The organism is Flavobacterium soyae, from assembly GCF_021245985.1.
GTDB lineage: Bacteria > Bacteroidota > Bacteroidia > Flavobacteriales > Flavobacteriaceae > Flavobacterium > Flavobacterium soyae.
Genome location: NZ_JAJQXA010000004.1, coordinates 115,343 through 173,013, shown reverse-complemented (window position 1 = coordinate 173,013; position 57,671 = coordinate 115,343). Strand labels below are relative to the sequence as shown.

General features: G+C 31.3%; 55 protein-coding genes and 1 tRNA gene (2 of these 56 running past the window's edge). 29 read left to right on the top strand and 27 right to left on the bottom strand.

The genetic code is table 11. The features are described 5' to 3' along the window. The 4 genes from sprC to LUU93_RS07275 form a co-directional block, all read right to left on the bottom strand. Positions 1-125, bottom strand: partial view of an immunoglobulin domain-containing protein gene (gene sprC / locus LUU93_RS07290; RefSeq protein WP_232679809.1) — the 5' end (the start) only. Its footprint begins 1,354 nt before the window's first position; only the first 125 of its 1,479 coding nucleotides appear in the window; it begins with the start codon at positions 123-125; its stop codon lies beyond the left edge, outside the window. Beyond that, on the bottom strand, positions 122-532 hold the full coding sequence (locus tag LUU93_RS07285) for a hypothetical protein (RefSeq protein WP_232679807.1): 411 nt from the start codon (positions 530-532) through the stop codon (positions 122-124). The genes sprC and LUU93_RS07285 overlap by 4 nt, the downstream gene beginning before the upstream one ends. 102 nt (positions 533-634) lie before the next feature. Beyond that, complete coding sequence (locus LUU93_RS07280; RefSeq protein ID WP_232679805.1) at positions 635-1,927, bottom strand: beta-helix domain-containing protein; 1,293 nt, start codon at positions 1,925-1,927, stop codon at positions 635-637. A gap of 211 nt (positions 1,928-2,138) precedes the next feature. Then, positions 2,139-2,591, bottom strand: coding sequence for a hypothetical protein (locus tag LUU93_RS07275; protein ID WP_073486063.1), 453 nt, complete (start codon positions 2,589-2,591; stop codon positions 2,139-2,141). Positions 2,592-3,026: 435 nt separating this feature from the next. Between LUU93_RS07275 and LUU93_RS07270 the strand changes: the two genes are divergently transcribed. The 4 genes from LUU93_RS07270 to recA all read left to right on the top strand — a co-directional run bounded on the left by LUU93_RS07270 (position 3,027) and on the right by recA (position 6,359). Further along, positions 3,027-4,175, top strand: a complete 1,149-nt coding sequence (locus LUU93_RS07270; RefSeq protein ID WP_232679803.1) for a DNA polymerase III subunit — start codon at positions 3,027-3,029, stop codon at positions 4,173-4,175. 8 nt (positions 4,176-4,183) lie between these two features. Then, the gene (locus LUU93_RS07265; RefSeq protein WP_232679800.1) at positions 4,184-4,567 is read left to right on the top strand and encodes a DoxX family protein; all 384 of its coding nucleotides are present in this window, start codon (positions 4,184-4,186) and stop codon (positions 4,565-4,567) included. Positions 4,568-4,683: 116 nt separating this feature from the next. Continuing rightward, complete coding sequence (locus tag LUU93_RS07260) at positions 4,684-5,193, top strand: acyl-CoA thioesterase (RefSeq protein ID WP_073486072.1); 510 nt, start codon at positions 4,684-4,686, stop codon at positions 5,191-5,193. Between the two features lie 158 nt (positions 5,194-5,351). Further along, positions 5,352-6,359, top strand: coding sequence for a recombinase RecA (gene recA / locus LUU93_RS07255; protein WP_232679799.1), 1,008 nt, complete (start codon positions 5,352-5,354; stop codon positions 6,357-6,359). A 563-nt stretch (positions 6,360-6,922) separates the two neighbouring features. On the opposite strand, the gene LUU93_RS07250 is transcribed toward recA, so the two are convergent. The 3 genes from LUU93_RS07250 to LUU93_RS07240 all read right to left on the bottom strand — a co-directional run bounded on the left by LUU93_RS07250 (position 6,923) and on the right by LUU93_RS07240 (position 8,453). Then, complete coding sequence (locus LUU93_RS07250; protein WP_232679797.1) at positions 6,923-7,678, bottom strand: lysophospholipid acyltransferase family protein; 756 nt, start codon at positions 7,676-7,678, stop codon at positions 6,923-6,925. 169 nt (positions 7,679-7,847) lie between these two features. After that, positions 7,848-7,961, bottom strand: a complete 114-nt coding sequence (locus LUU93_RS07245) for a GxxExxY protein (RefSeq protein WP_438821636.1) — start codon at positions 7,959-7,961, stop codon at positions 7,848-7,850. Between the two features lie 114 nt (positions 7,962-8,075). Then, positions 8,076-8,453, bottom strand: coding sequence for a GxxExxY protein (locus LUU93_RS07240; RefSeq protein ID WP_232679795.1), 378 nt, complete (start codon positions 8,451-8,453; stop codon positions 8,076-8,078). 275 nt (positions 8,454-8,728) lie between these two features. Between LUU93_RS07240 and trpS the strand changes: the two genes are divergently transcribed. After that, positions 8,729-9,703, top strand: coding sequence for a tryptophan--tRNA ligase (gene trpS, locus LUU93_RS07235; protein ID WP_232679793.1), 975 nt, complete (start codon positions 8,729-8,731; stop codon positions 9,701-9,703). A 54-nt stretch (positions 9,704-9,757) separates the two neighbouring features. On the opposite strand, the gene LUU93_RS07230 is transcribed toward trpS, so the two are convergent. Continuing rightward, entirely contained in the window at positions 9,758-10,618 is an 861-nt protein-coding gene (locus LUU93_RS07230; protein WP_232679791.1) for a hypothetical protein, read from the bottom strand. Between the two features lie 153 nt (positions 10,619-10,771). Beyond that, positions 10,772-11,872, bottom strand: a complete 1,101-nt coding sequence (gene dprA / locus LUU93_RS07225; protein ID WP_232679789.1) for a DNA-processing protein DprA — start codon at positions 11,870-11,872, stop codon at positions 10,772-10,774. A 238-nt stretch (positions 11,873-12,110) separates the two neighbouring features. Here dprA and LUU93_RS07220 point away from each other — a divergent pair, with 238 nt between their 5' ends. Together LUU93_RS07220 and LUU93_RS07215 are read left to right on the top strand one after the other, a co-directional pair. Continuing rightward, positions 12,111-13,076: an HU domain-containing protein gene (locus LUU93_RS07220; RefSeq protein ID WP_232679787.1), complete on the top strand. Its 966-nt coding sequence runs from the start codon at positions 12,111-12,113 to the stop codon at positions 13,074-13,076. A 127-nt stretch (positions 13,077-13,203) separates the two neighbouring features. Then, positions 13,204-13,647 carry a hypothetical protein gene (locus LUU93_RS07215; protein ID WP_232679785.1) on the top strand — a complete coding sequence of 148 codons (444 nt, stop codon included), beginning with the start codon at positions 13,204-13,206 and terminating at the stop codon, positions 13,645-13,647. Positions 13,648-13,684: 37 nt separating this feature from the next. On the opposite strand, the gene LUU93_RS07210 is transcribed toward LUU93_RS07215, so the two are convergent. The 8 genes from LUU93_RS07210 to LUU93_RS07175 form a co-directional block, all read right to left on the bottom strand. After that, on the bottom strand, positions 13,685-14,443 hold the full coding sequence (locus LUU93_RS07210) for a hypothetical protein (RefSeq protein WP_232679783.1): 759 nt from the start codon (positions 14,441-14,443) through the stop codon (positions 13,685-13,687). Positions 14,444-14,575: 132 nt separating this feature from the next. Next, complete coding sequence (locus LUU93_RS07205) at positions 14,576-16,867, bottom strand: helix-turn-helix domain-containing protein (protein ID WP_232679781.1); 2,292 nt, start codon at positions 16,865-16,867, stop codon at positions 14,576-14,578. 107 nt (positions 16,868-16,974) lie between these two features. Beyond that, positions 16,975-17,550, bottom strand: coding sequence for an OmpH/Skp family outer membrane protein (locus LUU93_RS07200; RefSeq protein WP_053474345.1), 576 nt, complete (start codon positions 17,548-17,550; stop codon positions 16,975-16,977). 685 nt (positions 17,551-18,235) lie between these two features. Next, positions 18,236-19,084, bottom strand: coding sequence for a class I SAM-dependent methyltransferase (locus LUU93_RS07195; protein ID WP_232679779.1), 849 nt, complete (start codon positions 19,082-19,084; stop codon positions 18,236-18,238). 88 nt (positions 19,085-19,172) lie between these two features. Next, the gene (locus LUU93_RS07190; RefSeq protein WP_232679777.1) at positions 19,173-19,538 is read right to left on the bottom strand and encodes a hypothetical protein; all 366 of its coding nucleotides are present in this window, start codon (positions 19,536-19,538) and stop codon (positions 19,173-19,175) included. A 350-nt stretch (positions 19,539-19,888) separates the two neighbouring features. Next, positions 19,889-21,760 (bottom strand): tRNA uridine-5-carboxymethylaminomethyl(34) synthesis enzyme MnmG, encoded by a 1,872-nt coding sequence (gene mnmG, locus LUU93_RS07185; RefSeq protein WP_232679775.1) that lies wholly within the window; start codon positions 21,758-21,760, stop codon positions 19,889-19,891. 418 nt (positions 21,761-22,178) lie between these two features. Next, complete coding sequence (ybeY, locus tag LUU93_RS07180) at positions 22,179-22,598, bottom strand: rRNA maturation RNase YbeY (RefSeq protein ID WP_232679773.1); 420 nt, start codon at positions 22,596-22,598, stop codon at positions 22,179-22,181. Beyond that, on the bottom strand, positions 22,595-25,999 hold the full coding sequence (locus tag LUU93_RS07175; RefSeq protein WP_232679771.1) for a coiled-coil domain-containing protein: 3,405 nt from the start codon (positions 25,997-25,999) through the stop codon (positions 22,595-22,597). Before LUU93_RS07175 ends, ybeY begins: the two co-directional genes overlap by 4 nt. A 166-nt stretch (positions 26,000-26,165) precedes the next feature. Here LUU93_RS07175 and gltX point away from each other — a divergent pair, with 166 nt between their 5' ends. Both gltX and LUU93_RS07165 read left to right on the top strand, forming a co-directional pair. After that, complete coding sequence (gene gltX / locus LUU93_RS07170; protein WP_232679769.1) at positions 26,166-27,671, top strand: glutamate--tRNA ligase; 1,506 nt, start codon at positions 26,166-26,168, stop codon at positions 27,669-27,671. Positions 27,672-27,804: 133 nt separating this feature from the next. Beyond that, the gene (locus LUU93_RS07165) at positions 27,805-28,788 is read left to right on the top strand and encodes an SPFH domain-containing protein (protein ID WP_232679767.1); all 984 of its coding nucleotides are present in this window, start codon (positions 27,805-27,807) and stop codon (positions 28,786-28,788) included. Positions 28,789-28,809: 21 nt separating this feature from the next. Here LUU93_RS07165 and LUU93_RS07160 read toward each other — a convergent pair whose 3' ends face one another. From LUU93_RS07160 to LUU93_RS07140, 5 genes are all read right to left on the bottom strand, one after another. Beyond that, on the bottom strand, positions 28,810-29,064 hold the full coding sequence (locus LUU93_RS07160; protein WP_053474337.1) for a DUF6327 family protein: 255 nt from the start codon (positions 29,062-29,064) through the stop codon (positions 28,810-28,812). A 5-nt stretch (positions 29,065-29,069) separates the two neighbouring features. Beyond that, complete coding sequence (locus tag LUU93_RS07155; RefSeq protein WP_073484152.1) at positions 29,070-29,420, bottom strand: competence protein; 351 nt, start codon at positions 29,418-29,420, stop codon at positions 29,070-29,072. A 76-nt stretch (positions 29,421-29,496) separates the two neighbouring features. After that, positions 29,497-29,823 (bottom strand): YtxH domain-containing protein, encoded by a 327-nt coding sequence (locus LUU93_RS07150; protein ID WP_232679765.1) that lies wholly within the window; start codon positions 29,821-29,823, stop codon positions 29,497-29,499. Between the two features lie 81 nt (positions 29,824-29,904). Then, positions 29,905-30,384, bottom strand: a complete 480-nt coding sequence (locus LUU93_RS07145) for a hypothetical protein (RefSeq protein ID WP_232679763.1) — start codon at positions 30,382-30,384, stop codon at positions 29,905-29,907. An 829-nt stretch (positions 30,385-31,213) separates the two neighbouring features. Beyond that, complete coding sequence (locus LUU93_RS07140) at positions 31,214-33,331, bottom strand: glutamine--tRNA ligase/YqeY domain fusion protein (RefSeq protein ID WP_232679761.1); 2,118 nt, start codon at positions 33,329-33,331, stop codon at positions 31,214-31,216. A 142-nt stretch (positions 33,332-33,473) separates the two neighbouring features. Here LUU93_RS07140 and LUU93_RS07135 point away from each other — a divergent pair, with 142 nt between their 5' ends. The 4 genes from LUU93_RS07135 to LUU93_RS07120 all read left to right on the top strand — a co-directional run bounded on the left by LUU93_RS07135 (position 33,474) and on the right by LUU93_RS07120 (position 34,518). Next, positions 33,474-33,689 carry a hypothetical protein gene (locus LUU93_RS07135; protein WP_232679759.1) on the top strand — a complete coding sequence of 72 codons (216 nt, stop codon included), beginning with the start codon at positions 33,474-33,476 and terminating at the stop codon, positions 33,687-33,689. Then, positions 33,680-33,991 carry a hypothetical protein gene (locus LUU93_RS07130; protein ID WP_232679757.1) on the top strand — a complete coding sequence of 104 codons (312 nt, stop codon included), beginning with the start codon at positions 33,680-33,682 and terminating at the stop codon, positions 33,989-33,991. Before LUU93_RS07135 ends, LUU93_RS07130 begins: the two co-directional genes overlap by 10 nt. 2 nt (positions 33,992-33,993) lie before the next feature. After that, positions 33,994-34,353 carry a dihydroneopterin aldolase gene (gene folB / locus LUU93_RS07125; protein ID WP_232679755.1) on the top strand — a complete coding sequence of 120 codons (360 nt, stop codon included), beginning with the start codon at positions 33,994-33,996 and terminating at the stop codon, positions 34,351-34,353. Between the two features lie 94 nt (positions 34,354-34,447). After that, positions 34,448-34,518 (top strand) — tRNA-Cys (locus LUU93_RS07120). A gap of 326 nt (positions 34,519-34,844) precedes the next feature. Here the strand turns inward: LUU93_RS07120 and LUU93_RS07115 are convergent. Genes LUU93_RS07115 through rnr form a run of 3 tightly spaced genes read right to left on the bottom strand, consistent with a single transcriptional unit; the run spans position 34,845 to position 38,413 of the window. After that, positions 34,845-35,525: a LysE family translocator gene (locus LUU93_RS07115; protein WP_232679753.1), complete on the bottom strand. Its 681-nt coding sequence runs from the start codon at positions 35,523-35,525 to the stop codon at positions 34,845-34,847. Positions 35,526-35,539: 14 nt separating this feature from the next. Beyond that, a complete protein-coding gene (locus tag LUU93_RS07110; protein ID WP_232679751.1) occupies positions 35,540-36,208 on the bottom strand; it encodes a head GIN domain-containing protein in 669 nt (222 codons plus the stop codon). Positions 36,209-36,232: 24 nt separating this feature from the next. After that, positions 36,233-38,413, bottom strand: a complete 2,181-nt coding sequence (gene rnr, locus LUU93_RS07105) for a ribonuclease R (protein ID WP_232679748.1) — start codon at positions 38,411-38,413, stop codon at positions 36,233-36,235. A gap of 110 nt (positions 38,414-38,523) precedes the next feature. Between rnr and LUU93_RS07100 the strand changes: the two genes are divergently transcribed. Together LUU93_RS07100 and rpiB are read left to right on the top strand one after the other, a co-directional pair. After that, positions 38,524-38,757: a putative signal transducing protein gene (locus LUU93_RS07100; RefSeq protein WP_232679746.1), complete on the top strand. Its 234-nt coding sequence runs from the start codon at positions 38,524-38,526 to the stop codon at positions 38,755-38,757. A gap of 817 nt (positions 38,758-39,574) precedes the next feature. Next, a complete protein-coding gene (gene rpiB, locus LUU93_RS07095) occupies positions 39,575-40,006 on the top strand; it encodes a ribose 5-phosphate isomerase B (protein ID WP_232679744.1) in 432 nt (143 codons plus the stop codon). 156 nt (positions 40,007-40,162) lie between these two features. Here rpiB and LUU93_RS07090 read toward each other — a convergent pair whose 3' ends face one another. Then, positions 40,163-40,432: a DUF1294 domain-containing protein gene (locus LUU93_RS07090; protein ID WP_232679742.1), complete on the bottom strand. Its 270-nt coding sequence runs from the start codon at positions 40,430-40,432 to the stop codon at positions 40,163-40,165. A gap of 200 nt (positions 40,433-40,632) precedes the next feature. Here LUU93_RS07090 and LUU93_RS07085 point away from each other — a divergent pair, with 200 nt between their 5' ends. Beyond that, positions 40,633-41,925, top strand: a complete 1,293-nt coding sequence (locus tag LUU93_RS07085) for a Fic family protein (RefSeq protein WP_232679739.1) — start codon at positions 40,633-40,635, stop codon at positions 41,923-41,925. Positions 41,926-41,982: 57 nt separating this feature from the next. Further along, entirely contained in the window at positions 41,983-44,106 is a 2,124-nt protein-coding gene (locus tag LUU93_RS07080; protein WP_232679737.1) for a Tex family protein, read from the top strand. 102 nt (positions 44,107-44,208) lie between these two features. On the opposite strand, the gene LUU93_RS07075 is transcribed toward LUU93_RS07080, so the two are convergent. Continuing rightward, positions 44,209-44,391, bottom strand: a complete 183-nt coding sequence (locus LUU93_RS07075; RefSeq protein WP_232679735.1) for a Sec-independent protein translocase subunit TatA/TatB — start codon at positions 44,389-44,391, stop codon at positions 44,209-44,211. 212 nt (positions 44,392-44,603) lie between these two features. Between LUU93_RS07075 and LUU93_RS07070 the strand changes: the two genes are divergently transcribed. The 12 genes from LUU93_RS07070 to LUU93_RS07015 all read left to right on the top strand — a co-directional run. After that, on the top strand, positions 44,604-45,104 hold the full coding sequence (locus LUU93_RS07070) for a peptidase (protein ID WP_232679733.1): 501 nt from the start codon (positions 44,604-44,606) through the stop codon (positions 45,102-45,104). Between the two features lie 11 nt (positions 45,105-45,115). Beyond that, a complete protein-coding gene (locus tag LUU93_RS07065; RefSeq protein WP_232679730.1) occupies positions 45,116-46,600 on the top strand; it encodes a GH3 auxin-responsive promoter family protein in 1,485 nt (494 codons plus the stop codon). A gap of 136 nt (positions 46,601-46,736) precedes the next feature. Beyond that, positions 46,737-48,416, top strand: a complete 1,680-nt coding sequence (locus LUU93_RS07060) for a DUF6909 family protein (RefSeq protein WP_232679728.1) — start codon at positions 46,737-46,739, stop codon at positions 48,414-48,416. Positions 48,417-48,425: 9 nt separating this feature from the next. Then, positions 48,426-49,418: a hypothetical protein gene (locus LUU93_RS07055; RefSeq protein WP_232679726.1), complete on the top strand. Its 993-nt coding sequence runs from the start codon at positions 48,426-48,428 to the stop codon at positions 49,416-49,418. A gap of 105 nt (positions 49,419-49,523) precedes the next feature. After that, on the top strand, positions 49,524-50,759 hold the full coding sequence (locus LUU93_RS07050; protein ID WP_232679724.1) for an oligosaccharide flippase family protein: 1,236 nt from the start codon (positions 49,524-49,526) through the stop codon (positions 50,757-50,759). Between the two features lie 17 nt (positions 50,760-50,776). Continuing rightward, positions 50,777-51,430 (top strand): class I SAM-dependent methyltransferase, encoded by a 654-nt coding sequence (locus LUU93_RS07045; RefSeq protein ID WP_232679722.1) that lies wholly within the window; start codon positions 50,777-50,779, stop codon positions 51,428-51,430. A gap of 18 nt (positions 51,431-51,448) precedes the next feature. Then, positions 51,449-52,441 carry a glycosyltransferase gene (locus LUU93_RS07040; RefSeq protein WP_232679720.1) on the top strand — a complete coding sequence of 331 codons (993 nt, stop codon included), beginning with the start codon at positions 51,449-51,451 and terminating at the stop codon, positions 52,439-52,441. Then, on the top strand, positions 52,431-53,699 hold the full coding sequence (locus tag LUU93_RS07035) for an O-antigen ligase family protein (RefSeq protein WP_232679717.1): 1,269 nt from the start codon (positions 52,431-52,433) through the stop codon (positions 53,697-53,699). The genes LUU93_RS07040 and LUU93_RS07035 overlap by 11 nt, the downstream gene beginning before the upstream one ends. Before the next feature lie 539 nt (positions 53,700-54,238). Further along, positions 54,239-54,904, top strand: coding sequence for an O-antigen ligase family protein (locus LUU93_RS07030; RefSeq protein WP_232679715.1), 666 nt, complete (start codon positions 54,239-54,241; stop codon positions 54,902-54,904). Beyond that, positions 54,897-55,952 carry a glycosyltransferase family 4 protein gene (locus tag LUU93_RS07025; RefSeq protein ID WP_232679713.1) on the top strand — a complete coding sequence of 352 codons (1,056 nt, stop codon included), beginning with the start codon at positions 54,897-54,899 and terminating at the stop codon, positions 55,950-55,952. The genes LUU93_RS07030 and LUU93_RS07025 overlap by 8 nt, the downstream gene beginning before the upstream one ends. A gap of 8 nt (positions 55,953-55,960) precedes the next feature. Continuing rightward, entirely contained in the window at positions 55,961-57,085 is a 1,125-nt protein-coding gene (locus tag LUU93_RS07020) for a glycosyltransferase (RefSeq protein ID WP_232679712.1), read from the top strand. 237 nt (positions 57,086-57,322) lie between these two features. Further along, positions 57,323-57,671 carry the start of a hypothetical protein gene (locus LUU93_RS07015; protein WP_232679710.1) on the top strand. The gene runs 401 nt beyond the window's last position, so 349 of the gene's 750 nt are visible here — the first part of the coding sequence; the start codon lies at positions 57,323-57,325; its stop codon lies off the right edge, out of view.

Sequence of the window (57,671 nt, the reverse complement as noted above, 5' to 3'; positions counted from 1 at the left end):
ATTCTATCGAAAGGAAGCTGCTGCCCAACTATTGCTGTTTGAGCATAGGTACGCGATTTAGTAAAGAGAATTATACTAAATAAAATGAAAACTTTAAAAAAAGATAAAGTAGTTTTTCGAATCATATAGTACGTGTTCTTGCTAAGTCTATACGCTCAAAAAACAAGATATCTATGAATGTTTCCGAAAAATCATATTTATAGTTCTCAATAATATCTTTTGCAAGAATTGAAGTAGAACCAATCAATGAATTTTCTTCACAATCCGAAGACTGATCTTTCACATCAGCTGCCATAGTAAGGCTGTCCTTGGGGGTGGACAGCCCTACTATTAACTGATTAGAATTATCTAATTTGCCGATACATTTATCCGCTGATTCGTTGTTTTGATTTATCTCAATTGTCGTTAATTTGCAGTCAGAAACGGCAGAAAACGCAGGTTTTTCAATTGCTGGACTTTGTGCATACAGACTTAACGAAATAGGAGAAACCAAAAAGAATATATATAAATATTTTTTTGTAGATAGAGCCATTATGTTTTGATCTTTATTTGGTCCTTTTAAGACGGATACATAAATTGTGTCTGGGGACTTTATTAATAAAATTTACGCTTTGAAATAAAAATCGAAATCTATTTATCTATTGCCGCTTGAAGCTGTAATTTTCCCTAATTGTAATCTAAAGTCTGGTTTCTTAGGATTAGAAATATCTATGAAAGTTTCTTTGTTATCACTTTGTGAATACACGTTAAAGAATACACTATTACCGTACCAGCTCTCTAAATCTTCATTGTTTGAATTGTATTCTGTAAAGATGTTTCCATTACAAAGATTGAAATACATTTCTTCAAACTTGATCTTTTTAAGATTGGCATCGTTGATCTCAGTTTTACTGTCTAATAATACTGCAGGATTAAATCCAGAGACTACACTACGTTTCAATTCAAGAGAAGCTGTTTCAGCAACATAAATTGCTTCTTTAACTAAACCAGCCTGAATATCCGCTTTAATGTTTTCACTATCGTTTAACATTGTAATGTTAGTCGCAACAACTAAAGTAGTTTTTTTAGTAAAATCTGTTTCGTTTTTCTTTTCAAACGATTTTACTTCCATACAGCGAGAACCGTCTTTGTTACTTGATAAGTAAGAAGATCTAACAGCTAATGAGTTGAATAAACGACATTGTACACCTTGAGTAAACTTGTAATCGTCGTTGATTGATTTATAAGAAACAAATTTTGTAACGTTTACGTCTCCACCGAAAAAAGCAAATGAATCTCCTCCAGAGTAGCTCACCATAACGTTTTCAAGAATTGTTTTGTTACCAACACCAGCAATCGTTAAACCGTTGAAAGTATCAACACCTTTTACTTTTTTACCAGCAAATTCGATTCTTACATATCTTAAAATACCAGAATTTGAAGCAACATTATCACCACCATAAGTTGTTAAAGTTGGATCAAGGTCCATATTGTAAGAACCTACGTTACCGAATTTATTGATTGGTGCATCTCCAAGAATTACAACGCCTCCCCAGTCTCCAGCTTTTTTCTGGCTGCGGTTAGATGTAAATACGATTGGGTCAGTTTCTAAACCATCTGCAACAAGTTGTGCACCTTTTGTAACTACTAATGTTCCTTTTGTTTCGAAATCACCAATAATTAACGTTCCAGGCTCAATTGTTAAAACTGCATTGTTAGTAACATAAACGTTGCCCTGCAAAACATAGATATTCCTTTTAAGCAATTTAGTATTAACAGAAATATTTCCTGCTAAAATTTGATTTGCTTCTCCATACTCTACTTTGTTAGGCTTAAATTCAGTCCAGTTATTTAACCAGTTAGTGTAGCCCATAATTCCTTTCTCTTGTTGAGCACTCATACTCGTAACTGTCAAAAGAACACAGATCATTTGAGTAATTTTTTTCATGATAAAGGTGTGTATTAGGTTAATAATAAATTTGGGTATGCTTTAAATAATTTGGGTATGCGTAAATGAAAAAAACTGTTCTCGGTTTTTCTAATATTATTCAGAATAAATCGAGAACGAGTTGTTTTGTTTTACTTTTTCAAAATGATGCAGAAATCTAAATCATCTGTATAACCACTTCAAAAAAGGCTTTAAAATATTTTTTTAAATCTTACATTTCGTTCAAGTCATTGAACTCGTGTAAAGATTTTAATGTGTTTTCGTAAAATAAGATTGCCGCGATAAGATTTCCTTTATCAGAGTATGGCATCATTTTTCTTTGAAACTCTACTGTAGTATCTAAGAAAGTTGTTGTACCAATCGCCTGATTATCTAATATTTTTTTGTGGTCACCATCGTCCGGAATACCTAAGTCTGCCATCGTAACACCAGGCTTTGTAACCAAAGCAATGTAAGGGAGAGTTTTTACTAATACTTTAATTCGCTCAATATACAATTCCAAAAGTTCTCCTTTTTGCATACCACTCAATTCTTTTTGATCATGGTATTTACGAATAAGAGCCGTTGTACTAATAATACTTCTTGGAGCGTTTTTTGCCTGCGCAGAAACAGCTGCAGTTGTCATGATAAAAAATGCACTAAATAAAATAATTTTCCCTTTCATAAATTCTTATTATATAATTGGTTGTTGATGAAAACAAAAATATAGAAATTAACTTAAACTGCAACTTTATTGAATTCTTTTTTCAAAAAAAAAGCTTAAAACAAGCTTAAAAACCTGCTTTATGTCGAGAAATTGTGCGTTTTAACGGGCTTTTTGTTAAAACCGTCAAAACAAAAAACGTAAGATATTATCTATAAAAACGTTTTTTGTTTTACTTTAAATAGCCAAAAAAACCATACGTTTATCGTTTTGAACAAAAAAATATTAACAAAAAAGTCTTGATATCTGCTCGTGTGAAGTAATTTATTAACAAAAGTTGGTTAAGATGGGGCAAATTTTTTGGCAAAAAATAGTCATATTCACATAAATGAAATACCGCTCAATAATCTTTAATCGAAAATTTTTGACTACATCATTTTCTTCTATCTTTGCTTCATGCAATTTTCTCAAATTTTAGGTCAGGATTACATCAAAAGTCACTTGATAAAAAGTGCATCTTCCGGGCGAATTCCTCATGCACAATTATTTATTGGGCCTGAAGGAAGCGGCACATTATCTACAGCAATTGCTTATGCTCAGTACATTTTGTGCAGTAATACGGGAAATGAAAACGAAAATGGAAATGATTCGTGTAATTTGAAATTTCAAAATATTTCGCATCCCGATCTGCATTTTATTTACCCAACCGTTACCACAGAAGATGTAAAAACCAAACCCAAAAGTTTAGACTTTATTCAGGACTGGCGAAACTTTATTCAGGAAATGCCTTACGGCGGATTATTTGACTGGTATAAAACTTTAGGCGTTCAAAACAAACAGGGCGAAATCAGGGTTGAAGATGCACAGGAAGTTTTAAAGTCGCTTGCGCTGAAATCATACGAAGGCGGTTATAAAATCATGATTATCTGGATGGCAGATAAGATGAATATTGCGGCTTCGAATAAACTTTTAAAACTGCTCGAAGAACCATCAGATAAAACAATTTTTATTCTGATTTCTGAAAATGAAGAAGATATTATTCAAACCATACGTTCTCGCTGTCAGGTAATTCATTTTAACGGACTTCCAGAAAAAGTAATTGCAGAAGCATTGGTTTCTAAAGAAAATATAGATTCGAATTTAGCCAAAAAAATTGCCCATCAGGCGCAGGGAAATTTTAATAAAGCTTTACATCTGTTAAAAGAAGATGATTCTGAATATCCTTTTGAGCAATGGTTTGTTAATTGGGTTCGCGCCGCATTTAGGGCAAAAGGGAATGCCGCAGCAATTCAGGATTTAATTTCCTGGAGTGAAGAAATTGCCGGACTTGGCCGCGAAAGTCAGAAAAAGTTCATTCAGTTTTGTATCGAAATGTTCAGGCAGGCATTATTGCTTAATTATCAAACGCCAGCTTTAGTTTACATTGAGCCAAAAGTCGACAAATTTAAACTCGAAAATTTTGCCCCTTTTGTAAACGGAAATAATATTCACGAAATTTTCAAAGAGCTTTCAGATGCGATGTATCACATTGAAAGAAACGGAAATGCGAAAATAATCTTAACCGATTTATCTATAAAACTGACTCGTTTAATTCATAAAAAATAGTCCTCGAAATGAACAATGTTGCCTCTATTTTAATATTAGCATTTTTAGCCTTAACTTTTTTACAGTCAGGCTATGAAAAGATTTTTTACTGGAAAGATAATGTTGCCTGGCTTAAAGAACATTTTGCTAAAACGCCATTAAAAAACCAAGTGCCGCTTGCTCTTTTACACTTGTTGGTTTTAGAATTAATTTCTGGAATTTTAAGTGTTGTGGGTGCGATTCAATTACTAACAAACAGCGGTCGTGATTATGGTTTTTATGCCGGAATATTTTCATGTATCTGTTTGTTAATGATGCTTTTCGGACAACGATTAGCCAAAGACTACGATGGTGCAAGAACCATTGTTATTTATTTAATTCCTGCCGTTATGTTAGTTAACTGGATGAATTAATTAACCGCAATTAATTTAAAAATCAGCCACAGATTTCACAGATTAAAATGATTAAAAAATCTGTGGCAAGAAACGTCCGCAAAACGGACATAAAAATAAAATTTATTATTAAAAAAATGAATCCAAAACACCCTTCAGAATCGCTGACAATATTAACTGATTTAGTTTTACCAAGTGAAACAAATCCTTTAAACAATCTTTTCGGCGGCGAATTATTAGCCCGAATGGATCGCGCAGCAAGTATTGCAGCACGCAGACATTCGCGTCGAATTGTAGTTACGGCATCTGTAAATCACGTTGCTTTTAACAGAGCAATTTCTCTTGGAAGTGTTGTTACCGTAGAAGCAAAAGTTTCAAGATCATTCAAAAGTTCTATGGAAGTTTTTATAGACGTTTGGGTAGAAGACCGCGAATCTGGAAACAGAACCAAGGCAAACGAAGCTATTTATACTTTTGTAGCTGTCGATGATACCGGAAGACCTGTTGAAGTACCGGCAATTGTTCCTGAAACGGAATTAGAAATACAACGTTTTGAAGCTGCTTTACGTCGTAAACAACTAAGTTTAGTATTGGCTGGAAAATTAAAACCTTCTGATGCTACCGAATTGAAGGCTTTATTTTTGTAATACAAATTGTTACAATTTGAAACAATTTGAAGCAATCAAACTTCAAAAAAAGAAGTATTTTTACACATTCTAATTCGCCAAATAAAAATTCAGGAAGTTATTCCACTATTTGGTTTTTGAAAGGCAGAAAATAACAATTTTTAGATATTTAAGAAAAGATGAGTTCAGACAAAGAAGCCAAATTAAAAGCGCTGCAATTAACGCTTGATAAACTTGACAAAACCTACGGAAAAGGAACCGTAATGAAAATGGGCGACAGAGCCATTGTAGAGGTAGAAACGATTTCTTCGGGTTCTCTTGGCGTTGATTTAGCTCTTGGAGTAAATGGATATCCGAAAGGAAGAATTATAGAAATATACGGGCCGGAATCATCTGGTAAGACTACATTAACATTGCATGCAATTGCCGAAGCTCAAAAAGCTGGCGGTATTGCTGCTTTTATTGATGCGGAACACGCTTTTGATAGAAATTATGCTGAAAAATTAGGTGTTGATATCGAAAATTTAATTATCTCGCAGCCAGACAATGGTGAACAGGCTTTAGAAATTGCCGAAAACTTAATTCGTTCAGGCGCTATCGACATTGTTGTAATTGACTCTGTTGCGGCTTTAACGCCAAAAAGTGAAATTGAGGGTGAAATGGGAGATTCAAAAATGGGTCTTCACGCACGTTTGATGTCTCAGGCACTAAGAAAATTAACCGGAACAATCAGCAAAACAAATTGTACTGTTTTCTTTATCAACCAGCTGCGTGAAAAAATTGGTGTTATGTTCGGAAATCCTGAAACAACAACCGGTGGTAACGCATTAAAATTCTACGCTTCTGTACGTTTAGATATTCGTCGTTCGTCTCAAATTAAAGATGGAGAAAACGTAATTGGTAACAGAACTAAAGTTAAAATCGTTAAAAACAAAGTTGCCCCACCGTTTAAAACTGCCGAATTTGACATTATGTACGGAGAAGGTGTTTCTAAAACAGGTGAAATTCTTGATTTAGCGGTTGAATTTGAAATCGTTAAAAAAGCAGGATCTTGGTTTAGCTACGGAGACACTAAATTAGGTCAGGGTCGTGATGCAGTAAAAGCTTTAATTAAAGATAACCCAGAATTGGCTGATGAATTAGAAGCTAAAATTAAAGCTCACATGAAAGAATTAGCTGATGCTTAAAATTTTAAAAGTATTTAAAAATCAATACTTTGCATTATAAACCCGGAAGTTTTTAAACCTTCCGGGTTTTTTATTTGAAAAAAAATAAAAAAAAGACGCAACCTTTTTAAAACTATCGCATCTATACAAATAGACATAATGTTTAATTGGTATTGGCCATAAATACTTAATTCAACATTTTTTTTATAATAAATTTGGTTGGTTGATTCATTAAAAGTCCGTTAGTTTCGCTCATGGTTCTAACGGGTTTTTACTGGTTTTTGAAAAAAAAATTATCTAATCGATACCAACCTTTTTAGTTTTTTTCGATCTAATATATTATGACACTAACCTGAGTTTTAACCAAACTCTTTATTATCAAGCCATAAATATTTAACCATGAAGGAAAAAAGAGAAATGCAGCGGGGTAAAAAACTAAAAAAAACCAAATTAAAAATTAGAAAAATATTGCGTTTTATCTCAGAGAAAATAATTCACCGATAAGCTTTTTGAATATAAACGGGGGTTTTTATTTCGAAAGAAAACCCGGCAAGTGTAAAATCCTGCCGGGTTTGTTATTTTAATTACTCTTTTAAATCTTTCCTTTTAAACTCAAGTAAATCTTTATAAATCAATTGTCTTACATTGTCTCTGAGGTCTTTTCTGTTATCCGGTTTTAAACCATTTGTTTCTACAAAAGGCAGGATTTTTCCCCGCATTTTTCCGGGACTTCCGCTTAAAAAAGTATAAGAGAAACGTTCTTTATTATCGGCAAAAACGATTGGCACAATAGGGATTTGATGCTCAATTGCCAATCTAAAAGCACCATCTTTAAATTCGTCCAGTAAAATAGATTCGTCATCAGGAACTCCCCCTTCTGGGAAAATACAAATACTTAAACCCTGATTTAAACGATCTTGCGCACGTTTGAAAACTTCATTTTTGCTTTTTGAAGAATTTCTGTCTACCAAAATACAGGTTCTTTTGTAGAAAAATCCAAATAGCGGAATCTTCACAAGCTCTTTCTTTCCAACAAAAACAAACGGATTTTTTATAATGGCAAGCATAAGCATAATATCTGTCATTGAAGTATGGTTTGCCACGATCATATAACTTGTATTTTTGATAAGCTTTTGTTCGCGTTTTACTTTGTAATAAAAACCCATCCCGAAAAGGATAAATTTAGCCCAAATGCGGGCCATTTTGAAAAAATAAGGGTATCCTCTCTCCGAGATAATAGAAATCAGTAAAAACGGCAGCATAATCAATATTGGAACCGCCATTAAAACGTAAAACCAAATGCGCCAAATAATCCAAAAAACAATCTTTAATCCTTTCATGGTTTCAAATGTAAGAAAACCGAAATGAATTTTAAGCAAGAATTTATTTGATGAATAATTTTACACTAAGTCTTTAGGTTTTTTAACGCAAAGTGCGCAAAGGTTTTTCGCAAAGGAAAGAAGTTATTTTTTTTAAGATTTGCTTTGCAATGAGTTCGCAAAGCTTTATCTATAAGTTGTTTATAACTCTTCTTATTCCGTTTTTCAAGAGGCTTTCATTGAAATTTACAAGTAAGCCTAGTTTATAATTTCCTAGTTTTAAATAGGTTAAAGTTTGTGCCAAATGGTTGGGGAGTTTCTACGGTGGTTTTTAACGCAAAGGGCGCAAAGGATTTTCGCAAAGGAAAGAAGTTGTTTTTTTTGAGATTTGCTTTGCAATAAGTTCACAAAGCTTTATCTATAAGTTGTTTATGACTCTTCTTATTCCGTTTTTCAAGAGGCTTTCATTGAAATTTACAAGTAAGCCTAGTTTATAATTTCCTAGTTTTAAATAGGTTAAAGTTTGTGCCAAATGGTTAACGGTGAGTGATTCAACAGTTTTTATTTCGATTAAAAACTTGTTCTCTACAAGCAAATCAATTCGGTATCCACAATCAAGCTTCACTTCTTCAAAAACTAATGGTAAAGCTTTCTCTTTTTCAACTAGAAGTCCTCGCTGCGTAATTTTATAGAACAAGCATTCTTTGTAAACATTCTCTAATAAACCCGGACCAAGTTTTTTATGAATTTCAATAGCAATTCCAATTATAATATTTGATATTTCGTTTTCTGTCATATTAAAAAACATCAAATTTATAAATATATTCTTATAATTAACACAATAATCTTAACTCTAAAAGTTTTAAAAATATTAATCCTTCTAGACAAAGCTTTGCGAACTCATTGCAAAGCAAATCTCAAAAAAACAACTTCTTTCCTTTGCGAAAATCCTTCGCGCACTTTGCGTTAAAAGCGCCAAAGAACTTCCAAACTTTAAGCAAAATCATCGTGTGCTTTGCGGTTAAAAAAAACATCACGACCTTTGTGGTTAAAGAATAAGAAAAAACGAGAATGGCAAAAATACTTACTGGTGTTCAGAGTACTGGAACGCCACACTTAGGCAATCTATTGGGAGCTATTATCCCTGCAATTGAATTATCGAATAATCCGGCAAATGAATCATTTTTGTTTATTGCTGATTTACATTCGATTACACAAATTAAAGATGGCAAAACATTAAGAGAAAACACATACAGCACGGCAGCGGCATGGCTTGCCTGCGGTTTAAATCCTGATAAAGTTACCTTCTACAGACAATCTGATGTGGTTCAAACTGCTGAATTGACTTGGTATTTAAGCTGTTTTTTTCCGTTCCAGCGTCTGACTTTGGCACATTCTTTCAAAGATAAGGCCGATCGTTTAGACGATGTTAATGCCGGCCTTTTTACTTATCCGATGTTAATGGCTGCTGATATTTTGCTATATGATGCGGAGTTTGTTCCGGTTGGAAAAGACCAATTGCAGCATTTAGAAATAACACGCGACGTAGCTTCAAGATTTAACCACCAAATGGGAGAAACCTTTGTAATTCCAGAAGCTAAAATTCAGGAAGACAGTATGTTAATTCCGGGAACGAATGGTGGAAAAATGAGTAAATCTGCCAACAATATCATCAATATTTTCCTTGATGATAAAGTGTTACGCAAGCAGGTTATGAGTATTGAAACAGATAGTACTCCTTTGGAAGATCCAAAAAATCCAGATACCTGCAACGCTTTCGCCATCTATTCTTTATTAGCAAATGAAACTCAGATTGCCGAAATGAGAGCAAATTATCTTGGCGGAAATTATGGTTATGGTCACGCAAAACAAGCTCTTTTTGAATTGATTACAGAAAAATTCAAAACCGAAAGAGAAAAATATAATTACTACATGAACAATCTTGACGAAGTAGATGCTCTCTTGAAAAAAGGAGCAGCAAAAGCTTCTGTTATTGCTGATGGAGTTTTAGCAAAAGTTCGAGAAGTTCTTGGATTTGGGAAATAAAACGAGAAATAAAAAAGCCTGCTAAATTAGCAGGCTTTTTTATATAAAATTTCTTTAAGCTCTTCCTAATCTGGCCAATAATAAAATCAATCGTAATACAACGATGATAATAATAACTATAGACCAAGTAGACATTCCGCCAGAGGAACTACTGCTGCTATACTCTCTTTCTTTTGCGGCATCAATTCGGTCTTTATGAGATCTAATTGAATTGCTTAATTCGTAATCAATTGGTTTATAATTAACCATTGAAGATACCATTGGTTCTAAAAACTCATTTCGTACACCTGCACTAACAATTGAACCTGACATTTTGCTATAAATTGCCCTTATTTTCTTGTCGTTTTCTGTAGATCTAAAATGAGAAAGCAAGGTATAAAAACTTCTGTATTTTATAAATTCAATTGTTTCAGCACCAGAAGATAAAGATGGATTTTCATCAAATTTATTTCCAACAAAATCAAGTTTTGTACTCACCCTTTGACTCAAGCTGTCTAATGAATTTTGAGGCAGATATTCTTTAACATTCAGAAGATCATCAATAACATCAAACCTATTCTGCGTTATGTTTTGATCGAAAAAAGTATCTAAATCTTTAGATAAAAATCTATCTATAAATGATTTAATGTTTTCTTCATTAACAGAAACGGAGTAATCTGTAATAAATCTGTTTCGGGAGTAATTTTTTCTGGCAAAGAAGTTGTAAAGGATTCGATTATTTGAAATAAACAAAAGCTCTTTTGGAAATTCGTTAAATGCTGTAATCAAATTATCTGCAAGATTTGGGTTTAAATTTGGGCTTTGAGATCGCTCAATTTCAAATTGCTTCCTGACTTTTTCGGAGTCTTCAATGCTAAACGCACTTCGGTTTTCTTTATAAATCCCAGCGTTTTCTAATAGTTCTATTATATTCATTTTTAAGGTTTTGGTAGAGCAAAAATATACTTTTATTACACTTTGCCTAATTTATTTTAGCATAAATGTTAAATAACTGAATATAATTTACAATGAATTAATATTTAAATTATCTTAAATTTAAATATGAAATATCTTTATTCTTAATAAATATTAAATCGCTTCAAATAATTTTCCCGGCAAAGGCCTAATAACTCCTTTAAGTTCCATGTTTAAAAGAATTCCTGAAATTTTAAAAACAGGAAAATCACATTCGAGTGCAATAATATCAAGCAGTTCTTTTCCGCTTTTTAAAAGAAAATCATAGATCTTTTGTTCATCAGGTTCTAGGTCAATAAACAACTGTTTTTGAATCGCTTTGGGTTTCTTCTCGATATCCCAATTGAGCACGTAAATCAAATCGGCGGCGCTGGTTAGCAAACTTGCTTTTTGGGTTTTAATTAAATCATTACAACCCTGACTGTATCTGTCTGTAACCCTGCCCGGAACGGCAAAAACATCCCTATTATAATCGTTGGCTAAATTGGCCGTAATAAGCGATCCGCCTTTATCTGCAGATTCTATTACTATTGTAGCTTCACTTATTCCGGCAACAATACGATTTCGACGAACAAAATTCTCTTTATCCGGATTAGAAGTACTCCAAAACTCAGTAATAAAACCTCCGTTTTCTTCCATTTTTGCCATGTACTTTTTGTGCGTTCGGGGATAAACCTGATTTAATCCATGAGCTAAAACGCCAATAGTCTGCAATTTGCAATCTATTGCAAATTGATGTGCGGCTATATCAACTCCATACGCAAAACCGCTTACAATTACAGGATCAAGCGGTGCCAGATCTTCGATAAGTTTTCGACAAAATTCAGTTCCATGCGATGTGATCTGACGTGTGCCGACAATACTAATAATCTTTTTGTTTTGTAAATTTATATTTCCCCCAGTAAAAATTAAAACCGGCGAATCTATACAATGTTTTAAACGATCCGGATAAGTTTCATCCTGAAAAAAAGAAACATTGATATCATTTTTTCTAATAAATTCAAGTTCCTGATTGGCTTTTTCGAAAATGGTTTTATCCTTTATATTTTTCAGCAAAACTGTGCCAACTCCATCAATTGCAGCAATTTGATTTATTTTCGATTTAAAAATTGCTTCTGCATTTCCGCAATGGTTCAATAATTTTTTTGCCATAATATCTCCCACTCCGTCCACTTTCATTAAGGCCAATAAATAAAACAAATCCTGATCTGACATTGTGTTAAAATATTATGTAAAATAGAAATAAAAACTGTACTCAAATAATAGTGCAAATATGCTAAAAACAAAGTAATTTCTTAATAAAAATTAGAGTTTATGCAAAAACAAAATAAACAATGCTTATAAAGTGTCTTTTAAAATACTGAAAATTAATTGTATATAAAAATCTTGCAATTGTTAATAAAAATTGTGAATAAAATTTTGATAACTATATTCATTACATAACTTTGTTGTTATGAAAATCGAAACTTATATCGCGCAATTATTATATCGTTATCAGTGTGTAACGGTTCCTGGATTTGGGGCATTTTTAACCGAAATTCAATCAGCACAGCTGAATGAAAGTACGAATTCGTTTTTTCCACCGAAGAAAACGGTTTTTTTCAACAGCCGCTTAAAAAACAATGACGGACTGCTGGCAAATCATGTTGCCCAGGCAGAAAACATATCTTACGGAACTGCTGTAAATGGTATCGCTTTTGAAGTACAAAACTGGAGACAGACACTTGAAGAAAATGGCGTTATCAGCCTGAAAAATATTGGAGATCTTCGTCTAAATTCTGAGAACAATATTATTTTTTCACCAAACGATCAAATTAACTATTTATCGACTTCATTCGGATTAAGTCCGTTTGTTTCTCCAATGGTGAAAAGAGAAATTTTCGAAAAGAAAATCGAACAAATCGCAGAAAGAGAAACTACTGCATTATATGAAGATGAAGAAGTTAGATCGTCAAGACCTTATCTAAGGTATGCTGCAATTTTTGTTCTTGGTTTAGGAGTTACCGGAAGTATCGGTTATCCTTTATACCAAAACCAAATTGCTGCACAAACACTTGTTGTAGAAAGCAATGTTCAGAAAAAAGTTCAGAACAAGATTCAGGAAGCAACATTCGTAATTCAAAATCCCCTGCCAGCTGTAACTTTAGCCGTTGATTCTGCAAAAGTAGAAACTGCAGAAGTAAAACTTATGCCGTATCATATTATGGCAGGCGCTTTTAGAAGCGAAGCAAATGCAAAAAAAGCCTATAACCAATTAATTAAAGATGGTTATAATGCGCGAATGCTTGGCGAAAACAAGCATGGTTTATTCCCGGTTTTGTACGGAAGTTATGCTACAATGGGAGAAGCCGAAAAAGCACAGAAAGAAATTCAAAAAGGCGAAAATCCAGATGCATGGATTCTGGTCGAAAACTTATAAAATCCTCAAAATCCTATTCCTTACCGAATAGGATTTTTTTTGTCTTATTCTGTCATTATAAAAAATTAAGCTGGTATTTTTTATCTTTTTCAACATATAATTTCGCCAAAATTTAATTGTATTGTAAATGAAAAAGACATTCAAATTAATAGCACTTATAGTGCTAATTATGAACTCGCAGTATTTTTTTGCTCAAACAAATGCGAATCAAAAAGCTGAAGAAATCGAATTTAAAAAAATCGAAAATGATTATAGAAAATCTTCTGCCGAGCATCACAAAAAACTTGATGATAAATTAAAGGAACTCAAGAAAGAAACAAAAGAGGTAGAAACTAAAAAGAAAAATCTGGTTAAATCTGAAAATAACTTTAACTCAACAAGAGAAAAAATCAGTAAACTGGAAGCTGCCAATCAAAAAATTGAAAACAAAATAACAACGACTTCAGTTTCTGACGAAGAAATTCAAAAGCAGAGAGTAAAAACGAAAAAAAATGAACTTGCTATCCAGAAATTAAAATTAACGCTTATAAGCCAGCAAAAAGACCTCGATAAGGTAATGTCATCACTATAAACATAAAACCCGATTCATATAGAATTGGGTTTTATGTTTATAGTGAAACAATTTTGGTATTTTGAGAAAGGATTTCTTTTCCGTTTTGAGTAATTATTAATCTTGCTGGCGGAGAACCTTTTTCTCCCAAAACTATAATGTCGCAAGTGTAAATATAATTTCCTTTTTTGAATTCGTAACTGTGGTTTCCTCCCGTACCATCAGCTATAAGCTTACCGTTTTGAATAATTAAATCCGGTTTCTCACTCATCTTCTGCTTTACAGACCAAGATGCATAACGGTAATTATCATTTCCTAAATCATCAATCCTAATTTTGAATTTTGAAGTTTCTAAAACACAAACCGGACTTTTGAACTTTGCTATACTCGAATGAACGTTTTGCTTTTGAGAGGAAACAAGTTTTGTTTTCAAGTCTTCTTCGAATTTCGAATGATAATTAATAGCTATCAATTTTCCGTTTGAATCGAACCAGACATTTCCCTTATTCAGCATAATTCCTCTCCATCCCACTTCTGACCAGTCTTTATCGGGTTTTGACGATGTTATTTCTTCTTTTAAAACGGCATCAAAAATCTCCGAATATCTCTTTACAAATTCCGTTTTATTTTTGATTACAGGAATGGGATTTTCTCTTTTTAGCGGATAAGAAATCATGTTTGCAATTGCTTCTTTCTTATCCCCTTTTACGTTGTTGATAAAGGTTTGAATGAATTTTTGATATTCTTTTTTTAGTTCCTGTCCGCTCAAATTCGTGACAGAAAAAATAACCAATGTGATGTATATAAGCTTTTTCATAATTTTCTATTTTACAAAATGTTTTATAGAGTTGATTTAAAATTTCAGTCTATTAAACCCTAAGTTACAAAATCAAAATTGAATTCGGGGCATCGCCGAAAAAATCTAAAATCTAAAATCTAAAATCTAAAATCAATTAATACTGGCTTTGAACATCTTAAGTTCATCCCAGGTAAATTCATCTCCGTATTTTTCTTTCAGCGGACTTAAAGATTCTTCTGCGTAAAATTCAAATGCTTCACGCAGCGCGAGGATTTTATCGTACGGCAGCACATCTGTTATCTCAACTTTCTTGGCTTGGATTAATTTTATTAAATGTGATTCGATCGTTTGAACGGTCAGCTTTCGCATTCGGGCAATGTCTTCAATAGAATTTTTTACCATCCAAAGTTCGTGCGTCTCTTCAACAGTGGTCTTTTTTTCTGCTTTTTTTTCTACTTTTTCTTCCATCTTATCTGCCTTTTTATACGAATAACGCGTAACAGGCTCATCAACCTGAAACATGTCAGTATTCGTCATTTTGAACTCTTCTTTGGTTCTGGAAATCTTTTCGGTTTTGTAATTTTTTATTGCTGGAGAAGTCAGGCTTTCTTTGCTGATTGTTTCACGGGAAACCACAATTTCAACAAGCAGTTTGGCTTTCATCAAACGCAAAACCGCTTTGGTCTGCAAATCATCCAAAAAAGCTAATTCTTCATAAAATTCTTTTACTTTTTTAAATTTCTGAATTTCAGCCATTTTACTCAAAAGATCCGTAACCAATTTGTCCATCGGTTTAAAAAAGTAATCGTAAGCCGCCTCTACTCTTTCCTTCACAAATAACAAATCGACTGTTTCTTTATTGAAAATTTTATTAAGCTGCTGCACGAATTTCTGCGAAGGATCTGCAAGTCCGTCTATAATTTCTAAACGTTTATGCGCCCAGGCAGAATGTTTTGATTTTTCTGATGCCGCCGCATTTTCGTTATAACTAAAACGGTGGTTTCTCCATTCCTGCGCTAAATCTGTCCAGTTAAAACTGTTAATCAAATAGTTATGAATAAAGTTTTTCGTTTCAAAATGAAGCGAATTTTTCAAATCGTCTTCGGTTGCTTTGTTTAAAGCATAATCCATTACATCCTGATCGTTCGACAGTCCGTTCATTTGTATCGGAGAAAGCAAAATAAGCCCATTTAAAGACGTTAAACGAGAAAGTGCTACATAAGCCTGCCCGGGCAAAAAAACTTGCGATACATCGAGCGCAGCTTTTTCAAAAGTTAATCCCTGGCTTTTATGTACCGTAATGGCCCACGCCAATTTGATTGGATAATGTGCAAATGTGCCTAAAACTTCTTCTTCAATCTCTTTTGTGAGTTCGTTTACTTTGTAGCGAATGTTTTTCCACTCGTATTTTTCGACTTCGATTGTTTTGTTTTCTTCGGGAAAATGAACGAAGATTTCTTCTGGCGAAAGTGATTTGATAACGCCCATTTTTCCGTTGAAATATCTCTTATCAAAAGATAAATCGTTTTTTACAAACATAACCTGAGCGCCAACTTTTAGCTTCAGATTTTCTTCAACCGGAAAAATTTTCTCCGGAAAATCCCCCACAACAAAGGGCTGGTAAGCAAATTCATTTCCAGATAAATCATTGATTGCCTGTTCGTTGATTGTATCTGCTTTAGCATTATGTGTGGTTAAGGTTATAAAACCCGGATTCATTTTTAGATCAAAATCTGGTTTTACGTATTGGTTTAAAACCTGAACATCTTCTTTTGTAATCTGATTGTTTCGAAGATTGTTTAAAACCGAAATAAAAGTGTCATCGCTCTGGCGGTAAATCTTAGATAATTCAATATACAATGGCGGATTATGCTGTATTACATGCGAATGAAAAAAGAATTTTCCTTTGTAATAATTACGCAAAGTTCGCCATTCTTCATCTCGAATTACAGGTGGAAGCTGCAATAAATCGCCAATAAAAAGCACCTGAACGCCTCCAAAAGCTTTTGTGTTTCTGCGAACTGTCTGCATCATAAAGTCAATAGCGTCCAGTAAATCAGCGCGAAGCATACTGACTTCATCGATAATCAGCAATTCCATATTGCGGATCACATTTCGCTTCACATTGTTCATTTTGAAATGTCGGCGAAGTGATTCTTTGTTCTCAAATTTTACTGTTTCTGTAAACTGAGAACTCTCTTCATAAGTGGGTAAAAATGCCGAAAATGGCAGTTGAAACATCGAATGAATGGTTACACCGCCTGCATTTAGAGCCGCAATACCTGTAGGCGCCACGACTACGGTATTTTTGTGCGTTGTGGCAATGATTTCGCGCAATAAAGTGGTTTTTCCTGTACCGGCTTTGCCTGTAAGGAATATTGACTTTTGCGTTTGATTGATGAATTGTAAGGTGTAAGCTGCAGCTTCTGAAACGTTTTGCATTAGGCAGGTATTAAACGTCAAAAATATCGCATTTTCATAAAAGAAAAAAACCTAAATCCAGATCTGGATTTAGGTTTTTCATTTAGTTTAGTTAGTTTGGCAGTTTATTATTTTTTAGCCTCTTCTTTTGCAGCTGGTTTATCTTCTGCTTTTGGAGATGCTTTGTACTTATCGTTCAACTCTTTAATAATAACTTTAGTGATATCGTACTTGTCTTCAGCGTATAAAACTGTAGCCGCATCACCTGTCCCGTAGATATAAGAATATCCGTTTTTCTTTCCGTAATCTTTGATGAATTTTTTAACTCCGCTTACAAGAGAATCCATTTCTACACCACTTTCTTGCTGTAATTGCTGTGATAAAGCTTGTTGAGCATAACCCAATTGCTGCTCTCTCTTTTGCAATTCAGCCCCTCTTTGCTGCGCCCAAGCTTGTCCATTTGCTTGTGCCTGACTTTGAAAATTAGCAGCGTCTTGTTTAAAACGAGTAATCTCAGCTTGCAGTTGTCTTCCTTTTTCTTCTGCCTGAGCTTTGTATTTAGCTTCAAGGTCTTTTGCCTCAGTGTACTCTTTCATCAAAACTGAAGTATCCACGTAAGCTGTTTTTACTTCTTTAGCTTCTGTCGCTTTATTACACGAAACAACCAAAATTGAAAGTGCGGTAATTACTAATGCTTTTTTCATTTTTTAAATTTCTAATTTTTTTATTGTATTGAAGACAAAAATATAAAAAAATAAATAGCATCGACATAAAGTTTAAAAAATGCTATAATTTTATGATATTGGTTTTATTTATGGACAAAAATACTATTATAAAATATCACTATTAAAAGTGGCTTTCATAGCTTTTGTTTGAACAATTTTCTCAAAAAAGACAACACAAAACCTCAATTTACCTAAGAAAACGTCTTAAATGCGCTTATTTTACGTTTTTACCCTTTTTAAGTGCTTAATCTGTGTCTAAAACTTTTTTCAAAATCTCCGTTTTGAATTTGATAAAAAAATGAGTGAAAAATGCTTATTTAAAAATTTTTGCTTTTTTTTGAAAAATTCAAAGTGAAAAATTTTTTTGAAGATTTTTTGAAATTTCCATTTTTGAAAATAAAAATCCGGAAACGCAAAAAACAAAAATTCCTTTCATTTTTTGTTCAACGAAATTCAAAATTTAAAAATCGAAAAAAACAAGAAAAAATTCCAAAAATAGCAGCAATTTCAAGGTATTAGTTTTCTTTATGGATGCAAAAAAAGCTATAAAATATCACTATTAAAAGTGACTTTCATAGCTTTCATTAGAGTCTTTTTCTCGGAAAAGACAACACAAAGCCTCGTCTAACCAAAGAAAGCGTCTTAAATGCGTTTATTTTGCGTTTTAGCTGTTTTTTAGCACGTAAATGTGAGATGAATACTCTTTTGTACTCGACGCTTTTAAATTTGATTTTAAACCGATGAAAAATGCTTTAATAAAATTCATTTTTCCGGTTTTGTATTTTTCAGAAAGAAGACTCACATAAAATGAATCAAATTTCATTGGAAGCACTTTTTCTAATTTCATGTCGACTTTTTCGAAAAGTGATTTTATCGCTTTTTTTGAAAAATGCCAAAAATGAATTGGCACATCAAAAGCTGCCCAAAATTCTCCGTAATGTTTTGCGTCGAATGATTTGAAATTTGGAACCGCAACAATTAATGTTCCAGTTGGTTTTAATAATCGCTTCAATTCCTGAATTTGAAGTTCTAAATTTGGAACGTGTTCTAAAACGTGCCACATTGTAATTACATCAAAAGAATTATTTTCGAGTTCGCTGATTTCTTCAACAAATGAAATTCCTTTTTGCTTTGCAATATTTTTTGCTCGTTCGCTTGGTTCAACTCCAATTACATTCCAGCCGTCATTTTTTGCTGTTAACAAAAAATCACCGGTTCCGGCACCTATGTCTAAAATTTTTCCTTTTTTAGATTGTTCTGAATTAATCAAATTCAGTTTATTTTTTAAAGCGATACTTTTTACAAAATGATATGCTTTTTCAAAAACAGAACGTTTGTTATCTGTGTGCGAAATATAATCTTCGCTTTCGTAATATCTTCCTAAATTTTCTAAATCCGGCTGCGGAGAAGTTATCAGCATATCCAGATTTTCATCATAGTACAAATCGAAAATTTCTTTTGAAACAGAATGGTCTTTTACAGTAAGAAAATGTTTTTTGTTTAAAACGTCCATTTTTTAATTATAAGTATTTTTAGTTGAATTCATAACAAACCCTAAAAGTCAAAATTTCACTTTTAGGGTTTTTTGTTTTATTTATTTTTTATCGTTTCCAATTAATTTTTACTCCTGACATTTTTTCATTTTCAATTCTGATTTCTGTCAAAATCGTAAAATCATTTTTAATGTAAAATGGTATTGGAGATCTATAATGTGCGGCGTTTTGTTTTACTTCATTTTCATGATCCACAACCCAGCCATTTAAACTTGTATTATTCTTTTTTAATTCATTCATCAAAAGTGTGCCATTTCCTTTTCCCTGAATTTGATGATCTAAAATTATAGCAAACCAATTTTCATCTTCTCTCAAAAAAGTAAATGCCCAGCCGTTAATTTTATCTAACACATCAAACAGCAAATAATGTTTTGTGTTTGAAAGACCATTTAAGTACAATTCAAAATCCTGCATTGTTTTACAATTTAATCTTGCCGGATATTCCTCATTCCAAAGTTCTCTTAAAACTTATTTTTCTTCTTCAGATAAAATTTCTTTTTCAACAATCTTCATATAAATGAATTTTAGATTTTAAATTGATGATTTTAGATTACCTAAAAGATCAAAAAAATTAAATAGTTTCACGTGGAACAAATACCATTTTAGATTTCTGAGTTTAGATTTTAGATTGTTTTATTAGAATCTAAAATTTTAATTCCCTTCAATTTGTTTCACGTGAAACAAATCAAATAAATTACTAGTAATCGATCCAAGAAAAATCTAAAATCTAAAATCTAAACTCAGAAATCTAAAATTTAAAATCTCTACCTTCCCATATAAATCAAAAGCACAGAAATATCACTTGGTGATACACCGCTGATTCTTGATGCCTGAGAAATTGTAACTGGTCGAATTTTACTTAATTTTTGTTTCGCTTCAATCGACATTGATTTGATTTTATTATAATCGAAATTCTCTGGAATTTTTACTTCTTCTAAACGAGTTAGTTTATCGGCGTTATTTCTTTCCTTTTCGATATAACCAGAATATTTAACCTGGATTTCGGCTTGCTCTAAAATCTCTTTGTCTAAATCATTTTCTTCAACATATGCTTTTACTTTTTCAAATTTCAGCATATCCTCTAAATCAATTTGCGGACGTGAGAATACTTTAAACATTTTATCGCCTTGCGTAATTGGGGCAGTTTCTTTTGCTTCTAAAATTGGATTTGTTTCAGCAACCGAAACACTTGTTTCTTTGAAGAACGCAACCATCTTTTCAGACTCATTTAATTTCTTTTCCATTCTTCGCAAACGAGCTTCAGATGCAAGACCAATTTCATGCGACATTGGTGTCAATCTGAAATCGGCATTATCTTGTCGCAACAATGTTCTATATTCTGCTCTTGATGTAAACATACGATAAGGTTCTTCCGTTCCTTTCGTAATTAAGTCGTCGATCAAAACTCCGATATACGCTTCATCACGTTTTAAAATTAATGGCGCTTTTTCGTGCACTTTTAAATGCGCATTTATTCCAGCCATCAAACCTTGCGAAGCTGCTTCTTCATATCCTGTCGTTCCATTAATTTGTCCGGCAAAATATAATCCTTCAACTAACTTTGTTTCCAAAGTATGTTTCAATTGCGTCGGCGGGAAATAATCATATTCGATTGCATAACCCGGACGGAAGAATTTCACTTTCTCAAAACCGGCAACAGAACTCAATGCTTTAAATTGAATATCCTCCGGAAGTGAAGTTGAAAATCCGTTTACATAAACTTCACAAGTATTCCATCCTTCTGGTTCAACAAAAAGCTGGTGGCGTTCTTTATCTGCAAAACGATTAATCTTATCTTCGATCGATGGGCAATATCTCGGACCTAAACTTTTTATTCTTCCGTTGAACATTGGCGAACGATCAAAACCTTCTCTCAAAATATCATGAACTTCAAGCGAAGTGTATGTCATGTGACAAGATCTTTGATGCGTTAACGGAACCGTTAAATCCGAATAAGAAAACTTATCTGGAACTGCATCTCCTTTTTCTTCGTTCATTTTAGAATAATCCAAAGAACGTCCATCAACTCGTGGCGGCGTTCCTGTTTTCATTCTTCCGGCTTCAAATCCTGCTTTGATCAAATCTTCGGTAATTCCGGTTGCGGCACTTTCGCCTGCTCTACCTCCACCAAATTGTTTTTCTCCAACATGAATTAATCCGTTCAAAAAAGTTCCGTTTGTCAACACAACCGATTTGGAACGAATCTCAACTCCAAGCGAAGTTCTAATTCCTTTTATCTTTCCGTTCTCGATAATCAGACCTTTTACCATTTCTTGATAAAAATCTAAATTTGGAGTTCCCTCCAACATCAATCTCCATTCTTCTGCAAAACGCATTCGATCACTTTGAACTCTCGGCGACCACATTGCTGGCCCTTTTGATTTGTTCAACATCTTAAACTGAATTGCAGTTCGATCTGAAACAATTCCGGAGTAACCTCCAAGCGCGTCGATCTCACGAACAATTTGTCCTTTTGCAATTCCTCCCATTGCAGGATTGCAAGACATCTGGGCTATGTTCTGCAAACTCATTGTAACCAACAAAGTTTTGGATCCTAAATTTGCGGCCGCTGCCGCGGCTTCAGATCCTGCATGTCCAGCACCAACTACAATAACATCGTATTCTTCTAAAAACATTTTGTTTTATTATTCTCTGCAAACCGTTTAAGGCGGTTCTCAGAATTAACTTTATTTTTCTTTTGTTCCACGTGGAACGGTTTTATTTTGTTTCAAGTTTCAAGTTTCAGAACCAAACTTAAAAGTTCCACGTGGAACACTTCATGTTTTATTTCAAAACCCGAAACCTAATAAATAATATTTCACGTGAAACATATAAACCGAACTCAAAATAAATCTAAATCTCATGTTCCACGTGAAACATCTTTTGAGTATTATACTTTATTTAAATCTGTTTTATATGTTCCACGTGAAACACTTTTTTTTAAAAATATTTTAAATTAAAAGTGTTTCACGTGGAACAACTTTTATTATCGTGTAATTGCGTTTTGAACATGAAACGTAAAACCTGAAACAATAAAAACCTGAAACAAATTTTCTACTGTTCCACGTGAAACATCGCAATCTTTTCATCTTCTTTTGAACGCATAAGTTCTGCATCTGCATCACTTTTATCTTTGTATCCACAGTAATGTAATATGCCGTGAACCAATACACGTTTCAATTCTTCTTCGAAAGAAACATTAAAATCTTTAGCATTATCTTCAACTCTTTCTACAGAAACAAAAATATCTCCGCTGATTTCGTTACCAACTGTATAATCAAAACTGATAATATCTGTTAGTGTATCGTGATCTAAATACTCTACGTTTATTTTATGCAGGTATTCATCGTCACAAAAAATATAATTTATTTCTCCCTCATTCTTCTTTTCAGAAACAATAACAGCGCTCAACCAATCTGTAAAAGCTTGTTCATTATCTAAAGAAAATTCGGTTTCGTAATTAAAGTTTATCATTTTGTATTAAAATATTCTTGAACCTTTTGATTAAAATTCGAGCGCAAAGGTAGCGATTGTCTATTTAAAATTTCTACACTATTTAAATAATCAGTTAATGAGCTTGGTAACGCGTTTGAACGATTAGAAAATTCAGCCTTGTTTGTTTCAGATTGACGCTTCGTATCTTGACCTTGTTCCTGAACTGCATTGTTTAATTTTAATAGTTCTTGCTGAATATTTAAAATTCTCTGCAGGTTCTCATTCTTAAATCCTTTATTTAAAATCTGTTTTTCTGAAGCTTTCATTTGTTCGATTGCAGATCTTCCTTGCATGTCTAATCCTTTTTTAGCTAACTCTTTTTGTAAAGCTTCACGAAGTTTAACCTGCTCTTTGTAAATCTCCATTATCTTTTCAGCATCTCCTTCTCCATCTTCACCATCATTTCCTTCGTTACCTTTTCCTCCTTCTTTACCACCTTGTCCATTTTTACCCTGACCATTTTTTCCGTCTTTACCTTGTCCATCTTTTCCTTCTCCGCTTTCTTTACCCTGACCTTGTCCTTGTTTTCCTTCTCCACTTTTTCCTTGCTGACCACTTCCCGGTTTATCTCCCGGCTTCATTCCTTCTTTCATTTTATCTGCCAGACCTTTTTGTTTTTGAATAATATCTGGTAATTGCATTCCTTGTCCATCTCCTTGTTTTGGTTTTCCAATTCCCGGTTTAGACATTTGCATCTGCATATTATTTAAAAGATCACTTAAAAAATCGGCTAATTTGTTTGCAGATGAAACAGCGTATTGTTGATGTGAAACTCCTTTTGGGATTTGAACATCGGTTAAAACTTCAATCGCTTTATCCATATTATATTGTACGTTTCCAATTTCCTTCGTTACATCTTCAGCAATTTTTGGATTTCTTAAAGACATTGCAAACAAACTATCATCGACATGACGGAACTGTTGTTTTAAATTCTGTTGAATTTTTATGTTCTTCGTATACGCAGAAGAACCTAATTTCATCGATTTAAATTGTTTCATTACATCTTCCTGCGATAATGAAAATGCTAAAAGGTTATCCAGAATTTGACGAAGCATCGCAACATCTTCTTCTAATTGATCTTGTTCTCCTCCTTCCATACTTGAACTCATTTGCTCAGCCATTGACTTCATTTTCTTTGAAGCACTTTTTTGTTTTGGCTTAGCCGAAGAAGTGTTCTTTTTATTTAATTCTTCTGATGCTTTATTCAAATCATTCTCTACATCTTTTTCTTTTGAGGCATCTTTAGGAATATCCAATGGAGATTTTAAACTATTGTTTTCCTCTTTTAAATCTTTAAGGTCTTCCTGAATTTTATCAAATGATTTATTGATATCGTCCTGCTTCTCTTTTGTGTTTTCAGCATCTTTATTAGAAAGCTGTTCTTGCTTTTCTGCTAACTTATTTAGTTTCTCTGCAACTTGCTCTGCTTTCTTTTCTACATAAAAACGCTTCGTTAATTCAACTAATTGTTCTAAATTACGAGATTGGTTTTTGCTGATTTGTTTAAACTTTTCCATCTTATCAAACAACTCTTCGCTGTTTAATTTATCGTTTAGGTTTTTCAACTCATCCATCAATTTCTGATTTTTCTCTAAATCTTTCTCGGCATTATCTAAACGCTTTTGTAAATCTTCGGCAGTTTTATCTTTCTTATCTGTATTAAATTTATCTAAATTCTTATTCATTTTTTCAGCAAACTGCTTCATCATTTCGTCTTGTTGTTTCTGACGTTTGATAAAATCATTTACTTTTTGCTGATCTTTAAACTCTAAATTATCTTTTTCTTTTCCTGTATTTTTTAGTTTATCCATTTCAGAAAATTGCTTTTCCTGATTCTTTAATGATTTAGATAAACTATTAATATTGGCATTTTGCTGTTGCAATTCTGCATCCTGAATTTCATCTGTTGTAGCAACTCGATCTGAAAATGTAGAAGATTTTGTACTCTTAAATCCGTGCAATGCATCGTTATCAAAAATCTCAAAATAGTATTCATATGATACTCCTTCTTCAACTGCAAGATTACTTGGAAAGTTAAAAACGAACTGATCAAACACGGCTTGCTTAACAGGAATGGTTCCGCGTTTTGCAGTTTGTGGTTTCCCATGTTCGTAATAAACAACTTGTAATTTTGACAAACCGTAGTCATCGCCAAGCCTTCCTAAAACATAATTCTTATCTAATTTTAAACTATCCGGAGCTGGTGAAACTGTAATTGTTGGATGCTGATCTTTGATAACTGACAGCTGATAGTCTAATTTCTCGTAGTTTTTAACCTTATTATTCGAAGTAAGAATTTGATATTCTGTATTTTGATTAATATTTTTAGCTAATTTAAACTCGTTTTCTGCCTTATTAAACTTCAAAATTGAGTTTTCATCTTTCCAAACTACCTCTTGAGTTGACTGCGTTTTCATTTTCCAGGTTACAATTGTTCCTTCTGGTACGATTGCATTTCCGGTTCCCTGAATCGTTTCTGATTTCTTTTTTAGGTAAGATGGAAAATTCAAAACCATTTCGAAGTTGGCAATCGATGGAACTGTAATAACTTTTAATTCATATTCATTTGATGAAACTGAATTTCCTTCAAATGAAAACTGCATATCTGTTGTTGGTTTTTCAATCTTGAATTCGAACTTTCCAGTTTGAGAAGATTCCATAAAATAGCTTTCGTTACCAATATGGATCATTACATTTTCTGGAACTACGTTTCCTTCTGTTTCAACTTTTACAATAAAATCTTTGTTTTGTTCTGTTTGAAGTTTGTTATTTAGAATCACAAATTTGAAAGGAGCCGGTGGCAAAAAAGAAGCATTAAAATGTACTACTCTATTAAAACTTTGGGAAATTATATTGCTGTTTCCAGAAACAAAAAAAACTGCAAATAGCAAAACCGGAATTAAAGCTAACGGTAAATACGTTTTATTTGATTTATAATTGATGGCATTTCCAAACGGAATTGGCTGCAATGAATTTGCTTTTTGTTCGATCGAAGCCAACATCAATTCTGAACTTTCTGCAGAATTTTCATTTGAAGAAAGCTGTAAAAAGTTCGTTAGTTTATCACTTACTTCTGTAAAATGATTTCCAATAATTGCCGAAGCCTGATTATAATCGATTCCTTTTTGAAGTTTGAACAACTTAAAAATTGGAAATAAGATAAAACGAAACAACAGAAAAACTTCTACTGCAATAAATATCCAGAATAAAAGTGTTCTTCCTAATGGTTTCAGCCAAAGAAAATACTCTATAAAAAGTGTAAACAGGAAATACAAAAGTCCAAAACCAATAAAAAGAAGTGCTCCTTTTATCAATTCATTCATGTAATATTTCTTTATAAATCCTTCTAACTTCTGATATATTGCAGATGATGTTTTCAAAATAAAATCTCTTTTAATTATAACCCATAAAAGTAGTAATTATAATGATAAGTCTAAAAGTCAAAAGTCGAAAGTCCGAAAAGTTTAGCACGCAGCTATAAACCTTTCGGACTTTCGACTTTTGGCTTTTGACTAATATTGTATCTTTGCATCAAAATTTATACAAATGTCAAAGCAAGTTCGAGTGCGTTTTGCACCAAGTCCGACTGGACCATTACATATTGGCGGAGTTCGTACGGCCCTATTTAATTATTTATTTGCAAAAAAACATAACGGTGTTTTTTATCTGAGAATTGAAGATACAGATCAGACTCGTTTTGTTCCGGGTGCCGAAGCTTATATTATGGAAGCGCTGGAATGGTTAGGAATTTCTCCTGAAGAAACCGTTGGAAAAAATGAAAAATTTGGTCCGTACAGACAAAGTGATCGTAAAGAAATATACCAAAAATATGCAGATCAACTGATCAATTCAGGCTGGGCATATTATGCTTTTGATACTCCGGAAGCTCTTGATGCACATAGAAAACAACACGAAGCTGAAGGAAAAACTTTTATATACAATCATCACAACCGTGAAAAGTTAGATACTTCGTTAGTAATTTCTGCAGAAGAAGTTTCTAAAAGAATTGCAAATGGAGAACATTATGTGATTCGTTTTAAAACTCCGGTTGATGAAACATTACATTTAAAAGATATTATTCGTGGAGATGTTAAGTTTGAAACTAATCTTCTTGACGATAAAGTTTTATTTAAAAGTGACGGAATGCCAACCTACCATTTAGCGAATATTGTTGATGATCATTTAATGGAAACTTCACATGTTATTCGTGGTGAAGAATGGTTACCATCTATGCCACTTCATGTTTTATTATACAGAGCTTTTGGTTGGGATGCACCGGAATTTGCACATTTACCTTTGATTTTAAAACCTGTTGGTAACGGAAAATTATCTAAAAGAGATGGTGATAAATTAGGATTTCCTGTGTTTCCATTAGAATGGAAAACGGAAGAAGGCATTTCATCTGGATACAGAGAGAAAGGATTTTTCCCGGAAGCAGTTGTAAATTTCCTTGCTTTGTTAGGCTGGAATGACGGAACTGATAAAGAATTATTTTCTCTTGAAGAATTAGTTGAAACTTTTGACTTAAACCGAGTTCATAAAGCGGGAGCAAAATTTGATCCTGAAAAGAACAAATGGTTTAATCATCAATATTTAATTAAACAAAATGATGCTGATTTAGCGAAAAGCTTCTCTCCTATTTTAGAAGAAAAAGGCTTCTCGACTCCACTCGAAGTGACAACTCGTATTGTTTCTTTGATTAAAGAAAGAGCTCATTTCGTTTCTGAATTTTGGGATTTAACTGATTTCTTTTTCCAGGCTCCAACATCTTATGATGAAAAAGCAAGCAAAAACTGGAAGGAAGAAACTCCGGCTTTAATGCAGGAATTGATTTCGACTCTAGAATATATTGATGGTTTTGATTCTGCAAATATCGAAGCAATCGTGAAAGATTGGTTGACGAAAAACGAAATTGGAATGGGTAAAGTTATGCAGCCTTTTCGTTTGAGTTTGGTTGGAGCTTTAAAAGGACCTCACCTATTTGACATTGTAGAAATCATTGGAAAAGAAGAAACTATTTCGAGAATTCAGAAAGCGATAGCTACTTTATAATCAAAATAAAATTCAAAATAGAAACGCTAAGAAATATCTAATAAATGTTCTTAGCGTTTTTTTAATGTTTAAAAATTTTATTTTAGAAGAATTTTCGTAATTTACCAAGATCAAAAATATAAACTATATCACCATGAGTACAGCATTTATTATCTTATTAGTACTAGCATTCTTTATTTTCATGTCTTCTTTCTTTACAGTAAAACAACAAAGTTCTGTGATTATAGAAAGATTTGGAAAATTTCATAGTGTTAGAAATTCAGGATTACAGTTAAAAATTCCATTAGTGGACAGATTGGCCGGACGTGTAAATCTTAAAATTCAACAGCTTGATGTTATCATTGAAACTAAAACTAGAGACAACGTTTTCATTAAAATGAAAGTTTCTGTTCAGTTTAAAGTTATTCAGGATAAAGTATATGATGCTTTTTATAAACTAGAATATCCGCACGATCAGATTACTGCTTATGTATTTGACGTAGTTCGTGCCGAAGTTCCTAAACTAAAATTGGATGATGTTTTTGAAAGAAAAGACGATATCGCAATTGCAGTAAAAAGAGAATTGAACGAAGCGATGACTACTTATGGTTACGATATCATTAATACTTTGGTAACGGATATTGACCCGGACATTCAGGTTAAAAATGCCATGAACAGAATCAATGCTGCTGACAGAGAAAAAACAGCTGCAGAATTTGAAGCTGAAAGTTCAAGAATCAGAATCGTTGCAAAAGCAAAAGCTGAGGCTGAAAGTAAACGTTTACAAGGTCAAGGTATTGCAGATCAACGTCGTGAAATTGCAAGAGGTCTTGTAGAAAGTGTTGAAGTTTTAAACAATGTTGGGATTAATTCTCAAGAGGCTTCTGCCCTAATTGTCGTTACGCAGCATTATGATACTTTGCAGGCAATTGGAGCTGATACAAATTCTAATTTAATTTTGCTGCCAAATTCTCCACAAGCCGGAAGTGATATGTTGAATAACATGGTTGCTTCATTTTCAGCATCAAACCAAGTTGGTGAAATGATGAAAAAATATAATAAAAAAGTAGAGAAACCAAAACCAATTCAGCCACAATCTGGATATGAAGATGACGTTCAACCAGAAGTTCAATCATAATTCTAAAATAAAAAAAGAGGCTTAACTGCCTCTTTTTTTATTTATAAACCAGCCAATTACATAAGGTAAAATGGATTGCAAAATTTGCGGATACGAATTTTTAAAGTAATCTGTATAAGATGAAACGAATCCGTTTACAATATTTTGTGGTGTTATGCTTTCTTTAGTTCTCTGAAAACTCAAAACTAATTTCTGATAATTGATATCTTTTTCCAGTTTTAGAATTTCTAAATCTCTGTCGATTTCAGCATAAGAAGAGTATTTTTTCTTTTCCATAATTCTTAATCGTTAAAAAATATTTCTGAAAACTTCTCCAAAATTGGACCTTCAACAATCTTATCTTTTATCAGAAAAAGTAAAATGGTGAACAAAAGATAGATCCCTCCTACTGCCAAAAATCCCAAAGCATTGCTTCCTAATAAATCTCCAAAAGCATAAGCTGCTGCAAAAGATCCAAAAAGTAAAACCATACTAAAACACAATAATATCAAAGTAAATTTGAAAATTAAAGTTGTTGATTTCATTGCTACTTTAAAACCCCAAAGTTTATAGTAAGCTAAATGACTGTCAATGTAAACTTTAGTTTGCTCCTGGATTTTTTCGGTATTTTCTTTTAACTCTTCAAAAGCCATAATTAGTTTTTTAAAATAAAAAAAGCACAAAACTCACTTATAAAAATAAGCAAGTAATGTGCTTCCTGTTCAAATATTATTTTTGAAGTTTAGCGTTTTGTGCTTTTAAATCAGCCAATTTAGATTCTAAAAAAGTGATTACTTCTTCTGTTTTATGGCTTACATTTGAAAGTAAATCATTTAAAGTTCCATCAAGATTTTGTGTTGCACCCGTGAATTTTTCACGCAGCACTTCAGAACTTGCCTGAAAAGAATCCTGCAGATTATGTTTTGCATCATCAATTCCTTCTTTAATTTTAGCACGGGTTTTTGATCCTTTATCTGGAGCAAATAAAATTCCTAACGCTGCTCCTACAGCAGCACCAGCTAAAATTGCTGCAATTGTATTTGAATTATTTGACATGATATTTCTATTTTAAGTGATTAATAAAGATACTTATTTTTTAAAATGATAAATTGTAAAATGTAAAATTTAACAATATAATTAATACACATAAGCAACGGCTTCATATTTTCCATCAGCATTTTCAATAATACTCACAAAAGGATAACCATTTGAAGCTGACTTCGTTTTGATTCTCATAGCAGTCTGCTTTTGATTTGCAATTGGCGGTTCACCTTTTGTCCTTGTCGAGACTCCGGTAAAACTTGCTGCCTGCTTCAGCCCTATTGTCTTTTCCCGAGGCAGAACAGTTACCATTTTGTAATCGTCTTTTGAATCAACTATTATTTTATCAGAAATTTTTTGAGTTTGTTTTGTCTGCTTATTTGTAATTGATGAAACAGCATATTTGCTAATTTTAATTTCTTCAGAACTCCCATTCAATGAATAATAAATTAAACCGTTTTCGTTTTTAATAAAATTAACATCAAGTTGTTCTCCATTATGTTTTGTCATTTGATGTGTTTGTGAAATTGCAATGTTTGCAAATAACATTGCCAGCGTAAAATAAAAAATTTTCATAATAATTGAATCTAATATTTATAATTAAAATTTGTCCTATTGAAATACAAAAACAATAATTACCTAAAACTAATGCTATGAAATTTTATAATTATAAAGTAATTTGAAAAATACCTTTTACGCGAAATATTATCAAAACTAAATCATAATAAAAATTAGAACATAAAATTTGTTGTTTCTAAAATTCAAATTAGAAATGATCTTAAAATAAAAAAGCATCATTTTTAGTTTTAAGAAATTCAGTTTAGAATCTGCTCGGAAATATCAATTTTTATAAAATCATTTCTGACTTTTGGTATTGAGATAAAAATAGCAACTTTATAAACAATTGTATGTTAATAACCCGTTAAACTGACAAAAACAACGGTAAAACTTTAAATTAAAGCCATAAATAAACAATAATTCAAAAAACGAGTTATATGTCGCCTTAAATTAAATATTACCTTAAAATCAATTTATGAAGGTCGAAATTAATCTATAAAAACTATTGTTTTTAATATTTAAATAGATTTTATAAATAATAATTAAAATTAATAATATTAAAAATTTAATAAACTATATTAATAAATAAAAATTGGTTCATTTTCCATTTTTATGAAGTGAAAAAACAAAAATTGACAAAAAAAGACGAAACTTAAAATAAAGAGTTTTAAAAAGAAATTTCAAAAAAAAGGATTCAAGAGATGGATAAAATTAAAAATTGCCTTAAAATTAATTTATGAAAGTCACTTTTAATTTAAAATTTTTATAAAAATATTAATTTTAATAGAAAATATAAATAATAAAAAAAGCGCTTATAAAAAGCGCTTTCAATAGATTCTAATTATTTTTACTTTTTTACCATTTCAGATAAAATTTCAAATTCTCTCTCCGATGCATTTTTTGGAGGATTTGAATATAATTTCAAAATTTCGTCTGAAAACTGATTTCTCAAATCTTCACTTACAATATCTCTTAAATTCAAAAGTGCTTTTGATCTAACATAAGTCGATTCACTTTTTAGAGACATTGAATATAATTTCTTAATATCTTCTTCTTCAAAATCTGTAGATTTCCAGTTTGAATATTTCAAAATAAACTGAGAAAACAACAGCGAAGCCTTATTATTGTTGATATTCTTCTTTAAAGAATTTTGTAAAAGTGAAAAACTAGAAACATTTTTGATGTTCTCTCCTATTGCACTTTCAATTGCAATACGTTCCGGTTTAGTTTCAACTTTAAAATATTTGTTGATTTCTTTTAAAGAATTATTGATGCTGTTTTCTTCTTTTTTACCTTTTTCTTCCCAGGCATCTTTTAGTCCAACAGTTTTGTTAAATACTAATTTTGAAGGAGTTGAGTCTTTATCAACAGTAAAATAACCTAAACGTTGAAACTGAAATTTGTCTTCATTTTGAACATTTGCTAAACTTGGTTCAACATATCCGGTTACAATTTCTAACGAGTTTGGGTTCACGAAATCTAAGAAATTTTTCTCTTTATAACTGTCCGGCGCTTCATCTGTAAACAAACGATCGTACAAACGAACTTCTGCTTTTAATGCATGTTTTATTGAAACCCAATGCAATGTTCCAGATACTTTTCTTTGGCTTGCTTCTGTCCCGCTTCCGCTTAAAGAATCAGTATCATATGTTACATGAATTTCTGTAATATTTCCTTCAGAATCTTTTATAACAGATTCACCTTTAATGATATATGCATTTTTAAGGCGAACTTCTTTTCCTAAAGTTAATCGGAAAAATTTAGCTGGAGCTTCTTCTAAAAAGTCTTCTCTTTCGATGTATAATTCACGAGAAAAAGGTACTTTTCTGAATCCTGCATTTTCATCTTCCTGATTATTTTCGGCTTCAAGCCATTCTTCTTTTCCCTCAGGATAATTGGTAATTACTAGTTTTACAGGATCTAAAACAGCCATTACACGAGGTGCAATCTTGTTTAAATCTTCACGAATACAAAACTCTAAAACCGATACATTAATCAAATTATCACGTTTTGCAATACCAATTGTATTGGCAAAATTACGCAAAGAAGCAGCTGTGTAACCACGTCTTCTTAATCCAGAAATGGTTGACATTCTTGGATCATCCCAACCGTTAACATGCTTTTCCTTAACTAGTTGCTGTAATTTTCTTTTACTAACAACAGTATGTGATAAGTTACGTCTTGCAAATTCTCTTTGCTTTGGACGCAGTTTATTTTCATCTAAAATTTGATCTAAAAACCAATCATATAATTCACGGTGAGGCAAGAATTCAAGTGTACAAAATGAGTGTGAAATGGCTTCTAAATAATCACTTTGACCATGTGCCCAATCGTACATTGGATATATTTTCCAGGTATCTCCGGTTCTATGGTGATGTTTGTGTAAAATTCTGTACATAATAGGATCACGCATTAACATGTTTGTTGATTTCATGTCAATTTTTGCACGAAGAATATGTGTACCAGCCTCAAATTCACCATTTTTCATTCTTTCGAATAAATCTAAATTTTCTTCAACAGAACGATTTCTGTATGGACTATCCGTTCCAGTTGTAGACGGTGTTCCTTTTTGAATCGCCATATCTTCTGAAGACTGGCTGTCAACATATGCTTTATCTTTTTTAATTAATAAAACGGCCCAATCGTATAATTGTTGAAAATAATCGGATGCATAACGTTCTTCCGCCCAAGTATAACCCAGCCATTCTACATCTTTTTTAATAGCGTCAACAAATTCCTGCTCTTCTTTTTCTGGGTTTGTATCATCAAAACGCAAGTTTACAGGTGACTGATAATCAATACCTAATCCAAAATTTAATGCAATAGAACTTGCATGTCCAATGTGTAAATAACCATTTGGTTCTGGTGGAAAACGAAAATGAAGTTTAGTTTGTGAAAGACCTGATTTTAAATCTTCCTCTATGATTTGTTCAATAAAATTGAGTGATTTCTCTTCTGATGCCATTATTTTATAGTAATTTTAGCAAAGATAAAAAAAAGGTTTCAGGTTTCAGGTTTAAAGTTATTTAAGTGGCACAAAACATGAAACGTTAAACCTGAAACTATAAATTAATTTAATTAGTATTTTTGTATAAATATTGAGAATTATGAGACAATTAACTGTTACAATTCCAGATGATTTTTACGAAACTTTTATTAGTTTTTTTAAACACATTCCAGATGTTTCTATAGATGAAAATGTTGAGAATGAAATTCCTCTATGGCAGCAAGAAATGGTTTTAGATCGTATAAAAAATGCTAAGCCTGAAGATTATATTCCTCTGGATGATGCTTTAAAAGAATTAGATAAAAAATGGCTGTAGAAGAAAATTATAAAACCATAATTCTTCCTAGAGCAAAAATAGAAGTAGACGAAGCTGCTTTTTATTATGAATCTACAAAAAAAGGTTTAGGCAAATTATTTTATAAAGAGTTTAAAAACTATGCTCTAACATTAAAAACATTTCCTCTTTTTGAAGAAAAATACAACATTGTTCGTACTTTACCTTTAAAGAAATTCCCCTACACCATTCATTTTACAGTTGATGAAATTAACAAAATAGTTGCTGTTCATGCTGTAATTTCAAATTACCAAAATCCAAACACTACAAGAATAAAACTATAAAAATGGGAGTTATTAAACTAAAAAATATCCGTACTTTTTCTTACCACGGATGTTTAATTGAAGAAGGAAAAATTGGATCTGATTATACAGTCGATCTAAAAGTGAAAACTAATCTTCAAAAATCAGCAGATACAGATCATCTTTTAGATACTGTTGACTATGTACATTTGAACAAAATTGTGACTGAAGAAATGGCAATTCGTTCGCATTTATTAGAACATGTGGCTAAAAGAATCAATAATCGTGTACTTGCAGAGATAGAAACTGTAGAAAAAACAACAGTTTGGGTTTCTAAAATAAATCCTCCTATTGGTGGTGATGTTGAATCAGTTACTATAAAAATGATGGAAATTAGAAAGTAATTATTTTTATTAAAATCGTATTTTTTCAAAATAGTTCATATGAAACTTTTGAATTTTAAAGATTTTAGTTACTTTTGCCATCCGTTCAAGCAATGGCGTCGTGGCCGAGCGGCTAGGCTGGGCTCTGCAAAAGCTCCTACTCCGGTTCGAATCCGGACGATGCCTCTAAAACCTTCAAGGAAACTTGGAGGTTTTTTTTATGTTTAATTTTTAGAAAAAATTAGATAAATATATTGGTTCGAATCCAGACGATGACTTAAAACTTTCCACAATCTTGTCATTTCGACCGTAGGGAGAAATCGCACAAGTAATTCCGTAACTATGATCGCCAATCTTTGTCGATATGCTAGTGCGATTTCTCCCTACGGTCGAAATGACAAACTTTGCGTGAATAACTTTTTGAAATTGTTTCGTTCCTCGCAATGACTTATAAACACAAAAAAACCTCTGAAATTCAGAGGCTTAATTTTATATTTTTGACTTATTAACAACTACTTATTTTCAATCTTCTCGAAAGCGTTTTTAACCATTTCTTTTTCTTTTGGAAACCAGCCTTGAGTTATTAAAACAACTCCAAAAACCATTAAAACAATACTAATACCTTTTTTAATTTTTAAGATATTCGTTGGGGTCATTCTACTTTTTAACTGCTTGGCTAATAGAATTTTAATACAGTCAACTAACAAATAAATAATAATTACTGAAGTAAAAAAAGTAATCATTCTTGTGTTTTGCATTTCTAATTTTGGTCCAACTGAAATAATAACGGCTAACCAGAAACCCAAAACTCCAATGTTAATAACGTTGAGTAAAAAACCTTTTACAAACAAACTTGCATAGTTTCTTTTTATAATATCACGGTCAATTTCTTCATCATTAATTTTTTCTTCTTTTTTTAATTTTAAAAAAGAAATTATACCATAAGCCAGCATAATTATTCCCCCAAAAATAAACAGGGCAGGTTTATCTTTTAAACTCTGAATTAATCTGTAACTTCCTAAATAAGCAATTGCTATAAAAAAAATATCACCTAGAACTACACCAAGATCAAAGACAATTGCTGCTCTGAATCCTTTTGTAATACTGGTTTCTAATAGTATAAAAAATACCGGACCTACCATAAAGCTTAGAAAAAGTCCCCATGGCAGTCCAGCCAGAATATCATTTATCATCAAAATACGACTTGTTATTTTACTTCTTCGATTTTACCTCCAAAAACTGTTTTTTGATTTATTTGCTTTGGTTTACCATAAATGTAAATAGAGCCTCCTGCACTTACTTTTGCATCTACGAGAGTTGAAGCATTAACATCGGCTTTTCCGCCTGCAGAAACGCTTACTTTAGTCTGAGACGTGGCTAATTTACTTCCAAGGAAATACCCGCCGGCTCCTAAACTGGCATCAAGGTTATCTGCTTTACCAGTCGCAGTAATTTCTCCACCTGAAACCGAACTTACTTTTAGTTTATCAACATTCAAATCTACGTTAATTTTACCACCTTCCTGTGCACTTACTTTAAATGAAGTTGCTTTTATAGCTTCCTTACTTATAATTTCTGCTCCTTCATTAACATCAATCAATTCAATATGCTTATAATACAAAGTAACTTCAAGATCATTTCCTGATAGAAGTTTAGGAAAAGGCATTCTTAATTTTAATACACCATTTTTATTAACAGCTTCCAGCTCTGCTTCTCTTGCTCCTTTTATAACAACTTTATTTTCAGATGACGGAACTAATTTTACACTTAATTTGTCGTAAACTTTTACGGTATCAAAATCACCTAACGTTTTAGTAACCTGACTAAAAGACATTTGTACAAATAAAATTGCTGCTCCAATAATTAGCTTTTTCATACTTTTATTTTTAAAAATTAATACTTATTCTGCTCGTCGCAAAAAATGAAAATCTAGTTGTTTTTTAACTAAATCGGCATTTTTTACTTTCACATAAATTTCGTCCCCAAGTTGCAAAATGCTGTTTGAAGTAGCTCCAACCAATGCATATTGTTTTTCATCAAAAGTATAATAATCATCTTTTATTTCTCTGATTCTTACCATTCCTTCGCATTTATTAGAAACGATTTCAACATAAATTCCCCATTCTGTAACACCAGAAATAACACCAAGAAATTCTTCATCCTGATGATCCTGCATATATTTAACCTGCATGTATTTAATACTATCTCTTTCAGCATTAGTTGCTAAATTTTCCATATTAGAACAATGCAGACTTTTTGTTTCATATGTTTCTTCGTCTACAGAAGCTCCGCCATCCAGATAATACTGTAACAAACGGTGTACCATAACGTCTGGATAACGACGAATTGGCGATGTAAAATGGCTGTAATAATCAAAAGCTAAACCATAATGACCAATATTATCTGTCGAATATTTAGCTTTACTCATACTTCTAATAGCAAGAGTATCAATTAAGTTTTGCTCTTTTTTACCATTTACTTCTTCCATTAAAGAATTCAATGATTTTGCAATATCGCCTTTATTTCTAAAATCAATTTTATAACCAAATTTAGCAATTACGGTTTGCATCGCAATCAATTTGTCTTCGTTTGGTTCGTCGTGAATACGGTAAACAAAGGTTTTCTTTTGTTTGCCAATATATTCAGCCACTTTTCTATTGGCCAAAAGCATAAATTCTTCAATCAAATGATTGGCATCTTTTGAAATTTTAAAATATACACCTTCCGGTTCTCCTTCTTCATTCAAGTTAAATTTTACTTCAACTTTATCAAAAGAAATAGCGCCTTGCTGCATTCTTTTCTTTCTTAAAATCTTCGCTAATTCATCTAATTTTAAAGTTGCCTCTACGATTTCATCTGAAACAACATAAGATTCTCCGGTAATTGAAATATCAGCCGGAATTGTATTGTCTTTTGTTTCAATGATATATTGTGCTTCTTCATAAGCAAAACGCTGATCTGAATAAATTACTGTTCTTCCAAACCATTGGTTAATAACCTGAGAAGCTGGAGAAACTTCAAATACTGCAGAGAATGTATATTTTTCTTCATTTGGTCGAAGCGAACACGCAAAATTAGACAATACTTCAGGAAGCATTGGCACTACTCTATCTACTAAATAAACCGAAGTTGCACGTTGATAAGCTTCATCATCCAGGATTGTTCCTTCTTCGAGATAATACGAAACATCGGCAATGTGGATTCCGATTTCAAAATTTCCATTCTCTAACTTTTTAAAAGACAACGCATCATCAAAATCTTTTGCATCTTTTGGATCTATCGTAAACGTAAGCGTATCACGCATATCACGACGTTTTGCAATTTCAGATTCCTGAATAGATGTATCCAGTTTTTGTGCAAAAACTTCTACTTCAACCGGAAAATCTGCAGGGAGTCCGTATTCTGCTAAAATCGCATGAATCTCAGTATTATGTTCTCCAGGTTTTCCTAGAACACGAATTACAGTCCCAAAAGGACTATCAGCTCTTTTTGGCCATTCATCAATTTTAACTAAAACTACATCTCCATTTTCTGCCCCTCCAATTTTATCTTTCGCAATAAAAATATCGGTATACATTTTAGGATTTGCAGTCGAAACAAAAGCAAAATTTGCCTGAATATCAATTACTCCAACAAATTCAGTTTTATCTCTTTCTATAACTTCAATAACTTCACCTTCAGGTCTTTTACCTTTTCTGCGGTTATAAACGTAAACTTTTACTTTATCTTTATCTAAGGCACGATTCAAATTATTAGTTGGAATAAAAACATCTTCTTCGAACTCATCACAAATAAAATATGCCGTTTTTCTGCTCGTCATATCTATCGTTCCTTCGTAATAATCCTGACTAATTGCTTTGACTAAATATTTTCCAGGTTCTGTTTCTATAATTTTCTTTTGAGCTGCCAGAATTTTTAAATCTTTTATAATCTGGTTTCTGCTATTTGTATCGTCAAGTTCTAACTTCGCTCCTATTTGTTTATAATTAAATGGCTTATTGGCATTTTGCGATAAAATCTTAAGGATCTTCCCAGAGAAATCTTTCTCTTTTTTTATCGGCTTTCTAATTTTCTTACTCATATATCTTTTCTTATAAGGTTTAAAATTACAAATAAGAAATCAGATAATTCTTTTTAATAATTAGAATTATTAAAAATATAACTTTTCGTACATTTACAAAAACACCTCATATGGAAAGCTTTAAGACGATCGCCGTATTCAATTATCTGCACGAAACAGTGGTTCTCAAACACTTACTAGAACAAGATGAAATCCCATATTTTTTCGAAAACGAAGTAACACTTTCTGTTATGCCGTTTTACTCAAATGCGCTCGGCGGGATTAAACTCAAAGTTCATCCAAACGATTTTGAACAAGTTCAGGAAATTTTGGACAATCTAAACAATCCTCTTAAAATCGTTTAAACTCTTTCTTTTTTCAAACTAAAAATTTTTTTTTCCTTTTCAACTTTTTTAGTTTTCAACATATATTAAATACAACAAAAAAGAAATTTTAAATTTAATTAATTTTTGATGGTTATTATAGCTTGTTAATATGTCGAATAAATTTATTTTTAAAAGTATTGAAATGAAGTTTCTTTTAGTTATTGGGAGTTATCAACATAGTTATTTTTAGCTAAAAGATTAATTTATAAGACTTTTTGTATTTTAATTAACAACGGTTGACAACCAAAAATGAATTCATTTTGTAGATAAGTTCATATGCTGCTATTTGTTGAAAATGGCATTTTTGATATTGATAACTTTTCTAAAAATTCCTGTAACTTTTCTTGCATATTTAATTCCAGTTTTGGATTAGGTATTTTTTTCAAACAACCAAAAAAAACTTCTAATTTTCTTTTCGAACTTATCAACAAATAATGTTAACTTAAAGTTAATTGAATATCAACGAATTACGAATTGGTATTAACATTCTAAAATTTTAACAAATGTTATGTTTATTATTTATTGATTATGAGATACTTATATACTTATCAAAAATGTTGATAAGTGATAAGGTTTTGATATCAAGATAGTTGTAAAATGATACATTTTTTGTCACGAATTTGCTTCGCCTGTTCGCTATCGCTCGAGTTACGATGTACACTAATTATTATAATGATTTTCTAACAGTAAGATTTAAAATAACGACTAAAAAGAAATTCGTGAAAATTGGTGAAATTCGTGACAAACATTCATTAATTAAGTAAATTTGCATTACAGAACTTAATAGTATAAAAAAATGAAAATTTCGATAGGAAACGACCACGCAGGACCAGAATATAAAAAAGCAATTGTTGCAATGCTTGAAGCAAAAGGATATGAAGTAACGAATTATGGAACTGATACTGATGCTTCTGTTGATTATCCTGATTTTGGACATCCGGTTGCGAATGATGTATCTGATGGAAAAGCTGATTTTGGAATTGTTATCTGCGGAAGTGGAAATGGAATTGCAATGACGGTTAATAAACACCCTAAAGTGAGAGCTGGATTATGCTGGACTAAAGAAATTGCGTATTTAACCCGTTTACATAATGATGCTAACATTGTGAGTATTCCGGCGCGTTTTACTTCTATTCCGCAAGCGGTTGAAATTGTCGAAACATTTTTAACAACAGTATTTGAAGGCGGAAGACACCAAAACCGAGTTAATAAAATAGCTTGCTCTTAAAAAGTCAAAAAAAATCGGGTGCTTCGCACCAAATAAATAAAAATACACCGGGCGGATTTATTAAAATTCATCCGGTTTTTTGTTTAATTATTTAAAATACAGCTAATTAAGTTAGATGTAATCAGTAGAAATTTAGGTTATTAACAATGTTAATATCTATCTTTTGTTAGTGAAGTAGAAGTAAACCAAAACAACCTGAATCAAAAAAATCAGCGAGAATTTGACAATAAATGAAGTTTTACTCGTTTTATGTTTGTAGAAAAACATCGCTGTTAATAAACCAGGTGTTCCTCCAATCGCTTCAAGAAAAAACAAAGTATTTTCGGGAATTCTTCGTTTATTTTTTCGAGCTTGATGTTTATCATATCCGGCAAGAATAAAAACGATGGTATTTATAAATAAAAAATAGAGTAAAAAAATTTCCATGGGCATAATATTCAAAACAAAGATATTATTTTAGCCGAATCATTGAGGGATTTTCTAGTTAATTTTAATAAGAAAAATATATTAATTTTTAAAAAAACCTATAAAAAACAATATATGTTCTTTTCAATTCTTGCCAATTCTTTTAAAATTAGCAAGAATTGAAATAAAGTTTTACATTTGTTTCCTAAACAAATTTACTTATGATTGAAAGTACACCAGGAATAGTTTTAGATAATTCAATTATTTCAAATCTTAATGAGCCAAAAATTATGGCAAAAATTAAAGATATGAATAATAGTTATTTATATTGGGATAAAGTCAAATATAAGAAAGTTGATGGACTATCGCCCGAAGAATTATGGAATACTATTAAATTAGTTAGAAATATTAATTATAAACAAATAAAATTTTCAAATGTAATTTTTAATTATTTTAACACGGATTACATTCAAAAATCATTGCATGAATTTGATATGAATATCGGCGGATATATGGGATCACAAAAAATAATTCCTGAATCTGATAAAGCTAGATATTTAGTAAGTTCAATAATGGAAGAAGCTATTTCAAGTAGTATAATGGAAGGAGCAAATACTACTCGAAAAAAAGCAAAAGATATGCTTAGAAAGGATACAAAACCTATAAATAAATCTGAGCAGATGATTGTGAATAATTATTCAACTATAAAACATATTTTAAAAAATAAAAGTGAAGAATTAACTCCTGAAAATCTTTTGCAGATTCATAAGTTAATGACAAAGAATACTTTAAAAAATGAAAATGAAGAGGGAACCTTTAGAGAATCAAATGATATATATGTTATTAATTATTCTACAAGTGAAATAGTTCATACACCACCAAATTTTGGAGATATAAATAAATTAATTAAAGAACTTTGTCAATTTTTTAACTCAGAAAAAGAAGATTTTATACATCCTATAGTAAAGGGAATTATAATTCATTTTATGATAGGATGGATTCACCCTTTTACAGACGGAAACGGAAGAACGGCAAGAGCTTTGTTTTATTGGTATCTTTTGAAAAAAGGATATTGGTTAACAGAATATTTATCTATATCAAAGATAATACAAGAATCTAAAAATCAATACGAAAAGGCTTATTTATATACAGAAAATGATTCAAATGATTTATCTTATTTTATAACATATCATATTGAAGTTATGCATAAAGCCTTTGAGTCTTTAAAAAATTATATTCAGGAAAAACAGCAAGAAAATTTACAAATTGTGAGTTTCATTAAAATACCAAACATTAATGAGCGTCAAGCTCAAATTTTAAAAACATTATATGATGAGCCTGAATGTGTATTTTCTGTAAAGGAGGTGCAAAATAGATTTTCTATTGCCAATTATACAGCACGTACGGATTTAAATAATCTTGTAAATATGGGATACATGGAAATGATCTCAGTAAATAAAGTAAAACAAAATTATATTAGATCTGCGAATTTTAGCAACTTAATTAAAAAATAAACAATTCTTGCCAATTCTTATAAAATTGGCAAGAACTCACAAACATAGTTATTAACAATGACAAATATTCAATTCATTGCCAAGTCAGTTCAGGCGCCTGCAGTAAGTATTCAAAACACTGTAAAATTATTAGAGGAAGATTGTACTATTCCGTTTATTTCGCGTTACCGAAAAGACGCAACCGGAAATCTTGATGAAACTGTAATTGAGCTGATTGCAAAATTGCAAAAAGATTATGATACACTTGTAAAACGTAAAGAAGCAGTTCTGAAATCTATTGAAGAACAAAAAGCACTTACGCCAGATTTGAAGAAAAAAATTGAAGAAAGTTTTGATTTACAGGAAATAGAGGATTTTTATCTTCCGTACAAAAAGAAGAAAAAAACAAAAGCCGATGTTGCCCGCGAATTTGGTTTAGAGCCTTTGGCAAAATTGATTATATCTGAAAGTGATGTTGATATTGATTTTCTTTCTACACAATACATCAATGAAAATGTTATCAACGAAGAAGCAGCAATTCAGGGTGCAAGAGATATTGTAGCCGAATGGATTAACGAAAATATTTACGTTCGTAAACAGCTTCGTAGATTGTTTCAGCGTAAAGCAACAATTGGAACTAAAGTTGTAAAAAAGAAAGCCGAAGAAGAAGGAGCACAAAAATTCAGTCAATATTTTGATTGGGAAGAACCTTTAACAAAAGCGCCTGCGCATCGATTATTAGCAATGCTTCGTGCAGAAAATGAAGGTTTTATAAAAATGAAAATAGATGTTGATATCGACGATGCTTACGATGTTATTGACGAAATCATCATTAAAAAACAAAATAATACAACAGCCCACTTGCAATTAGCAATTGAGGATAGTTACAAACGTTTGTTGAATCCGGCAATTGGAAATGAAACTTTACAGGAAGCAAAAGCAAAAGCCGATGCTAATTCAATTCAGGTTTTTGCTAACAATTTAGGACAGCTATTATTGGCTCCGCCTTTAGGAGAAAAACGAATTTTGGCAATCGATCCGGGATTTAGAAGCGGTTGTAAAGTAGTGTGTCTGGACGAAAAAGGCGATTTATTATACAACGAAACGATTTATCCGCACGCGCCTCAAAATGAGGAATCAATGGCGATTAAAAAAATCCGTTCGATGGTAAATGCGTATCAAATAGATGCGATTTCTATTGGAAATGGAACGGCTTCAAGAGAAACGGAATTTTTCATAAAAAAAATCGCGTTCGACAAACCAGTGCAGGTTTTTATCGTTTCAGAAGCGGGAGCTTCTGTTTATTCGGCGTCAAAAATTGCGAGAGAAGAATTTCCAAATTATGATGTAACAGTCCGTGGATCAGTTTCTATAGGAAGAAGACTTTCAGATCCATTAGCCGAATTGGTGAAAATCGATCCAAAAGCAATTGGAGTTGGACAATATCAACACGACGTTGACCAGACTAAATTAAAAGAAGAATTAGACAGCACAGTAATTCGCTGCGTAAACTCGGTTGGAATTAACATCAACACAGCAAGTAAACATTTATTAAGTTATGTGAGTGGAATAGGAGAGAAGCTGGCTGAAAATATTGTACAATACCGTTCTGAAAACGGGCCTTTTGAAGACAGAGAACAGCTGAAAAAAGTTCCTCGTTTGGGTGATAAAGCATATCAGCAAGGAGCAGCATTTATTAGAATTACAAATGCTAAAAATCCGCTTGATAATTCGGCGGTGCATCCAGAGGCTTATCCGGTTGTAGAAAAGATGGCGAAGGATTTGAATATTTCGTTAAATGACTTAATTGCAAATAAAGAGAAAACGGCGCTTATTAAGCCAGAAAAATATGTAACGCCTGAAATAGGTTTACTTACACTGAAAGATATCATAAAAGAGCTTGAAAAGCCTGGATTAGATCCAAGAAAGTCGGCTAAGGTTTTTGAATTTGATGCAAATGTAAAATCAATCAAAGATTTGAGAACCGGAATGATTCTTCCGGGAATTGTTAATAACATTACCAACTTTGGCTGTTTTGTTGATATCGGAATTAAAGAAAGCGGATTGGTTCACATTTCGCAGTTAAAAGCCGGATTTGTAAGCGACGTAAACGAAGTGGTAAAATTACATCAGCATGTTGATGTTAAGGTTACTGATATTGATGAGGATAGAAAGAGAATTCAGTTGACGATGGTACTTTAGAAAAAATCCAATTTTTGAAACACCAAAATCCAATTGAAGATAAAACAAAAAAATCCCAGACTACAATTTGTAATCTGGGATTTTTAATAATAAGTTTGAAGGTTACTCTTTTGTTTCTTCTTCTTGTTTTTTAGCAGGAGCAGATTGATCGTCTTTAGCAGCGTTTTTAAATTCCTTAATTCCACTTCCTAAACCTTTCATTAATTCTGGAATTTTTTTACCTCCAAAAAGTAATATCACAATACCTACGATAACAAGGATTTCTGTAAGACCTAATCTTCCCATGACTATTATATATTTAATGCCGAAGCAAATTGATTTTTATTTTCACCGCAAAGGTATATAGAATATACGAACAAGAATGGTTTTTGAGTCAAAAAATTTCTTTTTAAGTGCGTTAAATATTTTATAAAATCATTATATTACTGCAAATGCTCATTTTTCGCAAGCATCAACAATGCGATTAATTACTATATTTGCTTGTATAAATAACCAAAATGGCTAAGAAAAAGAGAGACTTTAGGAAAAAATTATTCATCAAAAACCGACTGGTAATTTTGAATGAAGATACTTTTGAAGAAATTTTTTCCTTCAGGCTTACGCTAATGAATGTGTTTGTAATGTTTACTTTAGGCGGAATATTTCTAATTCTGGTAACAACTTTCATTATTGCTTTTACTCCTTTGCGCGAGTTTATTCCGGGTTATTCTTCATCGCAGTTAAAAAAAAATGCAACAGAATTGGCGATAAAATCTGATTCATTAGAAAGAGCACTCAAAAAAAATGAAGCATATATTAAAGGAGTTCAAAAAGTATTGAATGGTCAATTAGAATATGCAAAATTTAATAAAGATTCTATTATAGGTGAAGCAGATGAACCGTCAGATTTAAATATGAAAGCTTCTGAAGAAGAAATTAAGCTAAGGGAAGAAGTGGCAAAAATAGAGAAGGAGACTAGCCCAAAAAAGGGCAATAAAAACAAAAGTGACAAAAAATAATACCGCAAAAAATGTCAATTAAATCGATAGCAGCAAAAATATTTGCCCGCAAAATATATAACCAAACTCTTTCCTGGGCCAATAAACCGGTTGAAACTCAACTAGAAGTTTTTAAAAGTCTGATTGAAAATGCAAAGGAAACCGAATTTGGAAAAGACCACCATTTTGAAAAGATAAAAACATTTGAAGATTTTCAAAAAAACGTTCCTATTCGGGATTATGAAGATTTAAAAAATTATATCGAAAAGGTTAAGGCTGGTGAGGAAAATATTCTGTGGAAAGGGAAACCGATTTATTTTGCCAAAACATCTGGAACAACTTCTGGCGCCAAATATATTCCGCTTACAAAAGAATCAATGCCTACGCATGTCAATGCCGCTCGAAATGCAATCCTGCATTATATAAACGAGACTGGAAATGCAGATTTTGTTGATGGTAAAATGATCTTTTTACAAGGAAGCCCCATTTTGACTGAAAAACACGGAATTAAATTTGGAAGACTTTCCGGTATTGTAGCGCATTTTGTTCCGAAATATTTGCAAAAAAACCGAATGCCTTCTTGGGAAACCAATTGTATTGATGACTGGGAAACGAAAGTAAATACAATTGTAGACGAAACGATTAATGAAAATATGTCAGTGATTTCCGGAATTCCATCCTGGGTACAAATGTACTTTGAGCGTTTACAGGAAAAAAGCGGAGGAAAGAAGATAAGCGAAATATTTAAAAACTTTAATTTGTTCATTTACGGAGGCGTAAATTACGAGCCTTACCGCGCTAAGTTTGAGCAGATGATTGGAAAAAAAGTTGACAGCATTGAGCTGTTTCCGGCTTCTGAAGGATTTTTTGCATATCAGGATTCTCAAAAAGAAAAAGGAATGCTTTTATTGCTGAATTCCGGAATTTTCTACGAATTTATTAAAGCCGATGAATTCTTTACCGAAAATCCAAAAAGATATACAATCGGCGAAGTTGAATTAGGCGTAAATTATGCTTTAATAGTTTCTACGAATGCCGGACTTTGGGGTTATAATATTGGCGATACGATTCAATTCACCTCTTTGGCTCCGTATCGTGTCATAGTTTCAGGACGTATCAAACATTATATTTCTGCTTTTGGAGAACATGTTATTGCAAATGAAGTAGAGAATGCAATGAAAGAAGCAACTGCAGGAACCAACATAGTAATAAACGAATTTACCGTTGCGCCGCAAATCACGCCAGCAAAGGGATTGCCATATCATGAATGGTTAATTGAATTTGAAAAAGAACCGGAAAATATAGAAACTTTTGCAGAAGCGATCGATGATTCGATGCGAAAGCAAAATATTTATTATGACGATTTAATTACCGGAAATGTTTTAAGAAAAGTTGTTGTCAGCAAAGTTTCAAAAAATGGATTTCAGGAATACATGAAATCGCAAGGAAAATTAGGCGGACAAAATAAAATTCCGAGATTGTCGAATGACAGAAAGATTGCGGATAATTTGAAATAGAATCACCAATTTTATTAATCTCTTCTAACAATTTGTTAAATACCATTTTACTGAAATTACATATATAATTCCTACTTTCGCTTGTCAAAAGTTAGAATGATCTTCACTATTTTGAAGATTTTTAAAATAAAATAGAATGAAAGAAACCAAACATATATCAAGATCAAGAGCTCAGGAATCATCTGCAGCGATAGAAAAAATGTACATTACAATGCGCCATTTATTTAACCGTGGTTTTTACAAACCAATGGGAGTTTCTGGTGACAGTTTACGCGAATCATTATTAGCATTACGTCCGGAAATCTACGGAAATATCGCCGAAGAAAAAGTAGAACTAAACGGACTCTTGTACGTTATAGAACGTCTTCCGATAGGAATTGAACAATGTAGATTCATCAACTTAACTTCAGACGAAGGATATTCTAAATCTCATTTCCAGCCAATTGTTCCTCCAAAAAGAAGAAGAAACTGCTACAGAATCGACGAAGAACAAATGAATGTTGAAATTACACGTGGACGTTCGGACATTTATGATATTCTAACGCATTTGACTTTTATTTTCATCGAATCTCACAAAATTAAAAACAGAGTTTTAATTGACGACGGAGGAGAAGTTTCGAGAGACTGGTTAAAATTAGAACAAGCCGTTACGCAGACAAAAAAGCTTTCGCAGATTGAAAAAGAAAAAGCGATTTCACACGTTGCTAATATTTTGGCCAGAACTTTTGAAGAAGTTTTAGATATCTATGATGCCTTTGGTTCAGAAAATGCTCCAGATCGTTTCCTGCATGTTATCTATTGGTTAGGAAAATTAGCGATCGAAGAAATTGTAGAAAACAACAAAAGAACGATAACTTTTAGTCCGGTTTTACGTGAACGTCTTGGACATCATATTCACGGAGAAATCTGGGCAACAAACATCAAAGAAGTTCTAAAAGCAAACGATCTTTTAAAACGTCCAATTCACGTAATAAGTGCGAATATGCACAGTGTGATGAATTCGATTTTTGCAACACCTTTATTAACATCAAAATTTAAAGGAAAAACAGATTTCTTTATTTATGAAGAACTGAGCAATTCGGGATCAAAAGAAATTAGAAGCCAGGTTGAAGAACTGGCGTTAAAAAACGGAATGATTTCTTTGCCGGACACTTCAGGAACAAACATCGACGTTCAAATTTTTGATACGGTCAAAATTGACTGGTCTAAAACCGCATTTCCAAAAACAAAATCAGAAGAAGAAAATCCAGTTATTATAGTTATGGATTATGCTTTTGGAGAACAGGCTTATGAAACAATCGACGAACTTTTAAAACCATTTAAAAAAGAAACGTTACTAAACGTAAAATCAGTTTCGATTATGGGTAAAGCCGGAATTTTGGAAGGCGGAAAAGGCGATATCATGATTCCTTCGGCACATATAAATGAGGGAACAGCAGATAATTATTTCTTCGAAAATGAATTAACAGGAGCAATGTTCGAGGGAAATGACATTGACGTTTATGAAGGCGCAATGGTTACCGTTTTAGGAACGTCACTGCAAAATAGAGACTTATTGAAATTTTTCCATGAATCAACATGGGGAGTAATTGGTCTTGAAATGGAAGGTTCATATTATCAAAAAGCGATTCAGTCGGCTTCAAAAATTAGAAAAAGCGTGCCGCACGATATTAAAGTTCGATATGCTTATTATGCATCAGATAATCCATTAGAAACAGGAAGTACATTAGCCTCAGGCGGATTGGGAACAACAGGTGTAAAACCAACTTATTTGATCACAATTAAGATTTTAGAGCAGATTTTCAACATCAAATAAAAACCAAAAATGAGTACAAAAGTACCACAACATAATACTGATCAAGAGATTGATCTATTTCTGATTTCAAAAAGTATAGGCAGGTTTTTTGATAGAATAAATACTGCTATTTTTAGATCAATTCAGTTTTTAATTCGAAATTGGATTATTGTTGTAACATTACTTTTATTAGGATTTGGATTGGGTTGGTATTTGGACTCAAGTAAAAAATCATTTCAAAATGAGATTATTGTAACACCAAATTTTGGAAGCGTTGATTATTTGTATTCGAAAATTGATTTAATTGATGCAAAAATTAATGCCGGTGATACCGCTTTTCTAAAAAATGTGGTTGGAATTTCTCATCCTAAAGCAATTAAAAAAATTGAAATTAAACCTGTTTCTGATGCTTTTAAGTTTGTAGAAGATAGAGAACAAAATTTTGAACTTATAAAGTTAATGGCTGATGAGGGTGACATCAATAAAATTTTAATTGATAATGTTGTAAGTAAAAATTATACTTATCATACCATATCTCTTATTTCAAGTGAATTAGTTGGTGAAAAAGATTTTATAGAACCGTTACTAAAATATTTAAATTCTTCAGAATATTTTAACTCTGCCCAAAAAATAGGGTTTCAAAGCATGAAACAGCAAATTGCTCAAAATGACACTATTATTGCTCAAATAGATAATGTTTTAAGCGGTTTTTCGAATACAGTAAAAAACACGAATAAAAATGATAAGTTGGTTTATTACAATGAAAATACTCAATTGAACGATCTTATTAAAACCAAACAATATTTAGTTGTTGAGCAAGGAAGAAACAGACTAAAATTATTAAGCTTTGATAAAACGATTAAGGAGATCAATTCTACTTTAAATATAAAAAACACAAAATCACTTAACGGGAAATTAAAAGTTATATTACCCATTTTGTTTCTTTTCTTGTTTCTTGTATTGAATCTTGTTCTTAAATTCTATAAAAAACAATTATTAAAGCAAAAATTAATTGAACCATAAAATAAGTCAGGTTAATCATTTACTTATAGATAAGTTGAACTGATAAGAAAAGAATAGACTCTATTATTTGATATTAATTGTATTTATAGACCGATTCGCTAATAAATGAAAAAGAATACAATAATAGATTATCTAACGTATGGTTTCGGGCAGTTAATAAACTTAATTGCACCCTTATTAGTAGCTCCAAAAGTCATTTCGGTATGCGGTATTGAAAATTGGGGAAAGATTGGCGTTGCATTATCTGTTTTTACATTATTGGGATTGTTTATTGATTTTGGCTCCAATATTCTGGGAGTTAAAGAAATCAGTATTAATAAAGATAATTTTCGCAAAACTCAGGAATATTTAAACACTTCGTTTGCGATTAAAATTATCAACTTTTTAATACTATTTCTAGTCATTATATTAACAAGTTTGATTTTTAATAATATTGATAAAAAGCTTTATTTACTGGCATTAACACTTTTATCTGGTCAGTTTTTTAATATTACATGGATTTATCAGGGACTGGAGAAATTTGGGATTATAAACAGACTTATATTCTTTTCAAAAATAATTTACATCTTAGTAGTTTATCTTTTAATTCTAGAGAAGAAAGATTATTTTTTGGTTTTATTTATACTAGGAACGTCAAATACCTTAGTTTATTCATTTTTTTTTATAAAAATCTGGAAATCATATCAGTTGTCTCTTTTTAATATTAAAAGAGATTCAATTATAAAACAGTTTAAAAACGAATATCCTATACTAATATCTAACTTTTCTATTGCCGCATATGTACAAAGCCCTATTTTAATAATTCAATATTTACTTGGGGATTATTACGCCGGAATTTATAAAATTGGCGATATGATTCTCAACATTTTCCGAAGTTATTTATCTGTTTTCTTTAATGTTAGTTTTCCTAAATTTTGTGAGCGTTACAGTAAAAGTAAGAAAGAAGGAATTCTATTTTTAAAAAAAATAAACGGTATTAATATTTCATTATTAATTTTTGGAATTGTAGTTATTATAACCGGCGGCGTTATTTTTATAAATAACTATACAATAGAGGATAAAATTTATAACCTTCTGGGTTTTTATTCAGGGTTTATAATAGTGCCAATTATTACGGCTTTAAATATTCCTTTTTATCAATATTTAATTTACAAAAATGAGCAGAAGTTATTATCTAAAATTTTATCTTTCGGCTCTGTAATGATGTTGATTTTAGGTTATTTTTTAACCTCATTTTTCAAATTACAAGGAAGTTTGACTGCCGTTTTTTTAATAGAAGGATTGATCACAACTTTGATAATACTATTTTGTATCCAGAAACACAAAATTAAAGACATATAAAATCTGCGAGTAACAATATGCAAGAATCTTATTTAGATAAAGAAAAAGGATATTTTTCAAATATTCGAAAAGATATTATTTCTTTTATAGGTACATCAAAAGATCAAACGATATTAGAAATTGGTGCCGGCACCGGCGCGACTTTATTAGAATTAAAAAATAAAGGCGCTGCAAAAATAATAATGGGATTTGATATCGTTGATGTTAACCAGAATAAAGAAAAATTTGATTCTTTTATTATTGGAAATATAGAGCAGGATAATCTTCCTTTCGAATTAGATTATTTTGATAGTATACTGTTGCCAGATGTTTTAGAACATTTAATAGAACCACAAAAAACAATTCAAAAACTAATCCCGCATTTAAAAAAAGAGGGGCATTTTTATATTAGTTTACCTAACATAAGAAATTTTGAAGTTTTTTATAAAATCTTTATTAAAGGAAGTTTTGAGTATACAGACGAAGGAATTTTTGACAAAACACATATCCGTTTTTTTTGTAAAAAAGATATGCTAAAACTAATGAGTTTATTTCCTGAGTTAGAAGTGCAAAAAATAGAATCAAATTTGAAGCACCTTTCTTCAATGAAAACAACCTTGAACAAAATTACTTTAGGTGTTTTTGAACAATTTTTAAGCACACAATACTTTTTGAAAGTTAGACGAAATTAAAAAAATACAACACTATTAATGAATAAGAAAGTATATATTGTTCTTTTAAATTATAATAACTCTGAGGATTCTATTGAATGCTTAGAAAGTATTTTAAAATTACATTATACCAATTATCAAATTATTATTATCGATAATAGTGAAACATTGCAGTATTTTAAAGAGCTGCAATTATGGGCAGAAGGACAATCTTTATCCTTTTTGAGTATTGATGAAAAGTATTTTTTATTAGAAAGTAAAAAAGAAAAAATACTTTTTGTAAAAGCAGAGGAGAACAAAGGTTTTGCGGCAGGAAATAATTTGGCATTACAATATATTTTAAATCAAAAAGAACAAGATTCCTATATTTGGCTCTTAAACAATGATACCGTTTTAGAAAAAAACAGCCTTACAGATATTGTTTCTCAAATTGATAAACAAGACATTTCAAACTCAAAAATTATTTATGGAACGGCTTTATTAGAATATGACAATCCGGCAAAAGTTCAGGCTTTGGGAGGTTTGTATCATCCAAAAACAGGATTAACATCACATTTAGGAGAAGGAATTTCAATTAATGAAGCGATTTTAAATTTTGATAAAATAGTTGAAAAAGCAAGTTATCCCATAGGAGCTTCTATGATAATTAAGTATACTGATTTAGAATCAATAGGGTTGTTATCAGAAGATTACTTTTTATTTTATGAGGAACTTGATTGGATTTCCCGAGCAAAACAAAATGGCGGAAGTTTAAAAATATTACCGGTTTTTGGAATTTATCACAAACAAGGAAATAGTACAAAGTCAAAAATTAACGAACAAAAATCTGAATTTATAGACTTGGTTTCGATGAATAGCCGAATTACTTTTGCTAAAAAGTATAACCGAAAAAACCTTGGGTTTATTTATCTGTCGATTTTAACTTTAACTATTGGGAATCGAATTTGGCAGAGAAATTTTAAAATAATTCCAAAGATTTTAAAAATGGTTTTTAGTAAAAGCAAAAAATTAAAGCAATCAAATGAAAATTGATATTAGAAAAGTTTTTTTAGTGTTTCTGCCTTTTACTCAGGCACTAACATTGAATATTTTTTTTCCACTCAAAATATCTGAAATTGCTCTCGTAATTTTACTGCTGTTCTATATTAATAAAAAAACAATTTCAAGAGACACTATTTGGTTTTTTAACAACAATTACATAATTGTATTAGTAGCGCTTTTGGTCACGTTATCCTTTATCGTAAATATATATTGGAATTATCCTTATCCGCCAAAAGTATTTCCATTTCGAATAAATAGAGTTGGAGATAGTTTTATTAGAGTTTGTTATTTTTATTTGTGCCTGGCAGCTTATTTCGTATCCTATAGATTATTTAAAAAAGATATAAAAATTTTAGAAACATGGGTTTTGGGAGCTATAATAGCAGCTGTCTACGGATGGTATTTGTTTATATCTTCAAAATTAAACATACCTTATTTTAAGCTTCCGGGAATCGAGGAACCACAAATGCTAGAAGGCTTTATCAGATCAAGTACTTTTAAAGAAGGCAATTATTTTGGATTGTTTTTATTACTATCGGCATCCGTTTCATTTTATTTAAAAAAAATGGTTCATGGCTGGTTTTTACTTTTTAGTGTGATTGTATCAATGTCTACAATTTCAATACTTTCAGTATTTATTTTTATTTTCTTTTTTTATAAAAAAGAACTTCTCAAATTAAGCTTTCTTATTAAAGTTATTCCAGTTGTAATTATAGGTATATTAATACTTACTCAAACGGAATTCTATCAAAAATATGTATACGGAAAACTGTTCGATCCAACAAAAACGCTTACTCAAAATAACTTTTCAAAAGCAGACAGGATTATTACCGGAAATGTTGCTTTTTATTCAGGAATAGAAAATCCTTTTTTTGGAGTTGGTCCTGCAAATTATGGGCTTCATTACGATCACTATAATAAGTATAAAAAAATTGTGGTGAATAGAAACGCATATTTTGATCATTTTGCACAACGAAAAAATGAAAGAGCAATACCCAATAATGTATATTTAGAAGTTTTCTCAGAATATGGTGTAATTGCTTCAGTGCTATTTTTGCTATTTCTGTTTTTAATTTTAACGAAGGCATATTATTTAAAAGAAGACTCTATTACGGCAGGTATAATTTGCATCATTTTATCTTTTAATGCATTTCCGTCCTTCATTATGCTTTTTATTTGGGTTTTTCTGGCAATACCTTTTGCTATTCATAGAAATAAATTAAACGAACAAAAACTGATAACAAATTAATTTTGTCAATCAAAAAACAGATTATTATGATTCAAGATGTTGTTAAGAAATTTAAAATAGAATTAGCTTGTTTATTTTTCATAGCATTCTCATTTGTGTTTAAAATATCTTTGGCTACACCGGCTATTTTGCTATTGTTGCTTTTGAATGTTTCAAAAGTAAAAAACCAGAACAATAATTTAACGGTTAAATTATTAAGCCTGTTGTTTGGATCAATTTATGTTTTATACATTTTATCTTTCCTTTTCAATTATGATTCTTCCACGAAATTAATTGTGAGATCGCTCGGTTTTATATTTATTCCGGGAATGTTTTTAGTAAAAAAATTCAGTTTTGAGGAAATTAAATTTTTTATTTTTTCCTTTTTGCTTTTGCAGTTAATACATTTATTATACATTGATTTTATTGTATTACAATATCAGTTTTTTTCAGACTCTAAAAGCTTTGAAAACTTTACAGCTTTAGTAGAAAACAAGTTTATTCTGGAAAGACCTTATTTTTCTCTAAATTGTCTACTATCCATTTTTTGTATTAAATTTTTGCTGGATAATACAACAATTAAAAAGGTAATTCTTTATTTATTTATTGGTTTAATAATATTCACTTTGTTTATCATTGCAGCAAGACTTGCAATGGGAGTTTCTGTTTTGCTTTGCTTTTTTATCTTTTTAAAACAACGAAAAACAGTATACTTTGTAGGACTTGTGGGCGTTTTATTTGTTATGGTTTTTACTAATCAATATATAATCCAAAGATTAACTGTTGAAAAAGGAGAACCAAGAATTGTAATTTGGAAATGCGCTAAAGGAATAGTCGATGAAAAAAACTTTAATTATTATGTTGGAACTTTTAGCAGTGAGCAGGTTGATGCAAAATTAATAGATTGTTATAATTCAAAAGAAGTATTAAGCGGTCCATATTGGTGGATTGGAAAAAAGAATTTTAAATACAATACACACAATCAATATATTTGGTATTTTGTTACTTATGGTTTCTTGGGACTTACTTTGTTTTTAGGAATTTTTGGTGTTCAATTTTGGAACTTTATAAAAAATAAAAATGGTTACTCATTTTTTTTTATATTCATTTTTTCATCCCAAAGTTTATTTGAAAACCTTTTAAGCAGGCAACTCGGAATATATTTGTTCTTATGGTTTTGCTACTTCTTTGTAATCCGAACTGAAAATACCATTCAAGATGCGTAATAAAATAGTAGTCAATGGTCGTTTTTTAACTCAAAAAGTTACTGGGGTTCAGCGAGTAGCTACAGAAATAAGTAAAAATCTGCAGCAACATTATAACGAAGAAATAGTTTTTCTATGTCCAAACAAACCCTTCTTAAACCCTGTTTCAGAATCATTAAATTGTAGAAAGATAGGTTACTTTTCAGGTTATTTTTGGGAACAAATTGAATTACCCCTTTTTTTATTTTGGAATAAAGTTTCCTTATTAATTAATTTTTGTAATACAGCTCCAATTTTGTTTAAAAAGAATGTGATAGTTGTTCATGACATGGCTGTAAAAGAGAATAAAGATTGGTTTAACTGGAAATTTGCTTTTGTTTACAGCATATTGTTTTATTTCAATTTAAAAAAGGCTTTAAAAATAATTACAGTTAGTAATTTTTCTAAAAAAGAAATTTTAAAATTTTATCCCAATATTGAGCCGTTAAAAATAGATGTTGTTTACTTGGCAAGTCTTTTTAGTTTTAATGAAGAAGTAAACCAAAAACGCGATTATTTTATAGCCGTAAATTCATTAAATCCCAGAAAAAATATTAAAGTAATTTTAGAAGCTTTTAAAGCATTAGATCTGCATCAATTTAAATTAAAAATTATTGGAGGTTCTTTTAATACTATATTTAAAAATGATCTTTTAGAATCTGATGGCTTGAATGTTGAATTTTTAAATGACGTTTCAGATGTTGAGTTAAAAAAAGAAATGGAAGGAGCAAAAGCACTTATTAACGGTTCTTTTTACGAAGGATTTGGGCTTTCTGCACTTGAAGCAATGAGCGTTTCTACGCCATGTATTTTGTCAAATATTTCGGTGTATAAAGAATTATATAATGAAACAGCATTGTTTTTTGATCCTTATAAACCTTTAGAATTAGTACAAAAAATAAAAGATTTAATTGATTTAGAAAACTATACCGATCTTTGTAAAAGGTCATTTGAACTATCTCAAAAATTCAAATGGGAAATAACGTCACAGCATTATATTTCTATAATTGAAAATTTGAAAAATAAATAAGAACAACTTTGAAAAAAGCACTAATTAACGATTGGTATTATGTGAATGGAGGTGCCGAAAAAGTAATTCATTCCATTAACTCAATTTGGAATAATTTTGATCATTTTGCATTAATAGATTTTCTAAATGATGAAGATCGAAATTTCATTCTTAATGGAAAAAAAGCCAAAACGAGTTTCATTCAAAATTTACCAACAGCAAAGAAAAACCACCGTAAATTTTTGCAGTTATTTCCATTAGCAATAGAACAATTTGATGTAAGCAATTATGATTTAATCATTAGTTCATCTTCAGCTGTAGCAAAGGGTGTTGTAACAAAACAAGAACAATTACATATTTGTTATTGTCATTCTCCTATGCGTTATGTATGGGATTTACAAGAAGAATATTTACAAGATGCCAATTTAAATAAAGGCATAAAAGGGCTTTATGCCAAACATGTTTTAAATAAAATAAAAAAATGGGACGTTGCAAATTCAAAGAATGTTGATTTTTTTATTGCAAATTCAAATCATATTGCCAAAAGAATAAAAAGGATTTATAATCGGGAATCAATTGTGATTTATCCGCCTGTTGATGTTGATTTTTTCCAATTAGAAGAACAAAAACAAGATTATTATTTTACAGCCTCGCGCTTAGTTTCGTATAAAAAAGTTAGATTAATTGTAGAAGCTTTTAATGAACTGCCTCATTTAAAATTAATCGTTGCAGGAGATGGACCAGAATTTAAAAAACTGCAAAAAATAGCCAAAAGCAACATTAAACTTGTTGGTTTTGTAGATTATGAAACGCTTAAAAATTATATGCAAAAGGCAAAAGCATTTGTTTTTGCTGCTCAGGAAGATTTTGGAATAATTCCTGTTGAAGCACAAGCTTGCGGAACTCCAGTTATAGCTTTTGCAAAAGGAGGAGCTTTAGAAACTGTTGTTGAAAATGAAACAGGTATTTTCTTTAATGATCAATCATGTAAAAAGATTAAAGAAGCTATAATTGCTTTTGAAAAAACAGAATTTGATCCTAAAAAAATTCGGGAACATGCCATGAAATTTTCTAAGCAGCGATTTGAAAATGAAATGAAAGAATTTGTTGAAACAAAGTTTAAGGAACATATAAAGCTTTTAAAAAAGTATTAAAAGATGCTTCAAAAAAATATTTTACAATTTTCTCTTTAAAGGAGTGATCTTTCCAAATACCAAAGTCAAGTAAATAGACTTTTCAATACCTCAAAATTAGCAAAATTTAGAAATTTAATTTTAAACACAAAACAAGAAAAGTTTTGTTAAATATTAAGTTAAAAATAGTTAACAAAAATGTTGATTTTAACAGTAAAACAACTATTTTTAAAAAATTAAATTTCAAAATTTTAGAACATGAAAAAAATACTTTCAACATTAACATTTTTTATTTCTGCAATGTGTTTTTCGCAAATTTATGTACCTTATGGTACTATATATGCTACTACAAATTCCAGTACAACAAGTAATATTGGAATCGCTGTCGCAGACCCAAATGAAAAATTAACAATTGATGGAAATATAAATCTTATAAATCCGGTAAATGTGTATCGAAAAATTGGATTTACAACAACAGATAGTTTTTCAAATGCTCAAACAAACAATATACCAATAGCAAATTATGGAATGACAATGAGTAGATTTGATAGTTCTAGCTCATCGCCAACAGTTTCATTATCTGGGTGGAATGGAATTAATTTTTATA

Coding starts and splice junctions, on each gene's coding strand:
- LUU93_RS07230 (WP_232679791.1), bottom strand. CDS start 10,618: ATGAATATAATAGAACTATTAGAAAACGCTGGGATTTATAAAGAAAAC.
- trpS (WP_232679793.1), top strand. CDS start 8,729: ATGGCAAAAATACTTACTGGTGTTCAGAGTACTGGAACGCCACACTTA.
- LUU93_RS07265 (WP_232679800.1), top strand. CDS start 4,184: ATGAACAATGTTGCCTCTATTTTAATATTAGCATTTTTAGCCTTAACT.
- LUU93_RS07270 (WP_232679803.1), top strand. CDS start 3,027: ATGCAATTTTCTCAAATTTTAGGTCAGGATTACATCAAAAGTCACTTG.
- LUU93_RS07260 (WP_073486072.1), top strand. CDS start 4,684: ATGAATCCAAAACACCCTTCAGAATCGCTGACAATATTAACTGATTTA.
- LUU93_RS07165 (WP_232679767.1), top strand. CDS start 27,805: ATGAGTACAGCATTTATTATCTTATTAGTACTAGCATTCTTTATTTTC.
- LUU93_RS07205 (WP_232679781.1), bottom strand. CDS start 16,867: ATGCAAAACGTTTCAGAAGCTGCAGCTTACACCTTACAATTCATCAAT.
- LUU93_RS07135 (WP_232679759.1), top strand. CDS start 33,474: ATGAGACAATTAACTGTTACAATTCCAGATGATTTTTACGAAACTTTT.
- LUU93_RS07145 (WP_232679763.1), bottom strand. CDS start 30,384: ATGAAAATTTTTTATTTTACGCTGGCAATGTTATTTGCAAACATTGCA.
- LUU93_RS07080 (WP_232679737.1), top strand. CDS start 41,983: ATGACAAATATTCAATTCATTGCCAAGTCAGTTCAGGCGCCTGCAGTA.
- LUU93_RS07065 (WP_232679730.1), top strand. CDS start 45,116: ATGTCAATTAAATCGATAGCAGCAAAAATATTTGCCCGCAAAATATAT.
- ybeY (WP_232679773.1), bottom strand. CDS start 22,598: ATGATAAACTTTAATTACGAAACCGAATTTTCTTTAGATAATGAACAA.
- LUU93_RS07155 (WP_073484152.1), bottom strand. CDS start 29,420: ATGGCTTTTGAAGAGTTAAAAGAAAATACCGAAAAAATCCAGGAGCAA.
- recA (WP_232679799.1), top strand. CDS start 5,352: ATGAGTTCAGACAAAGAAGCCAAATTAAAAGCGCTGCAATTAACGCTT.
- LUU93_RS07240 (WP_232679795.1), bottom strand. CDS start 8,453: ATGACAGAAAACGAAATATCAAATATTATAATTGGAATTGCTATTGAA.
- mnmG (WP_232679775.1), bottom strand. CDS start 21,760: ATGTTTTTAGAAGAATACGATGTTATTGTAGTTGGTGCTGGACATGCA.
- LUU93_RS07040 (WP_232679720.1), top strand. CDS start 51,449: ATGAATAAGAAAGTATATATTGTTCTTTTAAATTATAATAACTCTGAG.
- LUU93_RS07050 (WP_232679724.1), top strand. CDS start 49,524: ATGAAAAAGAATACAATAATAGATTATCTAACGTATGGTTTCGGGCAG.
- LUU93_RS07200 (WP_053474345.1), bottom strand. CDS start 17,550: ATGAAAAAAGCATTAGTAATTACCGCACTTTCAATTTTGGTTGTTTCG.
- LUU93_RS07055 (WP_232679726.1), top strand. CDS start 48,426: ATGAGTACAAAAGTACCACAACATAATACTGATCAAGAGATTGATCTA.
- rpiB (WP_232679744.1), top strand. CDS start 39,575: ATGAAAATTTCGATAGGAAACGACCACGCAGGACCAGAATATAAAAAA.
- dprA (WP_232679789.1), bottom strand. CDS start 11,872: ATGTCAGATCAGGATTTGTTTTATTTATTGGCCTTAATGAAAGTGGAC.
- LUU93_RS07285 (WP_232679807.1), bottom strand. CDS start 532: ATGGCTCTATCTACAAAAAAATATTTATATATATTCTTTTTGGTTTCT.
- LUU93_RS07115 (WP_232679753.1), bottom strand. CDS start 35,525: ATGATAAATGATATTCTGGCTGGACTGCCATGGGGACTTTTTCTAAGC.
- LUU93_RS07090 (WP_232679742.1), bottom strand. CDS start 40,432: ATGGAAATTTTTTTACTCTATTTTTTATTTATAAATACCATCGTTTTT.
- LUU93_RS07140 (WP_232679761.1), bottom strand. CDS start 33,331: ATGGCATCAGAAGAGAAATCACTCAATTTTATTGAACAAATCATAGAG.
- LUU93_RS07215 (WP_232679785.1), top strand. CDS start 13,204: ATGAAAAAGACATTCAAATTAATAGCACTTATAGTGCTAATTATGAAC.
- LUU93_RS07150 (WP_232679765.1), bottom strand. CDS start 29,823: ATGTCAAATAATTCAAATACAATTGCAGCAATTTTAGCTGGTGCTGCT.
- LUU93_RS07280 (WP_232679805.1), bottom strand. CDS start 1,927: ATGAAAAAAATTACTCAAATGATCTGTGTTCTTTTGACAGTTACGAGT.
- LUU93_RS07130 (WP_232679757.1), top strand. CDS start 33,680: ATGGCTGTAGAAGAAAATTATAAAACCATAATTCTTCCTAGAGCAAAA.
- LUU93_RS07045 (WP_232679722.1), top strand. CDS start 50,777: ATGCAAGAATCTTATTTAGATAAAGAAAAAGGATATTTTTCAAATATT.
- LUU93_RS07210 (WP_232679783.1), bottom strand. CDS start 14,443: ATGAAAAAGCTTATATACATCACATTGGTTATTTTTTCTGTCACGAAT.
- LUU93_RS07195 (WP_232679779.1), bottom strand. CDS start 19,084: ATGGACGTTTTAAACAAAAAACATTTTCTTACTGTAAAAGACCATTCT.
- LUU93_RS07060 (WP_232679728.1), top strand. CDS start 46,737: ATGAAAGAAACCAAACATATATCAAGATCAAGAGCTCAGGAATCATCT.
- LUU93_RS07275 (WP_073486063.1), bottom strand. CDS start 2,591: ATGAAAGGGAAAATTATTTTATTTAGTGCATTTTTTATCATGACAACT.
- LUU93_RS07100 (WP_232679746.1), top strand. CDS start 38,524: ATGGAAAGCTTTAAGACGATCGCCGTATTCAATTATCTGCACGAAACA.
- LUU93_RS07110 (WP_232679751.1), bottom strand. CDS start 36,208: ATGAAAAAGCTAATTATTGGAGCAGCAATTTTATTTGTACAAATGTCT.
- LUU93_RS07160 (WP_053474337.1), bottom strand. CDS start 29,064: ATGGAAAAGAAAAAATACTCTTCTTATGCTGAAATCGACAGAGATTTA.
- gltX (WP_232679769.1), top strand. CDS start 26,166: ATGTCAAAGCAAGTTCGAGTGCGTTTTGCACCAAGTCCGACTGGACCA.
- folB (WP_232679755.1), top strand. CDS start 33,994: ATGGGAGTTATTAAACTAAAAAATATCCGTACTTTTTCTTACCACGGA.
- LUU93_RS07250 (WP_232679797.1), bottom strand. CDS start 7,678: ATGAAAGGATTAAAGATTGTTTTTTGGATTATTTGGCGCATTTGGTTT.
- rnr (WP_232679748.1), bottom strand. CDS start 38,413: ATGAGTAAGAAAATTAGAAAGCCGATAAAAAAAGAGAAAGATTTCTCT.
- LUU93_RS07075 (WP_232679735.1), bottom strand. CDS start 44,391: ATGGGAAGATTAGGTCTTACAGAAATCCTTGTTATCGTAGGTATTGTG.
- LUU93_RS07025 (WP_232679713.1), top strand. CDS start 54,897: ATGCGTAATAAAATAGTAGTCAATGGTCGTTTTTTAACTCAAAAAGTT.
- LUU93_RS07070 (WP_232679733.1), top strand. CDS start 44,604: ATGGCTAAGAAAAAGAGAGACTTTAGGAAAAAATTATTCATCAAAAAC.
- LUU93_RS07035 (WP_232679717.1), top strand. CDS start 52,431: ATGAAAATTGATATTAGAAAAGTTTTTTTAGTGTTTCTGCCTTTTACT.
- LUU93_RS07085 (WP_232679739.1), top strand. CDS start 40,633: ATGATTGAAAGTACACCAGGAATAGTTTTAGATAATTCAATTATTTCA.
- LUU93_RS07220 (WP_232679787.1), top strand. CDS start 12,111: ATGAAAATCGAAACTTATATCGCGCAATTATTATATCGTTATCAGTGT.
- LUU93_RS07190 (WP_232679777.1), bottom strand. CDS start 19,538: ATGCAGGATTTTGAATTGTACTTAAATGGTCTTTCAAACACAAAACAT.